This window comes from Massilia sp. LjRoot122 (assembly GCF_964252725.1).
GTDB lineage: Bacteria > Pseudomonadota > Gammaproteobacteria > Burkholderiales > Burkholderiaceae_D > Telluria.
The window spans coordinates 2,268,401-2,326,071 of record NZ_CAXUPB020000001.1 but is presented as its reverse complement, the minus strand read 5'-3'; the positions used below and the strand labels follow the sequence as shown (position 1 = coordinate 2,326,071).

43 protein-coding genes and 2 pseudogenes (2 of these 45 running past the window's edge) are annotated in these 57,671 nt (G+C 66.7%); 20 read left to right on the top strand and 25 right to left on the bottom strand.

What is annotated here, in order from left to right; all coding sequences use genetic code 11:
- From ACSQ25_RS10235 to ACSQ25_RS10220, 4 genes are all read right to left on the bottom strand, one after another.
- Window positions 1-66: the beginning of an MlaE family ABC transporter permease gene (locus ACSQ25_RS10235; protein ID WP_436105586.1), read on the bottom strand. Its footprint begins 741 nt before the window's first position; the window shows 66 of its 807 coding nt (coding positions 1-66); it begins with the start codon at window positions 64-66; its stop codon lies beyond the left edge, outside the window.
- Between the two features lie 209 nt (window positions 67-275).
- Window positions 276-2,516: a RelA/SpoT family protein gene (locus ACSQ25_RS10230; RefSeq protein ID WP_436105585.1), complete on the bottom strand. Its 2,241-nt coding sequence runs from the start codon at window positions 2,514-2,516 to the stop codon at window positions 276-278.
- 8 nt (window positions 2,517-2,524) lie between these two features.
- Window positions 2,525-2,875: a RidA family protein gene (locus ACSQ25_RS10225; protein WP_436105584.1), complete on the bottom strand. Its 351-nt coding sequence runs from the start codon at window positions 2,873-2,875 to the stop codon at window positions 2,525-2,527.
- A 32-nt stretch (window positions 2,876-2,907) separates the two neighbouring features.
- Window positions 2,908-3,789, bottom strand: a complete 882-nt coding sequence (locus tag ACSQ25_RS10220) for an alpha/beta fold hydrolase (protein ID WP_436108048.1) — start codon at window positions 3,787-3,789, stop codon at window positions 2,908-2,910.
- 128 nt (window positions 3,790-3,917) lie between these two features.
- On the opposite strand from ACSQ25_RS10220, the gene ACSQ25_RS10215 reads away from it, so the two are divergent.
- The 4 genes from ACSQ25_RS10215 to ACSQ25_RS10200 all read left to right on the top strand — a co-directional run bounded on the left by ACSQ25_RS10215 (window position 3,918) and on the right by ACSQ25_RS10200 (window position 7,836).
- The gene (locus ACSQ25_RS10215) at window positions 3,918-4,712 is read left to right on the top strand and encodes a 3-hydroxybutyrate dehydrogenase (RefSeq protein ID WP_436105583.1); all 795 of its coding nucleotides are present in this window, start codon (window positions 3,918-3,920) and stop codon (window positions 4,710-4,712) included.
- 7 nt (window positions 4,713-4,719) lie between these two features.
- Window positions 4,720-5,100 carry a hypothetical protein gene (locus tag ACSQ25_RS10210; protein WP_436105582.1) on the top strand — a complete coding sequence of 127 codons (381 nt, stop codon included), beginning with the start codon at window positions 4,720-4,722 and terminating at the stop codon, window positions 5,098-5,100.
- 31 nt (window positions 5,101-5,131) lie between these two features.
- A complete protein-coding gene (locus ACSQ25_RS10205) occupies window positions 5,132-6,412 on the top strand; it encodes an amidohydrolase family protein (RefSeq protein WP_436105581.1) in 1,281 nt (426 codons plus the stop codon).
- 122 nt (window positions 6,413-6,534) lie between these two features.
- Window positions 6,535-7,836 carry a dicarboxylate/amino acid:cation symporter gene (locus ACSQ25_RS10200; protein WP_436105580.1) on the top strand — a complete coding sequence of 434 codons (1,302 nt, stop codon included), beginning with the start codon at window positions 6,535-6,537 and terminating at the stop codon, window positions 7,834-7,836.
- Between the two features lie 56 nt (window positions 7,837-7,892).
- Here the strand turns inward: ACSQ25_RS10200 and ACSQ25_RS10195 are convergent.
- Window positions 7,893-8,006 (bottom strand): annotated as a pseudogene (locus ACSQ25_RS10195) (IS1595 family transposase); the annotation flags it as partial.
- 12 nt (window positions 8,007-8,018) lie between these two features.
- Window positions 8,019-8,099: pseudogene (locus ACSQ25_RS10190) on the bottom strand (IS1/IS1595 family N-terminal zinc-binding domain-containing protein); the annotation flags it as partial.
- A gap of 247 nt (window positions 8,100-8,346) precedes the next feature.
- Here ACSQ25_RS10190 and ACSQ25_RS10185 point away from each other — a divergent pair.
- The 4 genes from ACSQ25_RS10185 to ACSQ25_RS10170 all read left to right on the top strand — a co-directional run bounded on the left by ACSQ25_RS10185 (window position 8,347) and on the right by ACSQ25_RS10170 (window position 19,641).
- Entirely contained in the window at window positions 8,347-16,593 is an 8,247-nt protein-coding gene (locus ACSQ25_RS10185) for an Ig-like domain-containing protein (protein WP_436105579.1), read from the top strand.
- 274 nt (window positions 16,594-16,867) lie between these two features.
- Window positions 16,868-17,263 carry a BlaI/MecI/CopY family transcriptional regulator gene (locus tag ACSQ25_RS10180; protein WP_436105578.1) on the top strand — a complete coding sequence of 132 codons (396 nt, stop codon included), beginning with the start codon at window positions 16,868-16,870 and terminating at the stop codon, window positions 17,261-17,263.
- Window positions 17,260-18,522 carry a M56 family metallopeptidase gene (locus ACSQ25_RS10175; protein ID WP_436105577.1) on the top strand — a complete coding sequence of 421 codons (1,263 nt, stop codon included), beginning with the start codon at window positions 17,260-17,262 and terminating at the stop codon, window positions 18,520-18,522. Before ACSQ25_RS10180 ends, ACSQ25_RS10175 begins: the two co-directional genes overlap by 4 nt.
- Before the next feature lie 114 nt (window positions 18,523-18,636).
- Window positions 18,637-19,641: a S41 family peptidase gene (locus ACSQ25_RS10170; RefSeq protein ID WP_436105576.1), complete on the top strand. Its 1,005-nt coding sequence runs from the start codon at window positions 18,637-18,639 to the stop codon at window positions 19,639-19,641.
- A 51-nt stretch (window positions 19,642-19,692) separates the two neighbouring features.
- Here the strand turns inward: ACSQ25_RS10170 and ACSQ25_RS10165 are convergent, their stop codons facing one another.
- Together ACSQ25_RS10165 and ACSQ25_RS10160 are read right to left on the bottom strand one after the other, a co-directional pair.
- On the bottom strand, window positions 19,693-20,343 hold the full coding sequence (locus ACSQ25_RS10165; RefSeq protein ID WP_436105575.1) for a 3-oxoacid CoA-transferase subunit B: 651 nt from the start codon (window positions 20,341-20,343) through the stop codon (window positions 19,693-19,695).
- Between the two features lie 30 nt (window positions 20,344-20,373).
- Entirely contained in the window at window positions 20,374-21,072 is a 699-nt protein-coding gene (locus ACSQ25_RS10160; protein WP_436105574.1) for a CoA transferase subunit A, read from the bottom strand.
- Window positions 21,073-21,243: 171 nt separating this feature from the next.
- On the opposite strand from ACSQ25_RS10160, the gene ACSQ25_RS10155 reads away from it, so the two are divergent.
- Complete coding sequence (locus ACSQ25_RS10155; RefSeq protein ID WP_436105573.1) at window positions 21,244-21,771, top strand: LuxR C-terminal-related transcriptional regulator; 528 nt, start codon at window positions 21,244-21,246, stop codon at window positions 21,769-21,771.
- Between the two features lie 24 nt (window positions 21,772-21,795).
- Here the strand turns inward: ACSQ25_RS10155 and ACSQ25_RS10150 are convergent, their stop codons facing one another.
- Both ACSQ25_RS10150 and ACSQ25_RS10145 read right to left on the bottom strand, forming a co-directional pair.
- The gene (locus ACSQ25_RS10150; RefSeq protein ID WP_436105572.1) at window positions 21,796-22,221 is read right to left on the bottom strand and encodes an acyl-CoA thioesterase; all 426 of its coding nucleotides are present in this window, start codon (window positions 22,219-22,221) and stop codon (window positions 21,796-21,798) included.
- A gap of 23 nt (window positions 22,222-22,244) precedes the next feature.
- Entirely contained in the window at window positions 22,245-23,021 is a 777-nt protein-coding gene (locus ACSQ25_RS10145; RefSeq protein WP_436105571.1) for an SDR family oxidoreductase, read from the bottom strand.
- 158 nt (window positions 23,022-23,179) lie between these two features.
- Here ACSQ25_RS10145 and ACSQ25_RS10140 point away from each other — a divergent pair, with 158 nt between their 5' ends.
- The 5 genes from ACSQ25_RS10140 (at window position 23,180) to ACSQ25_RS10120 (ending at window position 26,942) form a co-directional block, all read left to right on the top strand.
- Window positions 23,180-24,856: a 4Fe-4S dicluster domain-containing protein gene (locus tag ACSQ25_RS10140; protein ID WP_436105570.1), complete on the top strand. Its 1,677-nt coding sequence runs from the start codon at window positions 23,180-23,182 to the stop codon at window positions 24,854-24,856.
- 8 nt (window positions 24,857-24,864) lie between these two features.
- Window positions 24,865-25,815: an alpha/beta hydrolase fold domain-containing protein gene (locus tag ACSQ25_RS10135; protein WP_436105569.1), complete on the top strand. Its 951-nt coding sequence runs from the start codon at window positions 24,865-24,867 to the stop codon at window positions 25,813-25,815.
- Window positions 25,816-25,860: 45 nt separating this feature from the next.
- Window positions 25,861-26,031 (top strand): hypothetical protein, encoded by a 171-nt coding sequence (locus tag ACSQ25_RS10130; protein ID WP_436105568.1) that lies wholly within the window; start codon window positions 25,861-25,863, stop codon window positions 26,029-26,031.
- A 123-nt stretch (window positions 26,032-26,154) separates the two neighbouring features.
- On the top strand, window positions 26,155-26,514 hold the full coding sequence (locus ACSQ25_RS10125; protein WP_436105567.1) for a hypothetical protein: 360 nt from the start codon (window positions 26,155-26,157) through the stop codon (window positions 26,512-26,514).
- A 218-nt stretch (window positions 26,515-26,732) separates the two neighbouring features.
- On the top strand, window positions 26,733-26,942 hold the full coding sequence (locus tag ACSQ25_RS10120; protein ID WP_436105566.1) for a hypothetical protein: 210 nt from the start codon (window positions 26,733-26,735) through the stop codon (window positions 26,940-26,942).
- Window positions 26,943-27,013: 71 nt separating this feature from the next.
- Here the strand turns inward: ACSQ25_RS10120 and ACSQ25_RS10115 are convergent, their stop codons facing one another.
- From ACSQ25_RS10115 to ACSQ25_RS10080, 8 genes are all read right to left on the bottom strand, one after another.
- Window positions 27,014-27,676: an amino acid ABC transporter permease gene (locus ACSQ25_RS10115; RefSeq protein WP_436105565.1), complete on the bottom strand. Its 663-nt coding sequence runs from the start codon at window positions 27,674-27,676 to the stop codon at window positions 27,014-27,016.
- A gap of 10 nt (window positions 27,677-27,686) precedes the next feature.
- The gene (locus tag ACSQ25_RS10110; RefSeq protein WP_436105564.1) at window positions 27,687-28,502 is read right to left on the bottom strand and encodes a transporter substrate-binding domain-containing protein; all 816 of its coding nucleotides are present in this window, start codon (window positions 28,500-28,502) and stop codon (window positions 27,687-27,689) included.
- A 74-nt stretch (window positions 28,503-28,576) separates the two neighbouring features.
- Window positions 28,577-28,981 (bottom strand): hypothetical protein, encoded by a 405-nt coding sequence (locus ACSQ25_RS10105; RefSeq protein ID WP_436105563.1) that lies wholly within the window; start codon window positions 28,979-28,981, stop codon window positions 28,577-28,579.
- A 32-nt stretch (window positions 28,982-29,013) separates the two neighbouring features.
- Window positions 29,014-29,706, bottom strand: coding sequence for a class I SAM-dependent methyltransferase (locus ACSQ25_RS10100; protein WP_436105562.1), 693 nt, complete (start codon window positions 29,704-29,706; stop codon window positions 29,014-29,016).
- A 33-nt stretch (window positions 29,707-29,739) separates the two neighbouring features.
- Complete coding sequence (locus tag ACSQ25_RS10095) at window positions 29,740-30,201, bottom strand: metallophosphoesterase family protein (RefSeq protein ID WP_436105561.1); 462 nt, start codon at window positions 30,199-30,201, stop codon at window positions 29,740-29,742.
- Between the two features lie 5 nt (window positions 30,202-30,206).
- Window positions 30,207-30,500 (bottom strand): DUF378 domain-containing protein, encoded by a 294-nt coding sequence (locus ACSQ25_RS10090; protein WP_436105560.1) that lies wholly within the window; start codon window positions 30,498-30,500, stop codon window positions 30,207-30,209.
- A gap of 111 nt (window positions 30,501-30,611) precedes the next feature.
- Complete coding sequence (locus tag ACSQ25_RS10085) at window positions 30,612-31,247, bottom strand: DUF882 domain-containing protein (protein ID WP_436105559.1); 636 nt, start codon at window positions 31,245-31,247, stop codon at window positions 30,612-30,614.
- Between the two features lie 93 nt (window positions 31,248-31,340).
- Window positions 31,341-31,877: a GNAT family N-acetyltransferase gene (locus ACSQ25_RS10080; RefSeq protein ID WP_436105558.1), complete on the bottom strand. Its 537-nt coding sequence runs from the start codon at window positions 31,875-31,877 to the stop codon at window positions 31,341-31,343.
- A 244-nt stretch (window positions 31,878-32,121) separates the two neighbouring features.
- Here ACSQ25_RS10080 and ACSQ25_RS10075 point away from each other — a divergent pair, with 244 nt between their 5' ends.
- From ACSQ25_RS10075 to ACSQ25_RS10065, 3 genes are all read left to right on the top strand, one after another.
- Window positions 32,122-33,144: a sulfate ABC transporter substrate-binding protein gene (locus ACSQ25_RS10075; RefSeq protein ID WP_436105557.1), complete on the top strand. Its 1,023-nt coding sequence runs from the start codon at window positions 32,122-32,124 to the stop codon at window positions 33,142-33,144.
- A 224-nt stretch (window positions 33,145-33,368) separates the two neighbouring features.
- Window positions 33,369-34,310 (top strand): serine hydrolase, encoded by a 942-nt coding sequence (locus ACSQ25_RS10070; RefSeq protein ID WP_436105556.1) that lies wholly within the window; start codon window positions 33,369-33,371, stop codon window positions 34,308-34,310.
- 140 nt (window positions 34,311-34,450) lie between these two features.
- The gene (locus ACSQ25_RS10065; protein ID WP_436105555.1) at window positions 34,451-35,653 is read left to right on the top strand and encodes an ISL3 family transposase; all 1,203 of its coding nucleotides are present in this window, start codon (window positions 34,451-34,453) and stop codon (window positions 35,651-35,653) included.
- 10 nt (window positions 35,654-35,663) lie between these two features.
- On the opposite strand, the gene ACSQ25_RS10060 is transcribed toward ACSQ25_RS10065, so the two are convergent.
- The 5 genes from ACSQ25_RS10060 to ACSQ25_RS10040 all read right to left on the bottom strand — a co-directional run bounded on the left by ACSQ25_RS10060 (window position 35,664) and on the right by ACSQ25_RS10040 (window position 49,112).
- Window positions 35,664-36,788, bottom strand: coding sequence for an RDD family protein (locus tag ACSQ25_RS10060; RefSeq protein ID WP_436105554.1), 1,125 nt, complete (start codon window positions 36,786-36,788; stop codon window positions 35,664-35,666).
- 163 nt (window positions 36,789-36,951) lie between these two features.
- A complete protein-coding gene (gene recD, locus ACSQ25_RS10055; RefSeq protein ID WP_436105553.1) occupies window positions 36,952-38,907 on the bottom strand; it encodes an exodeoxyribonuclease V subunit alpha in 1,956 nt (651 codons plus the stop codon).
- Window positions 38,904-42,572 (bottom strand): exodeoxyribonuclease V subunit beta, encoded by a 3,669-nt coding sequence (gene recB / locus ACSQ25_RS10050; RefSeq protein ID WP_436105552.1) that lies wholly within the window; start codon window positions 42,570-42,572, stop codon window positions 38,904-38,906. The genes recD and recB overlap by 4 nt, the downstream gene beginning before the upstream one ends.
- Window positions 42,569-45,979 (bottom strand): exodeoxyribonuclease V subunit gamma, encoded by a 3,411-nt coding sequence (gene recC, locus ACSQ25_RS10045; protein WP_436105551.1) that lies wholly within the window; start codon window positions 45,977-45,979, stop codon window positions 42,569-42,571. Before recC ends, recB begins: the two co-directional genes overlap by 4 nt.
- 73 nt (window positions 45,980-46,052) lie before the next feature.
- Entirely contained in the window at window positions 46,053-49,112 is a 3,060-nt protein-coding gene (locus tag ACSQ25_RS10040) for a CHASE domain-containing protein (protein ID WP_436105550.1), read from the bottom strand.
- An 84-nt stretch (window positions 49,113-49,196) separates the two neighbouring features.
- Between ACSQ25_RS10040 and ACSQ25_RS10035 the strand changes: the two genes are divergently transcribed.
- Window positions 49,197-51,236 carry a prolyl oligopeptidase family serine peptidase gene (locus ACSQ25_RS10035; RefSeq protein ID WP_436105549.1) on the top strand — a complete coding sequence of 680 codons (2,040 nt, stop codon included), beginning with the start codon at window positions 49,197-49,199 and terminating at the stop codon, window positions 51,234-51,236.
- A 20-nt stretch (window positions 51,237-51,256) separates the two neighbouring features.
- Here ACSQ25_RS10035 and ACSQ25_RS10030 read toward each other — a convergent pair whose 3' ends face one another.
- Window positions 51,257-51,850, bottom strand: a complete 594-nt coding sequence (locus ACSQ25_RS10030) for an acyl-homoserine-lactone synthase (RefSeq protein WP_436105548.1) — start codon at window positions 51,848-51,850, stop codon at window positions 51,257-51,259.
- A 158-nt stretch (window positions 51,851-52,008) separates the two neighbouring features.
- Between ACSQ25_RS10030 and ACSQ25_RS10025 the strand changes: the two genes are divergently transcribed.
- Entirely contained in the window at window positions 52,009-52,281 is a 273-nt protein-coding gene (locus tag ACSQ25_RS10025) for a helix-turn-helix domain-containing protein (protein ID WP_436105547.1), read from the top strand.
- Here the strand turns inward: ACSQ25_RS10025 and ACSQ25_RS10020 are convergent.
- Window positions 52,256-52,990 carry a helix-turn-helix transcriptional regulator gene (locus tag ACSQ25_RS10020; RefSeq protein WP_436105546.1) on the bottom strand — a complete coding sequence of 245 codons (735 nt, stop codon included), beginning with the start codon at window positions 52,988-52,990 and terminating at the stop codon, window positions 52,256-52,258. The genes ACSQ25_RS10025 and ACSQ25_RS10020 overlap by 26 nt on opposite strands.
- A 340-nt stretch (window positions 52,991-53,330) precedes the next feature.
- On the opposite strand from ACSQ25_RS10020, the gene ACSQ25_RS10015 reads away from it, so the two are divergent.
- Window positions 53,331-57,671, top strand: the 5' portion of a protein-coding gene (locus ACSQ25_RS10015; RefSeq protein ID WP_436105545.1) for a HAMP domain-containing protein. 567 nt of this gene lie beyond the right edge of the window; the window shows 4,341 of its 4,908 coding nt (coding positions 1-4,341); it begins with the start codon at window positions 53,331-53,333; its stop codon lies beyond the right edge, outside the window.

Below are 57,671 nucleotides of genomic sequence, written 5' to 3'. Positions count from 1 at the left end.
CAGGTAGCGTGCGAAGGCGAGGCCCCACAGGCTGGGTCTGGCGTAGAGGTTCAGGGTTCGGCGCATGGTGTCAATATGATACAAATTCTGATGGATGTGCTCGGTTTTTGTATCAAATTGATACTTTTCGACGACTCGTTGGAACTTGGATCCCGGCCTGCGCCGGGATGACGCGCAAAAGGAGCGGCCCAACAACCCTGTTTGTACCACTCGCCCAAAAACCGTCGCCCCGGCGAAGGCCGGGGCCCAAGTTTGCCTGAGCACCGCAACCGCGCTTATTGACGGCGCGCCTCCATCACCCCCTTCACCTCCCCGATCGCCCCCAGCGCCTTCTGCAGCTGCCCGGTCGACCCGATCTCGGCCGTGAACACCATGCGCGCCTGTCCCTTGGCGCTCTGGGTGTTCACCCCGATCACATTGATCTTTTCGCGCATGAACACGTCCGAGATGTCGCGCAGCAGCCCTTGCCGGTCCATCGCCAGGATGAACAGGTCGACCGGGTACACCGTCTCCAGCCCGGCCGAGCCCCATTCGGTCTGGATCACCCGTTCCGGCGCCTTGGCGCGCATCTCGGCGAAGTTCTTGCAGCTGAGGCGGTGGATCGAGACGCCCTTGCCGCGCGTGACGAAGCCGCAGATCGGGTCCGGCGGCGCCGGCTTGCAGCACTTGGCCAGCATCGTCATCAGGCCCTCGGTGCCGACCACCAGCACGCCCGACTTGGCACCCTGCTCCACGCTCGAGGCGCGGCTCTTGTAGACCACCGCTTCGTCGACGGGCGGCGGTGCTTCCGGCGTGTCGTGCAGGGCCGCTTCCACGTGGCGCAGGCTGAACTTCTCCTTGCCGACCTGGATGAACAGTTCCTCGACCTTGGCAAAACCCAGCTTGTGCGCCAGCGCTTCCAGGTTGACCGCGGTCTTGCCCTCGCGCTGCAGCGATTTCTCGACCAGGGTCCGGCCCTGGGCCAGGGTCTCGGCCTGCTCCATCGCGTGGAACCACGCGCGAATCTTCGACCTGGTCCGGCTGCTGACCGTATAGCCCGGGCTGAGCCAGTCGCGCGACGGCCCCTGGCTGCCGGCCGGGCCCTTGGCCGTGATGATCTCGCAGGTCTGGCCGTTCTTCAGCGGCGTGTTCAGCGGCACCATCACGCCGTCGATCTTGGCGCCGCGGCAGCGGTGCCCCACCTCGCTGTGCAGGTGGTAGGCGAAGTCGATCGGGGTTGCGCCCTGGGGCAGCTCGAGCACCCGCGCCTGCGGGGTCAGCACGAAGATGCGGTCGTCCAGCGTGGTGGCCTTGAGCTTCTCGACCCATTCCTTCTGCAGGTCTTCCTGGCCCGCGACCACGTCGGCGACGTCGCTCTTCCAGGCCAGCAGCTGGCGCAGCCAGGCGATCTTCTCGTCGTACTTCTGGCTCTTGAAGTTCGAGCCGCCCTCTTCCTTGTAGCGCCAGTGCGCGGCGATGCCGTACTCGGCGAAGTTGTGCATCTCCTGGGTGCGGATCTGCACTTCCAGCGGCCGCCCGTCCTCGGCGGTGACGACCGTGTGCAGCGACTGGTAGCCGTTCGGCTTGGGGCGCGAGATGTAGTCGTCGAATTCCTTCGGGATCGGCGTCCAGATGTTGTGGACGATGCCGAGCACCGTGTAGCAGGTCTTGACGTCCGGGACGATCACGCGGAAGGCGCGCACGTCGTACAGGGACGAGAAGTCGAGCTCCTTGCCGCGCATCTTGTTCCAGATGCTGTAGATGTGTTTCGGCCGGCCCGAGACCTCGGCCTTGATGCCGGCATCGTGCAGCTCCGTCTGCAGGCGGTTGATCGAGGCCTCGACGAAGCCTTCGCGCTGCATGCGCTTCTCTTCGAGCATCTTGGCGATGCGCTTGTAGGTGTCCGGCTCGATGAAGCGGAAAGACAGGTCCTCGAGCTCCCACTTCAGCTGCCAGATGCCGAGTCGGTTGGCCAGCGGCGCATAGAAGTCGAGCACCTCGCGGCCGTAGGCGCGGGTGACCTCGTCGAAGCGCTTCTGCTCCGCGAACCAGCGCAGGCTGGCGGCGCAGGAGGCCAGGCGCATCAGCACCACGCGCATGTCGGAAGCCATCGCCAGCAGCATCTTGCGCAGGGTTTCCACCTGGGCGGCGGCCTGCTGGGCGGCGTTTTTTCCACTACCGACCTGCTCCTTGCCGGCCGTGAGGTCGCGCAGCTTGACCAGCTGGTAGACGCCCTGCACCAGGTCCGACACTTCCTTGCCGAAGCGCTCCTCGAGCGAGCCGGCGACCGCCGGGTCCATCATCGCCAGCTCGAACAGCAGGCCGGCGATGCGGGTCTCGGCGTCGGTGCGCAGGTAGGAGAGCGTGCCGGCCACGCCGAGCGAGAACTCGAAGGCGTTCTGGCCGGTGGCGGCGCAGCGCTCGCCGTACATGCCGGCGGCGTAGTCGAGCGCGGCCTGGACCCGCGCGCAATCCTCCACGCTGAGTCCCTGGACCAGCTGGGTGGTGGCGTCACCCAGTAAAGCGGTTGATACCATCTAGGTGCTTAGCGCAGTGCGGCGGTGATGCAGACCTCGACCAGGCATGCAGGGTTGGCCAGCTTGGCTTCCACGGTGGCGCGGGGCGGCGTATGGCCCTGGGGCACCCACTCGTCCCAGACCGTATTCATGCCGGCGAACAGGCCCATGTCGGCGATGAAGATCTGGCACATCAGGACGCAGGACTTGTCGCTGCCGGCTTCGCCCAGCAGGCGGTCGACGTGGCCCAGCACCTCGCGCATCTGGCCCTCGATCCCCTGGGTGGTGTCTTCGGCGATCTGGCCGGCCAGGTAGATGGTGCCGTTGTGGATGGCGATTTCGGAGAGGCGCTTGCCCACGTGGAGTCGTTTGATTTCCATGACTGCTTTCTCAAGTAAAGTGGCGGGAACCTTCATTCCGCGCCGATTAAAAATTCTCGTGCGATTGCGATCTGCTCAGGCTGCACGAAGGTGGGCGCATGGCCGACGCCCGGGATCTCGACCAGCCGCGGCTTCGGCCCACGCGTGCACATCTCCCGGGCCGTCTCGCGCGACAGCAGGTCGGACTGCTCGCCGCGCACCAGCAGGGTCGGACAACGGATCGCGTCCCAGGCCGACCACAGCGCCGCCTGGTCGCCGGCCGCGCGCTCCGGCGTGATGGCGCGGAAGGGCTGGGCCAGGCCGAGGTCGTAGTGGCGCACCCACTGGCCGTCCGGGTCCTGGCGCAGCACGTCGTTCGCCAGCTTGAACCATTCTTCCTCGGTGTGCGGGCCGAAGGAGGTCGACACCGCGCGCACATAGGCCGCGCCGGTGTCGAAGTCGGGGAAGCGGATGTCCTGGCCGATGTACTCGCCGATGCGGGCGATCGCGCCCTGGTCGAGCACCGGGCCGATATCGTTGAGCACCAGCTTGCGCACCGGGCTGTCCTCGAGCGAGGCCAGCATCATGCCGATGAGGCCGCCCATCGAGGTGCCGAACCAGTGCACGCCCAGTGCGTCGTCCGGGGTAACGCGGGCGATCAGGGTGACCATGTCGGCCACGTACTGCGGCACCGTGTAGTACTCGGGATCGCGCAGGCGGCCCGAGCGGCCGCGGCCGACCACGTCCGGGCAGACCACGCGGTATTCGTCGCATAGGGCGCGCGCCAGCCCGTCGAAGTCGTCCGCCACGCGGGTGACGCCGTGCACGCAGACCAGCACCTTCGGGTTGAGCGGGTCGCCCCACTCCTTGTAGGCCATCCGGTGCAAGCCGGCGGGCGAGCTGCACTGCACGCTTTTTAATCTGGCTTCGCTCATCCCCGGCTCCGTCATGGCAATATTGTCCGTTCTACTATCCCAACGCGCCATTTTACCGGGCGTTGCGATTAGAATTCTACCAATTCTGCGAAAGCAAGCCTCACCCCCCCTTAAATTTAGAGGACCCAATGAAATCCAGTATGCTCAGCGGTAAAACAGCACTCGTCACCGGATCGACCTCTGGCATCGGCCTCGGCATCGCCCGTTCGCTGGCGGAACAGGGCGCCAACATCGTGTTCAACGGCTTCGGCGACGCCCAGCAGATCGAGAAGCTCTACACGGACGTCGGCAGCGAGTTCGGCGTGCAGACCGCCTACCACAACGCCGACATGAGCAAGCCGGGCGAGATCGAGGCGATGATGCGTTTTGCTGCCGACAAGTTCGGCGGCGTCGACATCCTGGTCAACAACGCAGGCATCCAGCACGTGGCGACCGTGGACGAATTCCCGCCCGAGAAATGGGACGCGATCATCGCGATCAACCTGACCTCGGCCTTCCACACCACCCGCCTGGCACTGCCAGGCATGAAGCAAAAGAACTGGGGTCGCATCATCAACCTGGCCTCGGTGCACGGCCTGGTGGGCTCGGCGGGCAAGTCGGCCTATGTCGCGGCCAAGCACGGCCTGGTGGGCTTCACCAAGGTCACCGCGCTGGAAAACGCCACCACCGGCGTGACCTGCAATGCGATCTGCCCGGGCTGGGTCTTGACCCCGTTGGTGCAGAAGCAGGTGGACGACCGCGCCGCGCGCGACGGCCTGAGCAACGATGCGGCGCGCAAGGCCCTGCTGGCCGAGAAGCAGCCTTCGGGCGAGTTCGTGACCCCGGCGGAACTGGGCGCGCTGGCCGTGTTCTTCTGCAGCCCGGCCGGCGACCAGGTGCGCGGCGTGGCCTGGAACATGGACGGCGGCTGGGCCGCGCAATAAGGCCACGATGACACTGCGCCTCGACGAAGCTGCCTTGCAGGACGCCTGCCTCGACCTGGCCCGGGTGGTGCTCGCGGCCGGCCAGCCCCAGGTCTCGAACGACATCCTCGAGACCCTGGCCGACCGCTTCCACCGGGAAGTCGTCGATTTCGCACCCGGCATCGCCCGCGCCGGGCGCGACCCGAACCTGTTGACGCGCGCGGTGCACTACCTGATCGACGCGCACGCCCTGCCCCTCATGGGCACCGACATGGCCTGGTTCCGCCAGACCCTGGTCTGCCTGGTCGAACTGGCGGTGCCGGGAATTGCGCTGTCCGACCAGGGCGGGGCCTTCCTGCGCGACGTGCAGCTGGGGATCGAGCAGTCGCTGGGGGATCTGGAAGCATAGCGTTCACACACCTACAACAACGAGACACTGCATGCAACGCACCACCAGGGCACTCGCCCTTGCCATCCTCACCTTGCTCGCCAGCGGCGCCCATGCTGCCAACCAGCGCCCTGTCCTCCTCACCGCCGACCGCGTCTGGACCGGCGAGGGATCGTCGAAGAACGGTTGGGCGGTGCTGGTCTCGCAAGGCCGCATCGAGGCCGTCGGCCCGGCCGACAAGCTTGCGGTGCCGCCTGATGCCGAACGCATCGACCTGCCCGGCAAGACCCTCACCCCCGGCATGATCGACCTGCACTCCCACGTCCTCCTGCATCCCTACAACGAAACCACCTGGGACGACCAGGTGATCAAGGAGCCGGTCGCCTACCGCATCATGCTGGCCGGCCGCCATGCGGCCGCGACCCTGCAGGCCGGCTTCACGACCCTGCGCGACCTCGGCACCGAAGGCGCCGACTATGCCGACGCCGGCATCAAGCGCGCCATCGACGAGGGCGTCGCACCCGGTCCGCGCCTGCTGATTGCCACGAAAGCGATCGTGGCCAGCTACAGCTACGGCCCGGCCGAGAAGAGCTACCGGCCCGACATGGAAATCCCCTATGGCGCCCAGCCGGCCACCGGCATCGACGAAGTCACCAAGGCGGTGCGCGAGCAGTCGGCGCGCGGCGCGGACTGGATCAAGATCTACGGCGACTACCGCACCGGCATCGACGGCACGGCGCGCCCGACCTTCACGATGGAAGAAATGAAGGCGATGGTCGCCGCCACCCACGTCACGGGACGCAAGGTGGCGGTGCACGCGAGCAGCGACGACGCCATCCGCATGGCCGTGCTGGCGGGTGCAGACACCATCGAGCACGGCTACGGCGCATCGGAAGCCACCTTCCGTTTGATGAAGGAGCGCGGCACCGCCTACATCCCGACCCTGACGGCGCCGGAAGCGACCGGCGAATACTTCCAGAAGCATGTGCGCGGCGGGACGCCGACGCCCGCCATGCAGCAGGCGCACCGGGCCTTCGCGCTGGCGCGCAAGGTCGGGGTCAGGATCGGCAACGGCAGCGACGTCGGCGTGTTCGCGCACGGGACCAATGCGCGCGAACTGGCATGGATGGTGAAGCTCGGAATGACACCGCTGGAGGCGATGCGGGCGGCGACCGTGGTGGCGGCGGAGATCCTGGGAAAGAAGGACATCGGCCAGCTGAAGACGGGGATGCTGGCGGATGTGGTGGCGGTCGAAGGGGACCCGACCGAGGACATCGGGGCAGCGGCCAAGGTGGGCTTCGTGATGAAGGGCGGCCAGGTGTTCCGGAAATAGCACGCTATACAGAATTGGCATAAGGCATAACAAGATATAAGGCCTGCGGATATCCACAATAGATAAGGCGGTCCGCTTCCGACAAGATGGCAACACCACAAACTTCTCTTAGAAGAGTTGCCATGAAAAAGCCTTTTTACAAAATTCTGTATGTCCAGGTGCTGATCGCCATCGTGCTCGGCGTGTTGCTCGGGGTGTTCTACCCTGAACTGGGCGCGAAGATGAAGCCATTGGGAGACGGCTTCATCAAACTGATCAAGATGATCATCGCCCCCGTGATCTTCTGTACTGTCGTCGCCGGTATCGCCGGCATGCAGGACATGAAGAAGATCGGCCGCGTCGGCGGCAAGGCCCTGCTCTACTTCGAGGTCGTATCGACCTTCGCGCTGGCCATCGGCCTGGTGGTCGCCAACGTCCTCAAGCCGGGCGCCGGCTTCAACGTCGACGTCGCCCACCTGGACGCCTCCTCGATCGCCAAGTACACCGAGAAGGCGCAAAGCCAGACCACGACCGACTTCATCATGAACATCATCCCGAACACCTTCGTGGATGCCTTCGCCAAGGGCGACATCCTGCAGGTGCTGTTGATCGCCCTGCTGTTCGGTTTCTCGCTGTCGATGATGGGCGAGCGCGGCCGCCCGGTGACCAAGATGATCGAGGACTTCTCGCACGCCATCTTCGGCGTCGTGAACATCGTCATGAAGGCCGCCCCGATCGGCGCCTTCGGTGCGATGGCCTTCACCATCGGCAAGTACGGCCTCGATTCGCTGCTGCCGCTGGCCAAGCTGATGGGTTCCTTCTACCTGACCTGCTTCCTGTTCGTGGCCGTGGTGCTGGGCGCGATCGCGAAATACACCGGCTTCTCGATCTTCCGCTTCATCAAGTACATCAAGGAAGAACTGCTGATCGTGCTCGGCACCAGCTCGTCGGAAAGCGCCCTGCCGGCCCTGATGCGCAAGCTTGAACGCCTCGGCTGCTCCAAGCCGGTGGTCGGCCTGGTGGTCCCGACCGGCTACTCGTTCAACCTGGACGGCACCAACATCTACATGACGATGGCGGCCCTGTTCGTGGCCCAGGCCACCAACACCGAGCTGACCCTGATGCAGGAACTGACCATCCTGGCGGTGGCGATGCTGACCTCGAAGGGCGCATCGGGCATCACCGGCGCCGGCTTCATCACCCTGGCGGCGACGCTGGCGGTGGTCCCGACCATCCCGGTGGCCGGCATGGCCCTGATCCTCGGCATCGACCGCTTCATGAGCGAAGCCCGCGCCCTGACCAACTTCATCGGCAACGGCGTGGCGACGGTGGTGGTGTCGAAGTGGGAAAAGGAACTCGACACCGAGCGCATGGACGCCGTCCTGAGCGGCCGCGTGCCGGTCGATGGCGAGAAGGACCTGGAGCCGGTGCGCGCAGCCGCATAAGCCTGTCTTTACGCTCCGCGAGAACGCGCCTTCGGGCGCGTTTTTTTATGGCGCTGTCACCCTTGTCTATGGATGACTCCGAATGCGATGCGCAGCAATTGTTCAGCAGAATTAATCCGTCCGCCATCGAGTGCCCAGCGCCAGCCCAGGTAATTCGGTAAATAGCGCGAAGTGTCGCGCAGCCGCAGCCGTGCCAGCGGGGTGCCGCTCAGGTCCTTGAAGGTGCGCCCGCATTCGCGGCAACGGTAGCGCTGATGGCCGCTTCCTGTCCATGCGGACAGGACTTGGACCATGGGTGAGCTCAGCAGTTCAACCCTCATCCATCGCTAGCGGTGACAGCGCGTTTATGGCTTGGTCATAGCTCCTTACCCGAAATGCATGCAAATCCCTCTATCTGTCGCCGAAAAGCCTTGATCGTTCAGCAACTTGACTTTTCCTGTTCGCAATCTCCCGATAAGATAATGCCGTAGAGAAATTAAATTCCCCTCCAGCAAACTTTAGGACCCTCCCATGTCTGACATCACCATCGCGCCTCGCCAGGAAATCGCCTTCATCAACGGTAACCTGGCGGATCTTGCCACGCTGGTTGCAGGCATGCGCCCCGGCATCGAGATTGTCATCCTCGACCCGGCCGGCTCCGGCGTCGAACAGATCGCCCAGGTCCTCGCCGGCCGCAGCGGACTCGGCGCCATCCACCTGGTTGGCCACGGCGCCTCCGGCCTGCTCCAGCTCGGCGACGTCAGTATCGACGCCGCTTACCTGAAGGACAACGCCGCTGCGCTGGCAGAGATCGGCGCCGCGCTCGTGGAAGACGGCGACATCCTCGTTTACGGTTGCGAGACCGGCGCCGGCACCGCGGGCGCCGGCTTCCTGCGGACGCTGGGCGAAGCCACCGGTGCCGACGTCGCCGCTTCCACCGATGCGAGCGGCGGCCTGCAGGCCGGCGGCGACTGGCAGCTGGAAGCCAGTGTAGGCCAGGTCGACACGGCATCGGCCATGGGCGACGCGGCGGATGGCTATCTGGCCACGCTGGCGCTGAGCACCGGAGGCGTTCATACCTACGGCCAGAACACATGGTCGTACAGCACCATTGCGCAGGACGCCAGTGGGAACGTCTACATGGCGCACAAGCTCGACGGCTCCGCCATCTCGATCAAGAAGTGGACCGGCGCCGGCTGGACCGAGATCACCAAGCTGACCACCAGCATGACCGGTGACACCTATTTCTCCGACTACCTGAGCCTGCAAGTCGACGCCCACGGCAACCTCGACCTGATGTTCCAGCATTCCGTGGTCACCAACGGCGACAACCTCGGATCGACGCGCGGCATCAAGTTCGGCGAATACAATGTGCTGGGCAATAGCTGGACAACGGCTGTGGTCGAGCAGGCCTCGCACCCTAGCGGGGCGCGCAATTTCAGCGAGCCCTCGCTGACGCTGACCGCCGACGGCACCCTGCATGCCGTCTACAAGTACAACTATGGCACGAGCTCCTCGACGGAATACAAGATCCAGTACGCGTCGAGCAGCGACAGCGGCGCGACCTGGACGACTTCGACCGTCCTGACCACCACCATCGCCGGCATCGACGAACTGCAGGACCCGAACATCGTCACGGACAACAACGGGACCGTCCACCTTTTCTACGTGCGCGAGGACAACCAGAACGACACCTACGGCAACCTGTACCACACCAGCAAGGCTCCCGGCAGCACTACCTGGTCGGTGGCGGAGAAAATCGCCAGCGACCTCGAGACCATGTACACGCTGGCCACCGACGGCGCGGGCACGTTCTATATCGGACACAACACGACAGCATACGACAGCAACTGGAATGTCACCGGCTCTACGCTCAAGGTTCTGTCGAACGAAACCGGCAGCTGGGCGACCGACGCCAGCCTCAGCTATCCCGACGCACGCGCCATCTACAAGATGGAATTTGGCGCCGGCAAGTTGCACATGCTGGTGTCGCAGTCGCCGGCCGACTACTCGGAATCGAACTTCACGATCCTGCGCAAGGACGGGTCTACCTGGACCCAGGGCTATGTCGGGGAAGCGCAACTGCCCTCGATGAGCCTGCAAGGCGAAGTCTTCGACGAGGGCACCTTCACCATCACTCCCGGCGGCGATATCCTGGTCGTGACCGAATCGGGTAACCTCAGGAACGTGCAGTTCACCGCCGGCACCGCGGTCGACTACGGCCTGATCTCGAACGCCGCCCCGGTGGTGAGCGAGCTGCACGGCGACTCCACCCCGTTCACGCCGGGCGCGACCGACCTGGTCCTCGACAGCGCCTACGTCGACTACTACGACTTCGTCAGCACCCAGCCGGCCGGCGTCACCGACGCCGACGGCGGCGACTTCAACGGCGGCTTGCTCAGGATCACCCAGCAGTCCGGCAATGGCGACGGCCGCTTCGTGCTCGACTTCGCCAACGGCATCCTGGCCGCCGGCCCGGATGCCAATACCCTCGGCGGCGAACTGATCGGGGGCGAAAAGATCTTCATGCCCGTGAACGGCGTCTGGACCGCAGTCGGCCAGGTTCGCCCGGGCTTCGACGGCCACTCCGGCCACGACTTGATGATCGACTTCACCAGTGCCTATGCCGACGCCGGCACGGCCGACGCCTTCATCAAGTACCTGATGTACACCGCCCCCAGCGCGGGCGCCCGCAACTTCTCCCTGACCGTCGAGGACGGCGACGGCGGCGTATCGACCCCGGCGGTTTTCACCATGACCGGCCTCGACGTGGTGGCGCCGCAGGTCCTGGAAGTCAGCGCCCTTAACACCGACGGCACCTTCAAGGCTGGCGACACCGTGGTGATCCAGGTCAAGTTCAGCGAAGCCGTCACCGTCACCGGTTCGCCCACCCTGCTGCTAGAAACCGGCACGCTAGACCGCAGCGCCCTCCTCACCGGCAGCAACGGCGGCGACACCCTGTTCTTCAGCTACACGGTGCAGGCCGGCGATCTCACCGGCGACCTCGATGTCCTCGGGGCCGGCGCGCTCCAGCTGAACGGCGGCAGCATCCGCGACGCGGCCGGCAACGATGCGGTGCTGGCCCTGGCCCCCCCCGGCGCCGCCGGCTCGCTCGGCGCCGCCAGGAACATCGTCGTCGACGGCGCAGCACCGACCGACATCGCCCTCAGCAACGCCGCCATCACCACCCTGGACGGCGCCCACGCCGTGGTCGGCACCCTGAGCAGCGTCGATGCCAATACCCAGGACAGCTTCAGCTACAGCCTGGTGAACGGCGCCGGCTCGGCCGACAACGCCGCCTTCGAGATCGTCGGCGGCGCACTGCGCGCCATCGACGCCGCCGCCCTCACCGAGGGTGCGAAGTCGGTGCGCGTGCGCACCACTGACGCCGCCGGCAACAGCTACGAAGAAGCCCTGTCGATCGCCGTCAGCTCGCCACCGACAGTGGCGATCAGCGCCGCCCAGGGTTCGCTCGGCGTGAACGGCAGCACGCTGATCACCTTCACCTTCAACAAAACCCCGGTCGGCTTCGTCGCCGGCGACATCACGGTCAGCGGCGGCAGCCTGGGCGCCCTCACGGTCGACCCGCAGAACGACAAGGTGTATACCGCCACTTTCACTCCGACGCCGGATCAGCAGAACCTGGCGGCCGCGATCTCGGTCGGCGCCGGCAAGTTCGTCGACGCCGGCGGCCTGGCCAATGTGGCCAGCACGGTCAACGCCGCCATCGGCGGCGACACCCTGGCCGCGGCGGTCAGCGCCGTCGGCGCAAGCGGTGCCGACGGCAGCTACAAGCTGGGCGACACGATAACGATCCAGCTGAACTTCCTGGAAGCCGTGACCGTCGTCGGCCAGCCGACCCTGCAACTGGAAACCGGCGCCACCGACCGCGTCGCCACCTACAGCGGCGGCAGCGGCAGCAACACCATCGCGTTCAGCTACACGGTGCAGGCGGGCGATCTCACCAGCGACCTCGACGTCGTCGGCACCGGCGCGCTCCAGCTGAACGGCGGCAGCATCCGCGACGCGGCCGGCAACGACGCCGTGCTGGCCCTGGCCGCCCCCGGCGCCGCCGGCTCGCTCGGCGCCGCCAGGAGCATCGTCGTCGACGGCGCCGCGCCGACCGACATCGCCCTCAGCAACGCCGCCATCACCACTCTGGACGGCGCCCATGCCGTGGTCGGCACGCTGAGCAGCGTCGACGCCAACGCGCAGGACAGCTTCGGCTACACCCTGGTGGCGGGCGCCGGCGACGCCGACAACACGGCCTTCGAGATCGTCGGCGGCGTTCTGCGCGCGCTCGACGCCGGCGCCCTCGGCGACGGCATGAAGTCGGTGCGGGTGCGCGGCCTCGATGCGGCCGGCAACAGCTATGAAGAAGCGCTGGCGATCAGCGTCAGCTCTGCGCCGACGGTGGCGATCAGCGCCAGCCAGGCCACGCTGAACGCGGGCGGCACTGCCTTGGTCACCTTCACTTTCAGCGCCACCCCGGTCGGCTTCGAGGCCTCCGACATCACGGTCAGCGGCGGCAGCCTGGGCGCCCTCACGGTCGACCCGCAGAACGACAAGGTCTATACCGCGACCTTCACCCCGGCGCCGGGCCAGCAGAACCTGGCGGCCGCGATCTCGGTCGGCGCCGGCAAGTTCACCGATGCCGGCGGCTTGGCCAACGTGGCCAGCACGGTCAACGCCGCCATCGGCGGCGACACCCTGGCCCCGAGCCTGGTCATCACGGGTGACCGCACGGCCTTCAAGGCCGGCCAGGCTGCTACCATCACCTTTACTTTCAGCGAAACCCCCGCCGGCTTCGACGCCGGCGACATCGTCTCCAGCGGCGGCACGCTCACCGGCCTGGCCGTGACGGCCGACAGCAAGGTGTACACGGCGAGCTTCACGCCGAGTGCCGACCTCGAGAACCTGTCCGGCGCCATCGCCGTGGCCGGCGCCGGCTACGCCGACGCGCGCGGCAATGCCGGCGGCGCCGCGGACCTGGCGATCGGCGGCGACACCCGCGCCCCGGTCGTCAGCGACGCCCACATCGCCATCTCCGGCGCCAGCGGCGCCAATGGCACTTTCCTTGCCGGCGATACCATCACCGTCACCTGGAACGATGGCGCCTCGGGCGACAACAACCCGGACAGCGCCAGCGCCACCGTCGACTTCAGCCAGTTCGGCGGCCCGGCGGCGGTCATCGCCACCCACGCGGGCGGCGTGTGGACGGCCGGCTGGCAGCTCCCGGCCGGCACGCTCGATGCCACCGGCCTGAACGTCTCGGTCACCGCGCTCGACGACGCCGGCAACGCCGGCACCCGCGCCGACGGCAGCAATGCCGCGGCCGACAGCCAGGCGCCGCTGGTCAGCGCCGGCGCGATCGCCGTGGCCGGCGCCACCGGCATTGGTGGCGCCTACCGCGTCGGCGATGTGCTCACCGCAATCTGGGACAATGGCCTGGAGGGCAACCTCGACGTGGCCGCCGTGGCCTTCGATTTCAGCCAGTTCGGCGGCGGCACGGTGGCCGCCAGCGCCATCGGCAATGTCTGGAGCGCCAGCTACACCATCGTGGCCGGAAACATCGATGCGACCAATCGCAATGCCAGCGTGACGGTCACCGACGACGCCGGCAACATCACGCTGCGCTCCGGCGCGGACCAGCTGCAGGTCGACGCGCGCCTGCCGCAGGCGACCGCCATCGGCGTCGCCAACAACGCGCCCGCGAATGCCACCAGCGTCGATTACACGGTGGTCTTCGACGAAGCCGTGACCGGGGTCGACCTGGCCGACTTCAGCCTGTCCGCCACCGGCAGCGCCACCGGCACCCTGGCCGCCGTCAGCGGCGCGGGCAACACCTGGACCGTGAGCGTCGGCGGCATCAGCGGCAACGGCAGCCTGAAGCTGACGCTGAACGCCGGCGGCACCGGCATCGCCGACGATGCCGGCAACCCGGTCCTGGCCGGGTACAGCGCGGGCAGCGCCCACACCGTGGCGTTCAACGCGGCGCCCGTCATCACCAGCAACGGCGGCGGCCATGAGGCGATCTTCAGTATCGCCGAGAAGCAGCGCGCCGTGACCACGGTCGCGGCCCTGGATGCCGACGGGCATGCGCTCAGCTACAGCATCGGCGGCGGCGACGCGGCCCTGTTCGAGATCGACCCGGTCAGCGGCGTGCTCCGCTTCATCGCCACCCCGCTGCGCGCGAACCCGCTGGACAGCAACCACGACAACATCTATGACCTGACCGTGACGGTTGATGACGGTCACGGCGCCCGGGACAGCCAGAACCTGTGGGTCACGGTGCTGGGCGACCTGGACGGCGACGGCGCGCCGGACGCGAGCGACAGCGACATCGACAACGACGGCCGCCTGAACAGCGTCGAAGACCCGGTGCCGGGCGCACGTGGCGTGACCGGCGACGGCAACGGCGACGGCGTGGCCGACAGCGCCCAGCTGAACGTGGCCTCGCTGCCGACCATCGTGCAAGGCGCGCCCTACGCGACACTCGAAGTGGCCGCGGGCCTGAGCCTGACGTCGGTGAGCAGCATCGCGGCGGCCACGGGCCTGCCGCGCAACGTCAAGATGCCGGTCGGCCAGTTCGACTTCACGATCGGCGGCGTTACCCCGGGCGGCAGCGCCCAGGTCAGCATCTACGTCGACAGCAGCTACAAGGTCAACGGCTACTACAAGCTCGACGCCGGCAACAACTGGGTCAACCTGGCCACCTCGGTCGTCCCGGTGGGCAGCAAGACCAAGCTCACGTTCTCGCTGACCGACGGCGGCATCTTCGACAGCGACGGCGTGGTCAACGGCAGCATCAGCGACCCGGGCGGCCCGGTCACGATCGCCCCGGCCATCAGCAGCAACGGCGGCGCCACTACGGCGGCCCTCGACGTCCAGGAAGGCGCTGTCGCCGTCACCACTGTGCAGGCCGGCCAGGGCGCGGCCTACGCGATCAGCGGCGGCCTCGATGCCGCGCTGTTCCAGGTCGATGCCGCCACCGGCGTGCTGCGCTTCGTCTCCGGCCCGTCCTACGGCGCGCCGCGGGATGCGGGCGCGGACAACGTCTACGACGTGCAGGTCACGGCGAGCGACGCATTCGGCAGCGATACCCAGGCGCTCGCGGTGCACGTCACCGCGGCCCCGCCGGTAGCGCCGCCGACGACCGTCGTCGACGGCGTCAGCGTCGGTACCGGCACCCGAGACAACGGCGACGGCAGCACCAGCCAGGTGATCACCATCCCCGTGGTGGAACAGGCCCGCAACGAAACCGTCGGCAACAACGCGGTCGCCGACATCCCGCTGGTGAGCAGCAATGGCGGCACGGTCCTCAGCGCGCAGGTGCCGACCGGCGTCGGCGTGCAGGTCAGCGGCTCGGCGGCGCCGGCCGGCGTGGCCGATGCGATCACCAACCTGATCCGCGAGATCAAGGGCGTGACCGCCGCCGGTTCGCATGACCAGACCCAGATGACGGGCGGCGGTTCCGGCTTCCTGTCCAGCCTGCCCCAGGATGCCAACCTGCTGGTGCAGACCGTGGTGCCGACGGTGGCGCCCGGAACCGCGCCCGCCGGCCCGCTGGTGATCCAGGGCGCGGCCCCGGGCGCCGGCGGTCCCCTGTCGGCCCTGGTGATCGATGCGAAGGGACTGCCGGCCGGATCGACCATCCAGCTGCAGAACGTGGACTTTGCCGCGATCGTCGGCAACGTGCGGGTGACCGGCGGTGCCGGTTCGCAGAACGTGTGGGGCGACGGCGCCAGCCAGACCATCATGCTGGGCGCGGACGACGACGTCCTGCACGGCGGCGCCGGCAACGACAGCGTCGGCAGCGCCGGCGGCAACGACAAGGTCTATGGCGACGAGGGCGACGACATCGTGTTCGGCGGCCTGGGCGACGACCTGGTCGACGGCGGCAGCGGCACCGACACCGTGCAGCTGGTGGGCAGCGGCCGTGCCGACTACACGGCGCGCTTCGCCGATGGCCACCTGGTGCTGGCCCACCGCAACGGCGGCGCCGACGGCAGCGATACCGTCGCCAATGTCGAAATCCTGCGCTTCGCGAACGGGACCGCCGACACCAGCGTACGCGGCAGCATCGAGCGCCTGTACGAAGCGCTCCTGGGCCGCGAGGCCGATGGCGCGGGCGTGGACGCCTGGCTGGCCGCGGTTGGCAAGGGCGCCACGCTGACGGAGGTGGCGCAGCAGATGCTGGCAAGCGCTGAAGCGCAGCTGCAGGCCGCCAGCGATGCCGGCTTCGTGACGGCGCTGTACAGCCGCAGCCTGGAGCGCAGCGTCGACGCCGGCGGCCTGCAGTACTGGACCGACGCGCTGGCTGCCGGCACGGTGAGCCGCGCCGGCCTGGCGCTCGCCGTCACCGACTCGGCGGAGAAGCTGGCCAGGCCGGCGAGCGTCGACCTCGGCGTCGGCGATACCGACATCGGTACCCTGGTGCGCCTGTACGCCACGCTGTTCGACCGCGCGCCGGACAACGCCGGCATCAACCACTGGCTGTCGCTGTCGGAAGCCGGCGTCTCGCTGGAACGCATCGCCGACCACTTCCTGGCCTCCAGCGAAGCCTTGACGGCGTATGGCGCGCTGGACAACCGGGCCTTCACGATGGCCCTGTACCAGCAGGCCATGCACCGCAACGGCAGCGATGTGGAAGTGTCGTACTGGACCGGCCTGCTCGACAGCGGCAGGCTCGATCGCGGCGACGTGCTGCTGCAGTTCGCCGAGTCGAACGAGAAGGCGACGCTGGTGGGTGTGATCGACACCAGCCTGGATGTCTGAACTGCGAAGCGTCCCTACTGAATAGCCGGGCCTCGCGCCCGGTTATTTTTTGGCAGCGCTATGCGTATCGCATTGCAAATCGCGCAATTATCTTGCTAAGCTCTAGCAATACTATTACCCTTAGATGGCATGTGAATTGTCGCGCGATTAGCATTTACAGCCAGAGCCGAGCGTCTCAGCCGTGGCAAATATCGTGCGTTCACGTGGTAGAAAACTGTAGACACCAGTGTCTAGACAGACTATTCTAGAACTGCCAACACTGATGAGGACGCTCATGCCACGCAAACCCGATACTCCCAAGCCGACCCCGGCCGAACTCGAATTGCTGCAGGTGCTGTGGCCGATGGCTTCCGGCACCGCCAAGCAGGTGCACCAGGAAATGCAGAAGACCAAGCCCGAGGTCACCTATGCCACCGTGTTGCGCCTCATGCAGATCATGCATGGCAAGGGCCTGCTGGTGCGCGACGAGAGCGAACGTTCGCACGTCTACACCCCCGCGCACGCCCAGGATTCGGTCGAGACCAATCTGCTGAAAGACCTGATGCAGCGTGCCTTCGCCGGTTCTGCCAAGGCGCTGGTGCTGGCCGCGCTCAAGAGCGGCATCTCGAAGAAGGAACGCGACGAGATCGAGCAGTTGCTCCGTGAAGACAAGTCGGAGGACAAGCAATGAGCGCCGCCGACCTCGTCGCCAGCATCGGCTGGACCCTGGTCCACTTCCTGTGGCAGGGCGCGCTGATCGGCTGCGCCACCGCCGTGCTGCTGACCGTACTGCGCAACGCGCGGCCGGAGTCGCGCTACCTGGTCGCCTGCAGCGGCCTGCTCCTCTGCCTGGCCTGGCCCGCCACCGAACTCGCGCTGCGCCTGCTCGGCGGCAGCGGGACCGGCGGCGATGCGCTGGTGCTGTTCGCCGCCGGGCTGGTGGCCGCTTCCCCGGTCGACCAGGGCTGGGCCGCCCTGCTCGCCGACCAGCTGAGCTGGATCGTCGGCACCTGGGCCGTATGCGCCCTCGCGATGAGCCTGCGGATGGTGGCCGGCCTGGTCTGGATCGGCCGCGCCGCGGCGCAGGAAGGTATCGACCCGGCCTGGCAGGCGCGTGTCGAGCGCATGGCGGCGCAGTTCGGCATCGACCGCGCCGTGCGCCTGCGCATCGTGGAAAGCCTCGGCAGTCCGGTCACGGCCGGCTGGTGGCGCCCCGTCGTGCTGGTGCCGGCCGCGCTGGTGTCGGGCATGCCGGCGCACCTGCTGGAAGCGCTGCTGGCCCACGAACTGGCCCACATCAAGCGCCACGACTACCTGGTCAACCTCGGCCAGAACCTGGTCGAGACCCTGTTCTTCTACCACCCGGCGGTCTGGTGGATCTCGGGACGCATCCGCGTCGAACGGGAACAGATCGCCGACGATTTCGCGGCAAGGCAACTGGGCGAACCGCGGCGCCTGGCCCTGGCCCTTTCAGAGCTGGAGAAACTCCAGTTTTCCACCCACCACCTGGCCCAGGCGGCCAACGGAGGAGATCTTATGTCACGCATCAAACGATTGGTTCGTCCCGATACGCAAGCGTTGAACTGGAAGGCAGCCATTCCCGTACTGGGACTGGCGGCAATGAGCGCTGCGGTGTTCGCTCATGCGGCGCCCGCCGCAAAGTCGGCAGAGCCGGACCGGGCTGCCGTCGCGAACTTCAACAGCTGCGAGCGCCCCCACTACCCGGCCGAATCCCTCGCGCAGAAGCATACCGGGACCGTCACCCTCGGCTTCCTGGTGGCGACGGATGGCAGCGTGAAGGACACGAAGATCACGAAATCGTCAGGCCACCGTCCGCTCGACGAATCGGCCCGCACGGCGCTGGCCAAGTGCACGTTCAAGCCGGCCACCACCAAGGGCCAACCGGTCGAGGCCTGGACCGCCGTCCAGTACGTCTGGACGCTCGAGTAAGCGCCGGCATCCGATCACCGGCGGACGGGGACGCCCGTCCGCTGCTCTCCAACGATGTACCTCTCTCGACACGACCACATGAATACGATTCGCACGATATTGTTTGTACCTGTGATGCTCGCTGCCCTCGCATGCGATGCCAAGGCGGAGGTCGACGACGCCACCCGCAAGGCGGTCATCGCCGAACTCGGCGCCAAAGTCAAGGACATTTACGTGTTCCCGGACAAGGCAAAGCTGGTCGTCGAACGGCTGAACGCACGCGAGCAAAGCGGTGCCTACCGCGGCGCCAAGGATCTCGATGCCTTCGCGGCCATGCTGACCGAGGACCTGCGCCAGCCGACCGGGGACAAGCACCTGGGCGTGCGCTACCACGCCAAGCCCCTCCCTGCCGATCTCGGCGGTCGCGGACCGACGCCCGAGCAGGAACGCATGTTCGCCAACTTCCTGAAGTCGCGCAACTACGACATCCGCAAGGTGGAAACCCTGCCCGGCAATATCGGCTACATCGACCTGCGCAGCTTTCCGCCGGCCCAGATCGCCAAGCCCGTTCTCGGTGCGCTGATGAACCTGGTCGCGGACACCGACGCGCTCATCGTCGACCTGCGCCACAACGGCGGTGGCGATCCCCATACCGTCGCCTTCTTGTCCAGCTACCTGTTCGACAAGCGCACGCACCTGAACAACATGTATTGGCGCGATGGTGGCCGCACGGACGCGTTCTGGACCGAAGAAGATGTGCCGGGCAAGAAGTTTGGAGGCAGCAAGAAAGTCTACGTCCTGACCAGCAAGGATACCTTCTCCGGCGCCGAGGAATTCAGCTACAACCTGCAACAGCTGCGCCGCGGCCTCATCGTGGGCGAGACTACCGGCGGCGGCGCCCATCCGGGCGGCGTGCACCGCATTCACCCGCATCTGGGGGTATTCATCCCTGGGGGTCGCGCAATCAATCCGATCAGCAAGACCAACTGGGAGGGCACCGGCGTGGTGCCGGACGTGAAGGTCAAGGCGGAGGATGCGCTGCGCACGGCCGAACGCCTGGCCCTGACGGAGCTGCTGAAGTCTCCTTCGGACGAGGGACATGCGCAGCACTTGCGCAAGCGCCTCGCCGCCCTGGAATGAACAAAGCCCGCAGGGATCCTGCGGGCCTCGATGTAGCCACCGCGGTGTTTTTTACACCGCCGAAACGTCCAGCTCGCAGCCGGTCGCGCTCAGCACCTCATCCTTGCTGACGCCCGGCGCCAGCTCCACCAGCTTGAGGCCGGTGTCGGTAACATCCAGGACACCCAGGTCGGTGATGATGCGATCCACCACGCCCACGCCGGTCAGCGGCAGGTCGCATTTCTTGAGGATCTTGTGCGAGGTCGAGCCGTCCTTGGCGGTGGCGACGTGTTCCATCACGACGACCACGCGCTTGACGCCGGCCACCAGGTCCATCGCGCCGCCCATGCCCTTGACCATCTTGCCCGGGATCATCCAGTTGGCCAGGTCGCCGCGCTCGGACACCTGCATCGCGCCCAGGATCGCCAGGTTGATCTTGCCGCCGCGGATCATGCCGAAGGAATCGGCCGAGCTGAAGTAGGCAGCGCCCGGCAGTGCCGTCACGGTCTGCTTGCCGGCGTTGATCAGGTCGGCGTCGACTTGCGCTTCCGTCGGGAAGGGGCCGATGCCCAGCAGGCCGTTTTCCGACTGCAGGAAGACCTCGATATCCTGCGGGACGTAGTTCGCCACCAGGGTCGGCAGGCCGATGCCCAGGTTCACATAGAAACCGTCCTGCAGTTCCTTCGCCGCGCGCGCGGCCATTTCATCACGAGTCCAAGCCATGTTCTGTCTCCAGTGTTCGCAAAAAGCGCGTTAGTTCGCGCGCACGGTGCGCTGTTCGATGCGCTTTTCCGGCGTCGGGTTGTGGACGATGCGGTGCACGAAGATGCTCGGGGTGTGCACCTGGTCCGGATCGATTTCGCCGATCTCGACCAGCTCTTCGACTTCCACGATGCAGATCTTGCCGGCGGTGGCGACGTTCGGGTTGAAGTTGCGCGCGGTCTTGCGGTACAGGAGGTTGCCGGCCTTGTCGGCCTTCCATGCCTTGACCAGGGAGACGTCCGGCAGCAGCGCACGTTCCATCACGTAGTGCTCGCCGTCGAATTCGCGGGTTTCCTTGCCGTCGGCAACGATGGTGCCGTAGCCGGTCTTGGTGTAGAAGGCCGGGATGCCGGCGCCGCCGGCGCGCAGCTTCTCGGCCAGCGTGCCCTGCGGGGTGAATTCGAGTTCGAGTTCGCCGGCCAGGAACTGGCGTGCGAATTCCTTGTTTTCGCCGACGTAGGACGAGATCATCTTCTTGATCTGGCGGGTTTCCAGCAGCTGGCCCAGGCCGAAGCCGTCCACGCCCGCATTGTTCGAAATGGCGGTCAGGTTCTTGACGCCGGAATCGCGCAGCGCCGCGATCAGCGCCTCCGGAATGCCGCACAGGCCGAAGCCGCCCACGGCAATGGTCTGGCCGTCTGCAACGATGCCGGCTAGCGCCGACTTCGCATCAGGATACACTTTGTTCATACCCGTCCCTTTTATAGGTTAAGCGATAAGCTCTTCTGTACTACAGAGTAGAGTCTCAGCATAAAATACGCTGTACCGAATAACAATACCGTAGAACTACGGCCCGCCCCGTCCATGAACCGAGCAGTCGATCCAAGTCAAGTGAATCCCCCCTGCGCCATCGATTACGAGATGATATTCCAGCATGCGCCGGTGGGAATGTGCGTGTCGATGAACCGCGTCATCCAGTCCTGCAACCACGCACTCGCGACGATGTTCCGCTATGACGGGGGCAAGCTTCACGGACAGTCCTTCAGCGTACTCTACCCGACCATGGACGAGTTCCTGCGCACCGGCGACCGCATCGTGCCGATCATGAACGCCAAGGGACGCTACTCGGACGAGCGCATCATGCGCCGCGCCGACGGTGAACTGTTCTGGTGCCACGTGACCGGGCGCGCGCTGGATCCGGCCGAGCCGCTCGGCGCGGGGGTATGGACCTTCGAGGACGTCAGCGAGAAGCGGCCGGTGTCGGCCGAGCTGACCCCGCGCGAACGCGAGATCGCCGCCCTGCTGGTCGAGGGCAAGACCAGCAAGATGATCGCGCGCGATACCGACCTCAGTCCGCGCACGGTGGAGATGCACCGGGCCAGCCTGATGCGCAAGTTCGCGGCATCGACTTCATCGGAGCTGGTGCACAAGCTGGTCGGAGCGCGCTGAAGCTCAGGCGCTCAGGCGCCGCGCTCATTCGGCCGGCAGCAAGGCCCGCAGGCGCTCCGGCAACGGCCGGGATTTCTCGGCCCTGAAATCGATCCATACCACCTTGGCGCCGCCTTCGGCGTGCAGCGCGCCGGCCTGCCCGTCCGCGCCGACCAGGCGGATCTCGTGGGTGACTTCGATGCTCGAGCGCCCCGGCGGGCTGACAAAGGTCATGACTTCGATCTCGCCCGGATAGGTCAGCTGCTTGAGGAAGCTGCAATAGGCATTGACGACGACCGGGCCCTCACCTGGCAAGGCCGGGTCGGCCAGTGCGCCGGCCTGCTCGAGCCAGGCGATACGGGCCGATTCGATGTAGCGGAAATAGACGGTGTTGTTGACGTGGCCCATCGCATCCATGTCGCCCCAACGGATGGGCATGCGCATGGTGTGTACAAACTGCTTGCTGCTCATTGCTTCCTGACTCAGTAAAACGATTACTGCGCCGTCATGCCGTCGTCGGCCGTGATGATGGCGCCATTGATGAAATGGGCTTCATCCGCTGCCAGCAGCAGCAGGAGCCCGTCGAGGTCTTCCGGTTTGCCGGCACGCTTGCGCGGCAGCATGTCGATCAGCTTGCGCCCCTGCTCGGTGTCGAAATAGTCCTCGTTCATTTCGGTGCTGATGTAGCCGGGGCAGATGGCATTCACGTTGATGCCATACCTGCCCCACTCCACCGCCATGGCCTTGGTCATCTGCACCACGCCGGCCTTGCTCATGCAGTACACGCCGATCTGCGGCAGCACGCGCAGGCCGGCCACCGAGGCGATGTTGACGATGCGGTGCTGCTTGCGCGGGTCGCCCTTGGCGCGCTGGATCATGCGCTTGGCGGTCTGCTGGGCCACGAAGAAGGCGCCGCGCAGGTTGGTGTCCATGATGTAGTTGTAGTCGTCTTCGGTCACGTCCAGCAGGCGCTGGGTGCTCGACACGCCCGAGTTGTTCACCAGGATGTCGATCGGCCCGGCCTCGGTCTCGGCGTGGGCGATGGCCGACTTGATGCTGCCCAGGTCGGTCACGTCCAGGCGCACCACGTGGGCGGCGCCGCCGTCGGCCTCGATCTCGGCGCGCAGCTCCTTGAGCCGCTCGACCCGGCGCGAGGCCAGTACCACCTGCGCCCCGGCCCCGGCCAGCGCCTTCGCGAACCGTGCACCGAGGCCGCTCGAGGCGCCGGTGACCATGGCGATTTTTCCTTCGTAATTGACTTCGATGCCCACGTTGGCTCCCCCGTTAGCGAAGCCACCATATTACACAAATCATCAGTATTAGATTGCCGCATCTAATAATCTCCGTAAAATGGCGGCCAACGTTGCAAACGGCAGCAAAAAAGCGCACACTCGTGCTTAAATTTTCCATCTCCTATTAAAATAATCATATGACTGAGCCAACCAACATCCTCGAACAATACGGCCCGCGTGAAGCCATGGAGTACGACGTGGTCATCGTCGGCGGCGGCCCTGCCGGCCTGTCGGCCGCGATCCGCCTGAAGCAGCTGGCGGCCGAGCAGGGTCGGGAGGTGTCGGTCTGCGTGCTCGAAAAAGGCGGCGAGCTGGGCGCCCACATCCTGTCCGGCGCGGTCATGGACCCGATCGCCTTGAACGAGCTGATCCCTGACTGGAAGGAAAAAGGCGCGCCGCTGAATACCGCGGTCACCGAAGACCAGGTGCTGTTCCTCACCGAGACGAAGGCGATCCGCACGCCGAACTTCATGGTCCCGAAGATGCTGACCAACCACGGCAACTACGTGATCTCGCTGGCCAACGTCACGCGCTGGCTGGGCCAGCAGGCCGAAGCGCTGGGCGTCGAGATCTTCCCGGGCTTCCCGGCGGCCGAAGTGCTGTACAACGAGGACGGCTCGGTCAAGGGTGTCGCCACCGGCAACATGGGCGTCAAGCGCGACGGCGAGCCGGGTTCGGACTTCCAGCTCGGCATGGAGCTGCACGCCAAGTACACGCTGTTCGCGGAAGGCTCGCGCGGCCACCTCGGCAAGCAGCTGATGGCCAAGTACGACCTGAACAAGGGCAAGGACCCGCAGACCTACGGCATCGGCATCAAGGAACTGTGGGAAATCGATCCAGCCAAGCACAAGCCCGGCCTGGTGATCCACACCGCCGGCTGGCCGCTGGATAACAGCACCTACGGCGGCTCCTTCCTGTACCACCTGGAGAACAACCAGGTGGCGGTCGGCTTCGTGGTGGGCCTGGCCTACCAGAACCCCTACCTGTCGCCCTACGAGGAATTCCAGCGCTACAAGACGCACCCGGCGATCCGCCACTTCTTCGAAGGCGGCAAGCGCATCTCCTACGGCGCGCGCGCCATCACCGCAGGGGGTCTGCAATCCCTGCCGAAGACCGTGTTCCCGGGCGGCGCCCTGATCGGCTGCGATGCCGGCTTCCTGAACACCAGCCGCATCAAGGGCAGCCATGCCGCGATCAAGACCGGCATGCTGGCCGCGGAGAGCGCCTTCGCGGCGCTGGGCGAAGGCCGCCAGCACGACGAACTGGCGTCCTACCCGGCCGCTTTCGAGAAGTCCTGGCTGCACGAGGAACTGCACGTCGCGCGCAACTTCAAGCCCTGGATGTCGAAGGGCCTGTACCTCGGCACCATCATGACCGGCATCGACCAGATGGTCTTCCGCGGCAAGGCGCCGTGGACCCTGCGCCACAAGCACGCCGACCACGAGTGCCTCAAACCCGCCTCGCAGTTCCAGCCGATCGCCTATCCGAAGCCGGACGGCAAGCTGACCTTCGACCGCCTGTCCTCGGTGTTCATCTCGAACACCAACCACAGCGAAGACCAGCCGGTGCACCTGACCCTCAAGAACCCGGGCATCCCGGTGGACGTCAACCTGGCCAAGTACGCGGGTCCGGAACAGCGCTACTGCCCGGCCGGCGTCTACGAGTTCGTGAAGACCGACGAAGGCAAGGACCGCCTGCAGATCAACGCGCAGAACTGCGTGCACTGCAAGACCTGCGACATCAAGGATCCGACCCAGAACATCGTGTGGGTGACGCCCGAAGGCGGCGGCGGCCCGAACTACCCGAACATGTAAGGGCAGCCATGCGAACGCACTTCGCGCGGCTGGGCGCCGCGATCTTCGCCTGCGCGCTCGCCATCCCGGCGGCGCAGGCCGCCGACGGCGGCGTGCGCAGCGCCGCCCTGCTCGACCACGGCTGGTGGATCGACCCGAACGTAACGTACCTGACGGCCAGCGGCCAGGAGCTCAAGCTCGACGTCTACCTGCCGACGAAGAAGAGCGACCAGCCGCTGCCCGTGGTGATGTACTTCCACGGCGGCGGCTGGGTCGCGGGCCGGCGCGAGGGTGCGGCGCTGTCCGCCATGCCCTTCATGGAAATGGGCTTCGCCTTTGTGAACGTCAGCTACCGGCTGGCCAAGGTGGCGCCTGCGCCGGCGGCGGTCGAGGACACGCTGTGCGCGCTGCAGTGGATCGGCCGGAATGCAAAGAAATACAACTTCGACCTGTCGAAAGTCGTCACCACCGGCGATTCGGCCGGCGGCCACCTGGCGCTGGCGACCGCGATGATCCCGTCGGATTCACCGCTCACCCACCAGTGCGCAGCCAACGAGCCCAGCTGGAGCGGGCCGTACCAGAACGTGGCGCCGAAGGTGGCCGCGGTGATCAACTGGTATGGCATCACCGACGTGGCCGACATGCTGCAGGGCCCGAACGTGCGCTCGTATGCGGTGGCCTGGTTCGGCAGCATGCGCGACCCGGACCGGCTGGCGCTCGCCCGTACGGTCTCGCCGCTGAGCCACGTGCGCGCCGGCGGTCCGGCCGTGTTCACGATCCACGGAGACGCCGATCCGCTGGTGCCCTACGCGCACGGCCTGCGGCTCAAGGCGGCGCTCGACAAGGCCGGCGTGAAGAACGTGCTGCATACCATCAAGGGCGGCGGCCACGGCGGATTCACGGCCGAGCAGCACGTCGGCGCCTACGAGGCGGCCCACGCCTTCCTGCGCGGCCTGGGCGTGGCGCCGGCACAGCCCTGAAAAGCCTATGATATCTCCTCCGCCCTACGGCACGAGGAGACCATCATGGCTGAGAGTAAAAATCCCCCGGGCAATCCCCCCGGCGAAAGCCTGAGCGAGCAGCAACTGGAGGACCTGGACGTCAACCGGCAGCGCGAGCGGCTGGAGCACAGCCGGGAACAGCCCGGCAACAAGCAGACCGGCGAACAGGAAAATCAGCAGAAGGAGCGGCGCTAGCGCCCCTCACTTTTACTGCTGACTTTGTACGGCCCGTCCTACGGCGCCGCCTCCCCAATTCCGATTGTCCCTCCTGCTCAGAAGACTATGATGGACTTCTACACACTCACATAGGAGACTGGCATGGGTGAAAACAAAGGACATGGTGTCAAAGGTCCGCGTCACGACAACGACATGGATGATCTGAACGTGAGTTCGGGCAACCTGCAATCGGGACGCCAGGGTGGCCAGCAGTCAGGCCAGCAGCAAGGCAGCCAACAGTCCGGCCAGCAACAAGGCAGCCAACAGTCGGGTCAACGCCAGCAAGGCAGTCAGCAATCCGGCCAGCAACAGCAAGGCAGCCAGCAGTCCGGCGGCCAGCACGCATCCGGCGGCACGCCTGCGCTGGATGACCTGGGCAGCCGCCAGGGCGAATCGGCCAAGGACGCATCGCAGGCATGGAGCCAGGACAACAGCAGCGACAAGCAAGGCGGTAAGCGCTGAAGTCCTGTCGGATCATTCTTCCTGAAGCACTGCCGCACCGTGACGGGCCCCTTGCCTGTCACGGTGCTTTCACATGGGCAGGCCCCGATGTTCTTGCCGGCTGCCTGCGTCAAGTCCTACGCAGAGACTGCACCGATTCCGATTGTTCCCTCTCCGTGCAGGACTATGATGGAGACATCAGAGATTGGAGCAAGGAGCTGACTATGGCAGGAAACGACATGAAGGGTACACGCCCCGACCCCAAGGCCGCCGACCCAAACAAGGATGTTGTCAGCACGCTGGGACAGGAGGACCAGGGAGCAGGCAAGCAGCAATCCGGCAACCAGGGAACGGGCTCGCAGCAAACGCAGCAACAGGGTAATCAGCAATCGGGACAGCAGGACCAGCGCCAGGGCGGCAACGCCGACACCCAGCGCGCGAACCGCTGAAGCATCCGGTTCGACATCGACGCGCACCGCACGGGCTCATCGCCTGTGCGGTGCGCGTTGCCATTGATGGATCAGCGGTTGGCGTGGGCCCGGTTCAGGCGCCGCTCGGCGCGGCGCTGGAGCGCTTCGAAGAACAGGCTCAGGCACCAGTAGATGGCGGCCGCCGCGATGTACAGCGGCAAGGGCTGGAAGCTCACCGCGATCACTTCCTTGGTCGCGAGCATCAGCTCGGTCACGGTGATCACTGATACCAGCGAGGTGTCCTTGATCAGGCTGATGAGCGTATTGCTCATCGAAGGCACCGCGATGCGCAGCGCCTGCGGCATGATGATGTGGTGCAAGGTCTGCCAATAGCCGAGGCCGAGGCTGAAACTGGCGCGCCACTGCCCTTCGCTGACGGCGCGGATTGCGCCGCGCAGGCTTTCGGACAGGTAAGCGCCGGCATTCAGCGACAGCGCCAGTATGCCCGCCGTCACCGGCGCGAATTCGATTCCGACACTGGGCAGGCCGTAGTAGATGACGAAGATCTGCACCAGCAGCGGCGTGCCGCGCATCAGGCTGACGTACAGGCTGGCCGGCAGGCGCACCACGGCCCAGGGCGAAATGCGCATCAGGGCCACCGGCACGCCGATCGCCAGCCCGCCGATCATCGAGGCAAGCGCGAACAGGATGGTGTAGCCGGCCCCGGTCAGGAGGGTCGGCGCCGCTTCGCGCAGCAGCGCGATCAACTCCACGCGGCCGCCCTTACTGCGCCGGACGGCTGGCGTCGGTGCCGAACCACTTGAGCGACATCGCCTTCAGCGTGCCGTCGGCCGTGGCATCCGCGAGGATCTTGTCGACCGCGGCCTTGAACTGCGGATTGCCCTTGCGGAAAGGGATGCCGGTGCGCTCGATCGCGCCGACGCGCGCGCCGGCCTTGATCGGCAGCTGCGAATGTTTCAGCAGGTAGGACACCATCAGGCTGTCGTTGAGGGCCGCGTCGATGCGGCCGAAGGCCAGGTCCTGCAGGTTCTCGGGCGCCGCCGGGTAGCTCTTGACCTCGATGCCCGGCACCGCCTTGACCTGTTGCTCGAACACGCTGCCCTGCCCCACGCCGACCTTCCGGCCCTTCAGGTCGGCCAGGCTGGTGTAGTTCGCGCGGTCGTTCTTGCGCACGATGAGCTGCGGGCTCGAATAGGTATAGGGGCGCGAGAAATCGAAGGCCTGCTCGCGCCGGGCCGTGATGCCGACCTGGCTGACGATCACGTCGTACTTGCCGGCGGCCAGGCCGGCGAGGATCGCGGCCCATTCGGTGGTGACGAATTCGGGCTTCACGCCCAGCTTGCCCGCGACCAGGCGCGCAACCTCGACGTCGTAGCCGGACAGCTGCCCGGTCTTCGGGTCCTTGAAGTTGAAGGGTGGGTAGGTGCCTTCCATCGCGACGCGCAGGGTGCCGCGCGCCTTCGCTTCGATGAGCAGGTCGGCGGCCTGGGCCGGGGAAAACACTGCCAGCGATGCGGCGACTGCCAAGCTCAGGCCAAGAATGCTGCGGCGTGCCGCGGTGTTCGACTGCTTGCCCATCAATTCGTCTCCCAGGTAGAGCTGACGTTATAACCGAAAGCGGCAGCGGCGGGAAGGCCGGGGGCCGCGCAAGCTCAATAACGGCGCGCGCGCGATCCGAACGGATGGCCGGTGACCAGGGTCGTGCTCAGGACCAGGGTCGACAGGCCGAGGATCAGCTGCACCAGGCGGTCGTCGGGCAGCACCCAGACCTGGCCGCGCGGCGGCTCGGCGCCGGTGGCGGCAATGATCAGCGGCGCGATCCAGTCGGCTTCGGGCTCGACGTCGAGGATCACGGCATCGCCGGTGGTCTGCATGTAGACATTGCCGCCCTCGGCCAGCGTGAAGCAGATGCCGACGCCGGTCTCGGTCGGCTTGACCAGTTCCTGCAGCGCGCGGTTATGCTCGTCGATCCAGAGTTCGACGTCCTGCGGGGTTTCCAGCACGGTCCAGGGACGGGGACGGAAGCGTGGCGGTGGCGATTCGGGTGGGAGATTCATGTGGTGCGGTGATTACGGAACAAGCCCGCATCTTACGGGAATGACGAGGTGTTGCGTAAGGCAACTTGTCCGGCCAGGATCAGGGAGACCGGCTTGCCCGTGCGCGGGTGCAGCGGTTCGCGCATCTCCAGCACGCGCAGGCCGTGCTCCTCGAACAGGGCCAGCCAGCTCGACATCGTGCGGAAGTACCAAGGCGCAGGATCGGAAAACGCGCTGCTGAAGCCGGCCCAGCTGCCGTCGCGCCAGCCGTCGACGTAGGGTGCGTCGCCGCAAGCCATGAGGGGATGGACGGTCTGCACGATCAACTGCCCACCCGGGCGCAGGTAGCCCGGCGCGGCGCGGAACAGGCCGCGTACCGCTTCGTCGCCGATCAGCGAAAAATTGCAGACGGCGACGTCGACCGCCAGTTGCAGCCGCCCGGCCGCGATCTCTTCGTAACTCAGCTGGCGGAACTCGCCGCCGCCGGCCGCCTTCGCCTGCTCCACCAGGCCGGCACTCGCATCGACGCCCAGCATCCTCACCTCCGGCAGGGCCCGCACCAGCCAGCCTTCGCCGCAGCCGAGATCGACGCCGGAACGCGGCTTGCGCGCCCGCACCGCCTCCACGATGGCGGCGTTGGTGACCAGCGTGCGCGACTCGATCTCCCCTCCCCGCACGGCGGCGGTCCAGGGATCGGTATTGCGCGACCATGAATCGATGATGGATGCGTCGGTATGGGTAGACATGCTGGCTCCTCGGTTTGCGGCATTATCGCCCATTCACTGCACATCGAGCGTCACCAGGCGTACCTGCACCTGCCCGCCGTCCACCAGCAGCTCGCCTACCGAGATCGGCAGGCTGAAGCGCCGCCGTCCGGCACTGCCGGGGTTCACGTAGAACACGCCATCGCGTTCCTGGCATGCGGGCTTGTGCGAATGCCCGGCCACCACCACGCGCATGCCTTCGCGCGCCGGATCGATCGGCAGTTCCTTCAGGTCGTGGATGACGTAGATGGCGACGGGCCCGACCCGCAGGATAGCGGTCTCGGGAATGGCGCTGGCCCATTCGCCGCGATCATTGTTCCCACGCACGACAGTCAGCGGTGCAATCGCCGCAAGCGGCGGCAGGATCTCGGGACCGGTGATGTCGCCGGCGTGGATGATGTGGTCGCTGCCCCGCAGGAAGTCCAAGGCCTGCGGGCGCAGCAACCCGTGCGTGTCGGAGATCAGCCCGACCCGCATTGCGCTCAGGCCGAGCGCTTGCTGCCGGCCATCTTGGCCGTGGTGTAGATCGAGTACAGCGCCGCCAGGCCCACCACCACGTACACGATGCGGGTTGCCGGGCTGCCCGGACCAAAGATGGTGGCGACCATGTCGACGTCGAACAGGCCGACCATCGCCCAGTTCAGGCCGCCAATGATCAAGAGGGCCATCGCCAGGTAGTCGAGCGCCGACATGGCGGAACGTTGATGGGCGTGGGCGGAGGTGCGCCGTTCGCCCATCGTCCTGCGGTCCATCGTGGGAGTGTTCATCGTTGCCATCACTGCCTCCTTTTCAAAAAGCATGGGATCGGCCAGAGCGGCCCGCCCTGACCTTGACAACTCATATTAGCGGAAGTTTGACGGCCTGCACGCACGCGTACCGGTGCAGGATCAGCCCTTCCAGGTACGGTTCAGTCCCGTGTCCGCATGGATCCAGCCGCCTTTCGGGCCGGAGCGGTAGTAATAGCCGACGCCGCCCTGGCGGAAGCTGCGGATCAGTCCGCCGAGCACTTCCTCGCTCAGGCTGGCGATGCGGATGTCCGCCGCCTTGCCGACCATGTGCAGCGACTTGCGCGCGGCCGGCACGCCCTCTTCGACCAGGCGCTTGTTCGAGGCTTCGGTGCGGTAGCCGGACAGGATCTCGAGCGGCTGGGTCATGCCGTAGCGGGCAATGAAGGCCTGGGTGCCCCACAGCACTTCGAACAGCTTGGGGTCGATCGGCGCCGACGCGCGGCCGTTGACGTCGCGCAGGATGTGGCACAGCTCCTGGTAGGCGGAATCGATGACCTCGCCATCCTTCCAGTACAAGACCTTGGCGCGTTCGCCGCTCTGCGGACGCACCAGAGACAGCGTGCGCGGCTTGACCCAGAAGTCGAGGTCGAGCAACTGGGCGTCGAACAGGTCGGGCGGGGGTTCCAGGTCGGTGCTCTGGGGCGCCGCGTGCGCCGGGGCGATCAGGGGAAGGCCGGCGACGCCCAGGGCGCACAGCCGGGTACTTTGTTGCAGGAAATCTCTACGTGAAACCATAACAAGCGAACTCAGCCAATCGGGGCGCTTACTATAGCGCAAGCCTCTCCCGGACAAAAGAAGAGTTCGTCAAGACTGTTGCTTGAGAGGCGCTCAGCCGCTGCAGTTGCAGAAACGCTTGCGGGCAGCTGCGCCCGGGCCGGTGTCGCCGGCGGCGTCGAGCGGCTTCCACAGCAGGTCGCACTCGAGGCCCCAGCAGGACTTGTCCTTGCCGGCATTGACATAGCCCTGGCGCTCGAAGAAGGCGCTTGCGCTTGGCGGACTGTGCAAGTGCAGCTTGGTGATGCTCCAGGCGCGCGCCTGCGCTTCGGCTGCCGCGATCAGGGCGCGGCCGACGCCGCTGCCCAGGGCTTCCGGCGCCACATAGCACAACGCGAGCTTGCCGGCCTGGGTCAGCAGGCACAATCCCAGCAGCTCGCCGCCGCACTCGGCGACCAGCGCATGGTTGCTGGGCGAAGAAAACCAGGTGGCGACATTGGCGGTGGTTTTGTTGCCGAGCCAGGCGTCCAGCACGGCGGGCCGGTCCTGGTGGTCGGCCTTGCAGCCGATTTCGATCGAGCGGCGCAGCAGCGCGCAGGCGGCGGAAGCATCACCGGATACCGCCTTGCGAATGTCAAAACGCGTGGACATCAAACATCACTCAAACATCACTATGCAAAAAAGAAACGGTCAGGCCGCGCCGGGTGGCGCAATGGCTGGGCACGACTATACACCGAAAGCCCCCGACCTTGCTGCCGGCATCGGACTCGTGCGACGCCGCGCAAGGCCTCTGCTCTGCAGTACTAAGCATATGACAAAACTATTGTTCCGTATTTCGGTCAACTTGGGGATGATGCACCCTGTCACCACAAGATTCCGAAAAGAGAGCCCGCATATGAGCCTGACCTTGAGCCTGACCTCCCCGCTGCGCCGCCTGATCCTGGCCCTGTCGCTGGGCGCCGCCCTGCCGCTGTCGGCCGGCGCCGCCACCAGCGAACTGCTGAACGTTTCCTACGACGTCGCACGCGAGCTGTACAAGGACATCAACCCGGCCTTCATCGCCGCCTACAAACAACAGACCGGCCAGACCGTCAGCATCAAGCAGTCGCACGGCGGTTCGAGCAAGCAGGCGCGCGCCGTCGCCGACGGCCTGGAAGCCTCGGTCGTGACCATGAACCAGGCCAACGACATCGACATGCTGGCCGACCGTGGCTTGGTGGCAAAGGACTGGGCAAAGAAATTCCCGAACAATGCCGCCCCCTACTACTCGACCATGGTCTACCTGGTGCGCAAAGGTAACCCGAAGAAGATCCGCGACTGGGACGACCTGGCGCGTCCGGGCGTGCAGGTGATCATCCCGAACCCGAAGACCGCCGGCAACGGCCGCTATACCTACCTGGCGGCCTGGGGCGCGGCGCTGAAGAAGAAAGGCGGCAATGAAGCGCAGGCGCGCGACCTGGTCGGCCGCATCTTCAAGAACGTCCCGATCCTGGACGCCGGCGGCCGCGCCGCCACCACCACCTTCACCCAGCGCCAGATCGGCGACGTGCTGGTGACCTTCGAAAACGAAGTCAGCATGGTGCGCGCCGAGTTCGGCGACAACTTCGAAGTGGTCTATCCGAGCGTGTCGATCCTGGCCGAGTCGCCGGTGGCCGTGGTCGACAAGGTGGTCGACAAGCGCAATCAGCGCAAGGAAGCCACCGCCTACCTGAACTTCCTGTACTCGCCTGCGGGCCAGGAAATCGGCGCCAAGCACTATCTGCGCGTGCGCTCGGATGCGGTGATGAAGAAGTATGCGGCCAACTACAAGCCGATCCAGCTGTTCACCGTGGATGAGCTGTTCGGCGGCTGGCGCAAAGCCCAGCAGGTCCACTTCAACGATGGCGGCGAATTCGACAAGATTTACCAGTCAAAATAAGCGTCCCCAACAAGCCCTGCCTCGCGCAGGGCTTGTTCGTTCTAGCAAGAGAGTCGTTATTCTGCACAAAAATTCCGGTTCACAAGCCTGTTTTTGCCTGTGCGCCATAGACATGCATCAGGCTTGATGCTATCTTCCACCCCATGTAGTTGCCCTACAGCTAGATCGTTGACTGCGCGCTCCGCGCTTTCCGCTCAACGCCACACTTGATCCTGAACCCGACAATGCTAAAAAAATTGTTCGCTGCCGCATTGATGTCGTTTTCGGTTGCCGCATTCGCGGTGCCCTTCGGCTCGCAATCGGTGCTCGTGGTAGAAGATGACACCGGCAAGATTTTGCTGGAAAAGAATGCCGACCGTGTCGCGCCGATCGCATCGCTCACCAAGCTGATGACCGCGATGGTCGTGCTCGACGCCAGGCTGGACCTGGACGAGTTGATCGAGATCGACCGCAGTGACGTCGATACCTTCAAGCACAGCAGCTCGCGGGTGCCGGTCGGCGCCCTGATCTCGCGCCGCGACGTGCTGCAACTGGCCCTGATGTCCTCGGACAACCGCGCCGCCCATGCGCTGGCGCGCACCTACCCAGGCGGCACTGCAGCTTTCAAGGCCGCGGTGCGCCAGAAGATCGCAGCACTCGGCATGACCCAGACCGTGATCGAGGAACCGACCGGCCTGTCGCCGCGCAATCGTTCGACCGCGGGCGACCTGGTCAAGATGGCGACGGCCTCGAGCAAGTATCCCGAGATCACGCGCATGACGACGGAATCGAAGGACCTGATCAACATCAACGGCCGCGAAGTCGAATACCGCAATACCAACCGCCTGGTGGGCGCCAAGGGCTGGGACATCGGCCTGTCGAAGACCGGCTATATCCAGGAAGCGGGCCGCTGCCTGATCATGAACATCAAGGCCGGCGGCAAGAACGCGACCATGATCCTGCTGAATGCGAATGCCTCGTCGGCGCGCATCCTGGACGCCCTGAACATCCGCCGCTTCATCAGCGGCGACGAACCGGTCAGCCTGGCGAAGGCATCGAAGCGCGTCCCGCGCTACAAGGCTTCTTCCAGCCGCGTCCGTATCAAGGCGAGCGCCGGCAAGGGCAAGCTCAAGGTGGTCAAGAAGCGCACCAAGGTGAAAGTGGTGCCGAAGCGCCGCAAGAAGTAACATTGACAAGGGGCTGCGAGGCCCCTTTTTTTGGTTCATCGCGGATTTCCGGGATGAACCTGTTGTAAACGCAAGAGAGCAGTAAAGAAGAGTTATTGTGTTTGTGCGACCAAACTCAACCAACTCAACTTACCGCTCTCATGCCGGATCATAATCTTAGCCTTCCGTTCTGGGAAGGCTTTACCGCCACCAAATTGGATGTTCAGGAAGATGCTGTCTGGATCACGCTGTGTCGTGATCCTGCTGCGGCGATGGTCTGTAGCCGGTGCGGGATGCATTGCTACCAAGTCCATGATGTCGCTACGCGCATCATTCGAGAGTTGCCGATGCAAGGAAGGCCGGTGCGGCTGCGGGTGCCATTGCGCCGTCTGAAGTGCAGCATGTGCGGCACCAGAACCGAACGCGTGACCTGGCTTGACCGCCATGCGCGGGTGACGCGTGCGTTGGCCGATTTTGTCGGGGCGTGGTGTGAGAAGCTTCCGGTGGCCCATGTGTGCAAGCTCGCTAGCCTGCATTGGGGGACGGTGCGGCAGATCGAGCGCGCGCGCCTGGAGCGGCAACTTGCTTACTTGCCCCCGGCGCAGCCGGTCCGCCTCGTGATGGACGAATTTGCGCTGTTCAAAGGCCACCGCTATGCCACAGTTGTGCTTGATGCCGACACCCGACGTGTGTTGTGGGTCGGCGAAGGCCGCAGCCGCGAGGCCATCCGTCCGTTCTTTGAATGGCTAGGCCCTGAACGCTGCGCCAACATCGAAGCTGTCGCGATGGATATGAATACCGCGTTTGATTTGGAAGTGCAGCAGCAATGTCCGAAGGCACGCGTGGTCTACGACCTGTTTCACGTCATCGCCAAGTACGGCCGTGAGGTGATCGACCGGGTGCGAGTCGACGAAGCCAATCGCCTGCGAGACGACCGACCCCAGCGCAAAGTCGTGAAGCGCTCGCGCTGGCTTCTGCTGCGTAATCGGGAAAACGTCCCGCCGAGCCAGCAGGCGAATCTGGACGAACTGCTGGCCGCCAACCAAGCCTTGATGACGGTGTATGTGATGAAAACGGCACTCAAGGAACTCTGGCAGACATCCGGCGGATGGCAGTGGCTTCTCGCCTGGCGCAACTGGCTGAAGATGGCACGCGACAGCGGGATCGAGCCGCTAAGGAAGTTTGCCGCCAAGCTCAAACCTTACTGGCGAGGCATCGCAGCACGGTTGCGCTGGCCGATGCACACCGGACAGCTCGAAGGCATCAACAACCGTATCAAGGTGATGAAGCGAATGGCCTACGGATACCGGGATAGCGAATTCTTCTTCCTGAAGATCAAAGCCGCGTTTCCCGGAAATCCGTGAAGAACCCTTTTTATTGCCCGTGCCGGGCCAGCGCTGGAGCCGGCACGGGCGCCGGCGTGACCGTGTCCCACAGCGCGCCGCTCAACTCCCCTACCAGGTCGTCGGTATAGGCCGCGGGTGGGGATTGCATGGCCAACACCCGCCAGGCCTTGCCGTCCACCTCGACGATGCGCAGCTGTACCCGCGCCAAACCCTTCTTGTCCAGGCCCCTGCCGACCCAGGAACGCCGCCCGCGGAACTCCGCGAAGTAGCTGTCGGCCAGTTCGAAACGGTCGGACAACCGGTCCGCCAGCACCTGCGCATCCTGGCGCAGGGCCCGCCCGCCCGTCTGTTCATGCGCGAACAGCACCGCCGCATGGCCGCTGTGCTGGGTGAACAGGTGCTGCGGCGCGCCGTCCGGCCCGGTCCTTGCCTCGACCCGCCATTGCGGCGCGACCCGCACCGTGCGGCCGGTCGCCGGATTGGTCCAGGCATAAGGCGGGGCCTCCAGCATGGCGCTGGCCTCCCGGCTGTCTTGCCGGTCGACCGCATCGAGGGCCAGGATCGCGGCGAACAGGCCGGCGAAGGCGATGCCGAACAGGCCCCGGGCCAGGCGGCTGCTGCCGCCGGCGCACACCAGGAAATCGTTCGCATCGTAGCTGGCCTGCAGCCCCTTGCGCAGGCGCAGGCCCTGGCGCGCCATGGTCACCAGGCTGACCAGGGGCAGGCCGCAGGCCAGGCCGGATCGCCACAACGCCATGTTGCGCCCGAGCAGCTCGCTGAAGCGGGGCGCGCGCCCATCCGCCATGAGGACGCGCAGGCCCAGCAGCGCCTTGCCCGGCGTGTTGCCGGCCAGCGCCTGCAGCGCCGCGTCCAGCAGCAGGCCGCCGGGCATGCAGGCCAGGCCGAACAGTTTCCAGCCGAACGGGGTCTCGAGCCAGCGCAGGAACAAGGGCGAGACAAGACAGAGCAGCTGGCCGAGCACGAAGGCCACGAGGGCGGTCTGCCACCAGAGGTCGAAGCTGCGGGCGAACCAGCGCGGCCAGATGCCGGCCGGCGGGAAAGCCGGCAGGACATCGGATGCGGCCGGCGCGCGCGCCACCACCCTGCCCATGGTGGGACCGAACAAGTCCGTTTGCTGGTCGATTGGCTGCATGCTCGCGCCAGGCGTGGTACGCCGGGATGTCAGGAATAGTGATTACACAGGAATAAGACCCGGCACGTATGGCCGAGTTCGAACACAGTGGCGGGACTCGGCGCCATCCTTGGCCTCGATCAAGGCCGGGCGTCGCAGCGGCGCGACAGGAAGGACGGCCAGCTCAGCGCGAGGTCGGCGCGATCATGCCGCGCAGGCCGCTGGTGCGGTGGGTGCGCTGGGCGATGGCTTCGGCCAGCACGGCGCCGGGCGGCGATACCAGGGTGAACAGTTCGCTGGCGCGGGTGATGCCTGTGTAGACCAGCTCGCGGGTGAGGACGGCATTGCGCTCGCGCGGCAGCGCCAGCACGGTGTGGCGGAACTCCGAGCCCTGCGATTTGTGGACCGTCATCGCGAATGCCGTCTCGACGTTGCGCAGGCGGGTCGCCAGCACGCTGCGCACGGTGTCGCCTTCCAGGAAATAAACACGCAAGGCGCCCGGCCGCGCCGGATCCGGCAGGGTGACGCCGATGTCGCCGTTGTAGACGCCGGTGCCGTAATCGTTGCGGGTGACCATCACCGGGCGTCCCACGTACCACTCGCCGTTCGGATGCAGCAGCCCGGCCTGGGCCAGGCGCGCGGCCACCGCATCGTTCAGGCCGGCTACGCCCCACTCGCCGTCGCGCACCGCGCACAGGATGCGGAAGGACTCGAAGCGCTGCAATACCTGGCGCACCCATTCTTCATGGTTCGTGTTCAATGAGGCCTTCAGGCCGGTATTCAACACGTCCAGGTAAGAACCGTAGCCGGACTGCGCCAGCTGCAGCACCTGCTGCTGCTGGGCGTTCTCGATCCAGCGCACACTCGCCTCTCCGGCGCGCAGCACGGCTTCCGCGCGCAGTGCATCGCCGGCGTTCACCGCCAGCGCCAGCTGGCCGATCGGGCCGCCGAAGCGCCGGCTGTGGCGCAGCATCACGGTTTGCTGGGCCAGTGCGCCGGCGTCGCCCAGGAATTCGTCCGGCAGCAGCTCGCCGCTGGCCGCGAGCACGTAGTCGCAGGTGGCGTCGGTGTAGCCGCCGGCCCCGGCGTTGTGGCACAGGTCGCCCAGCACGGCGCCGGCCTCCACCGAGGCCAGCTGGTCCTTGTCGCCCAGCAGGATCAGGGTCGCACCGGGCGGCAGCGCGTCCAGCAGCGAGGCCATCATCTCCAGGTGCACCATCGAGGCTTCGTCGACGATCAGCACGTCGACGTCGAGCGGATTGCCGCGGTGGTGGGCGAAGGCGCGGGTATCGGGGCGGGCGCCGAGCAGGCTGTGCAGGGTGCGCGCGGGGCCCATGCGCAGGTTGAGTTCGCGCAAGGGGAGCGTGGCGCCGACCTTGTCGGCCAGTTCGGTCAGGGCCTTGTCGATCGACTGCTTGAGGCGCGCCGCCGCCTTGCCGGTCGGCGCGGCCAGGGCGATGCGCTGGCTTCCCGCTTCCGGGGCGGTGGCGAACAGCAGCGCCAGCAGGCGCGCCACGGTATAGGTCTTGCCGGTGCCGGGACCGCCGGTGATGATCGCCACCGCGCCGCGCACGGCGATGGCACAGGCCAGCTTCTGCCAGTCCGGCCCCGCGAGCGTGCGCTCCGAGGCGAACAGGACGTCGAGCCAGCCGCGCACGTCCTCCTGGTCGACCTCGCGCCGCCTGGTGGCCCGTTCGCGCACGGCCTGGGCCACCAGCATCTCGTCGCGCCAGTAACGGCGCAGGTAGAGCCGGTCGCCGTCCAGCACCAGCGGCTGGTCGTAGTCGAAGGCGCTGACGTCCCACACCTGCTGGCAGCCGGCCAGCTGCTGGGCCCAGCCTTGCGCGGTCTTCGGCAGCGGTCCGGCGGCGCGCGCCAGCAGCTTCCACTGCTCGTCCTCCCAGCCGAGCAGCGCGGCCGGGCCGGCGGCCAGGTCGGACAGCAGCAGGCAGCTGTGGCCCTTCCCTTCCAGTTCGGACAGCACGCCCGAGGCCAGCACCAGGGCGGGCGGGGCCGCCCCGAGCGAGGCGATGAAGCGCGCGAAGGCGCAGGACAGGCGGCGCAATTCGCCGGCTTCGCCCAGGCGCGCCAGCTCGCTCCACAGCAAGGCGATATTCGGCTCGTGCTTGGCCACGCTCATTCCTCCCCGTCCTTGTCCAGCAGCGCTTCCAGCCCGCCCAGCAGTTCCAGGTCCGGCCCCAGCACGCAGCAGCCGCGCGTGTCGGTATTCGCGATCCCGCGCAGGAACAGGAACACGGCACCGCCCAGCTGGCGCCGCGGTTCATAGCGATCGCCCAGGCGGCTGCGCAGCAGGCGGTGCAGCGCCAGCATGTAGATCGTGGCCTGGATGTCGTAGCGGTGGCCGACCATGCCCAGCTCCATCGCGGCCTGGGTATAGGCGGCGTCGCCCGGCCCCAGCGCATTGCTCTTGTAGTCGAGCACCCAGTAGCGGCCCCCATGTTCGAACACCAGGTCGGCGAAGCCCTTGAGCATGCCGTGCAGGGTCCGTTCCGGCAGGGTCGGACGCTCGAGGCCCTTCATGACGTGGGCGCGGCACAGGCGGTCGAGCTTCACCACGTCGAGGCGCTCGCTGGGGAACCAGAATTCCAGTTCCGGTACCGGGTCGCGTATATCGGCGAGGGCGGCGCCGAGCGGCGGCAAGGGCGTGGTGACCACCGCGTGCAGCCAGGCCAGTGCATCGTCCTGGCGGTGGCCCCAGCCGGCGCGCTCGATGCGCTGGCTGAGGCGCAGCAGGAAGTCCGGATCGGCGGCGCGCTCGAAACCTTCCCCCGCCATCCATTCGAGCTGCTCGTGCATGAAGTTGCCGGGCACCGAACCGCGCGGGAAGCGGTGCCAGGGCGCGTCCTCGATGCGCGGCGGCGTGAGCACCTGCGGTTCTTCCTCGAGCAGGGTCTCTTCCTGCGCCCGCATCGGCGCCGGCGGCGGCGCGGGTTGTGCCGCCACCGCATGGCGCACCAGCGAGGTGAAGGAGCCGATCGACCAGTCGCGCTCGAAGCGCGCTTCGTAGCGCGGGGCGGCCAACAGGTCCGGGCGGATGTCTTCGCGCGCCAGCAGGGTGCGTTCCCGCGCTTCGGTCAGGTCGTGCAGCACGATGCCCTCGGCGCCGCCGCGCAGGCGCTCGAGCCGCTCGCGCAGCAGTTCCGCCTCGATTTTCTCGCCGCCGCCCAGCAGGTAGCCCAACGCCGACTCGTGCAGCCGGTTCTCATTCTTGCTGCGACCGCTGATCGGCGCCGCGCCCAGCCACAGGAAGTGGCGTGCACGGGTCAGCGCCACGTAGAGCAGGCGCAGGTCCTCCTCGAGGCGTGCGCGGTCGACCGCTTCCAGCGCTTCGTCGCCCATCGCCAGGTCGAGACGGCGCGCACCATCGAGGCCGACGAATTCGAAGAAGGCACGATTGCGCCGGTCGGTGCGGCGCGCGGTGACCGCGAACGGCAGGTAGACCAGCGGGTATTCGAGGCCCTTGGACTTGTGGACCGTGACCACCTTCACCAGTTCGGCATCGCTCTCGAGGCGCAGCACACGTTCCTCGCCGCCTTCGCCGACACCCTCGAGCTGCTCGGCCAGCCAGCGGATCAGGGCCTGCTCGCCTTCCAGCTGGCCGCTGGCCTCCTGCAGCAGCTCGGCCAGGTGCAGCAGGTTGGTCAGGCGCCGTTCGCCGCCCGGCTGGCGCAGCAGGCGCGCCGGCAAGCCGAGTTCGTGGACGAAGCGGCGCAGCATGGCCAGCACGCCCTGGCGCTGCCAGGCACCGTGCAAGGCCTTCAGTTGTTCCACGCGCCCTTCCCAGGCCACCTCGTCGGACGACAGCCTGGCCAGTTCGCCCAGCGGCAGGCCGGCGGTGCGGGTAGCGAAGGCGGCCCGCGCCAGGGTGCCGTCGAGCGGGTTGGCGACCGCGTACAGCCAGCGCAGCACGTCGGCGGCTTCCTCGCTTTCCACCACTGAATCCTTGTCGGACAGGTAGACACTGGCCACCTTGCGTTCGACCAGCGCGCGGCGCACGGCCGCGGCCTCGCGGCGGTCGCGCACCAGGATCGCGATATCGGCCGGCATCAGGCGTCGGAAACGCTCACCGTCCGAGAAGCCGACCCGCTCGTCGCCCAGCAGGCCGACGATGTGTTCCGCGCAGTGATGGGCAAAGTACTCGCGGTAGGCTTCCTGGTTCATCGGGCCGGCGCAGCACACCGACATCGCGTGCTTGGGGCCATCGGCGCCGACCAGGCGCTCGCGGTGGTCCTTGGCCCGCACCGCTTCGAAGGGAAGCGGATTGTCCTCGCCGCGGCGGAAGCGGAAGGCGCCAGCCGGGTAGCCGGCGCGCTCGCCATCGCCTTCGGCGTGGCGGAACATCTGGTTCACCGCCTCCACCAGCTGGGCGGTGGAACGGTAGTTGACGCCGAGCTGGTAATGCCGCCCCGCGGTGGCGCGCCGCGCCGCCAGGTAGCTGTGGATGTCGGCGCCGCGGAAGCCGTAGATCGACTGCTTGGGGTCGCCGATCAGGAACAGGCCCTGGTCCGGATCGTTGTCCGCCACCCGGTACAGCAGGTCGAAAATGCGGTACTGGTCGGGCGAGGTATCCTGGAACTCGTCGACCATCGCCACAGGGAACTGCAGCACGATGCGGCGGCGCAGGGCCTCGCCGTTCGGCCCCTCGAGGGCGTCCTTCAGGCGTTCCAGCATGTCGGCGAAGCCGAACTGGCGGTTGCGCGCCTTCAGCTCGCGCATGCGGGCGGCGATGTGGCTGGCGGCATGGCGCAACAGGGAGTGCGACAGCGGCTCCAGCGCCTCCAGGGCGTCCTGCAGCGGCGCGGTGAATCCGAAACAGGCCGGCACCTCGGCCACGAAGTCCTTGCTGAAGGCGTCGACGATGCCGTCCGGGCACAGGCGCTTCCATGCCGTCCCGTTCAGCTCCGGCAGGACCCGGGCCGGATCATTGGCCCAGGCGCGCAGCGCCTCGAACCACTTGACCAGCGAATCGGCGCGCATCTTGTTCCCGTTGAAGCATTTCGGGTTGCGCTCTCGCTGAGCTGCGATCCAGCTTTCCATCTCGTCGGCGCGCGCGGCCCAGCCTTCCTTCAGGCCGGCAAGCTCGGCACGCAGGCTGCGCTCGATGCGCGCCACCAGCACCCCAAGCGGCTCGGGCGCGCATTCGCCCAGCAGATGGGTGCGTGTCACCAGCTCGCGCACGCCTGCCTTCAGGGCCTCGACGTCCTTCCAGCATTCGCGCACCGAGGCCAGGGCGTTCACGCCCAAGGGATAAATATGCTGGCGCCAGTAGTCATGGGCCGCGTCCTCGAACAGCGCGCGTTCGTCGCTGACCAGCTCCTCGTCGAACAGGCTGCCGGAGTCGAAGGCATGTTCCCGCAGCATGCGCTGGCACCAGGCATCGATGGTGAAGATCGCCGCCTCGTCCATGGTTTCCGCCGCCAGGACCAGGCGATGCGCGGCAACGCCGCGTTCGGCCTCGCCTGGATAGGCATCGGCCAGTTCGCGCAGATACGGGTCGCCCAGTGCGGGATGACCGTCGTCCAGCTGGTCGCGGAAATAGGCCGCCGCCTCGACCAGGCGCTCGCGCACGCGGTTGGCCAGCTCGCGCGTGGCGGCGCGGGTGAAGGTCATCACCAGGATCTCGCTCGGCAGCAGCGGCCGTGCGAACGCCGCCTCGCCACCATGGCCGAGCACCAGGCGCAGGTAGAGCGCGGCGATGGTCCAGGTCTTGCCGGTACCGGCCGAGGCCTCGATCAGGCGCGTGCCATGCAGCGGGAAGACCAGCGGTTCGAGGTGCTGGCTCATGCCGCCTCCCCTGCCGCATCCGGGTTCAGCGGCGCCACCTGCACGCCGGCCTCGATCCACTCGGCCAGTGGGCCGTACAGGTCGCGCGCCAGGTGCGGCCAGTCGCCGGCCGCCACCAGGCTCGCGAAGTCGGGCCACAGGCGCGCCAGGCACAATTCCTCGACTTCGCCCGAGAGTTCATAGCTGCCCTCGTAGACCAGGCGGGCATCGCTTTCATGCGCGCCTTCCTGCAGCAGCGCCAGCGCGGTCTTGCAGGCCACGGCCAGCGGCCGGTCGAGGTTGGTGCGCCACAGCGCGACCAGGTCGTGCAGGGTGGCCGCTGCCTCGGTCGGGTTGAGGGCATGCATGGTCAGGATGGCGTCGCGCGCCACCAGGTGGCCGGCCACCGGGGCGCCTGCCGCGGCGGCGGCCAGCTGGCGCAGCCAGGGGCCGATCAGTTTGTCGCCGCGCGGACGCCCTTCCCGGTCAAGCACCTTCGAGGACACCTGCATGAGCCATGCGGTTTCGTTGCCGTCGGTGCGCAGGCGGTCGATCCAGTCGTCCAGCACGATGGCGTCGCCCAGCCCGAGGCTGACGGCGCGCTTCGGCGCGGCATGCGGGAAACGCGCGCCCAGTGCCAGCCAGGCGCTGCGCACCGGCACCAGGCCGTCGACCAGCTCGCGCTGCCACTGCCGGCCCATCAGCCCGATCGGCAGCACGCCTTCGCGCACCAGGCGTTCCGCGCGCGCTTCGAGCGTAGCGCGCACCTCGTGCGGCGCCTCGAGCGGCCCGCTGTCGTCGAGCAGGTGGTCTTCGATGAAATAGCGTTCGAGCGCGTCGAGGGCGAAGGGTTCCTCGTCCTCGCCGACCACGGCGGCATCGGCGAACACCACACCCAGGCGGCGCCGGAAGAAATAGCGCGCAGGCTGGCGGAGAAAAGCCGCCAGCTCGCCCAGCTTGAGAACGAAACCCGGTTCCATTTCGTAGGGCGGCAAACTGTCGACGGCAGCCTCGCCGTCCTCCATGCCGTGGGCCGAACGCCATTCGCCTGCATAGGTGAGCAGCCCCCCGCGTTCGAAGTAGCGGCGGCTGAAGGGTTGCAGCGCGTGTTCGGTGGTGCGTTCGTCCAGCTTGAGATTCCAGCCGTTCTGCAGGTAGTCGCGCAGCTGGGCGACCAGCACCGAGGCGGGCTGCTCGCTGTTGTCGCGCACGTTGCGTCCGACCCAGCTCAGGTACAGCTTGTCGCGCGCCGACAGCAGCGCTTCCAGCATCAGGTAGCGGTCGTCGTCGCGGCGCGAGCGGTCGCCCGGACGCGCCATGCCGGGCAGCGCCAGCAGGTCGAAGTCGGCCTGTTGGGTGCGGCGCGGAAAGTCGCCGTCGTTCATGCCGAGCAGGCAGACCACGCGGAAGGGAACGGCGCGCATCGGCATCAGGGTGCAGAAGGTCACGCCGCCCGATACGAACTGGTGGTTCAGGGTCGGCTGGTCGAGCTGGCCGAGCCAGGATTCGCGCATCACCGCCAGCGGCACCGGCTCGCTGAACTCCGCACTGTCGCAGGTCTCGAGCCAGCACTGCAGCGCTTCATTGAGCTGCGCCAGGGTCAGGCGGTCTTTCTCGTCGCCCGGGTGGAAGAAGGCGGCGAGCAGTGCGCGCGCCGCCTCGCCCCATTCGGCCGGGGTGCGCGACTGCGCCAGCGCGGCGCGGTAGTGCAGCAGGCAGTCGATGAACTCGGCCAGCGAGCCGGCCAGCGCGGCGTCCAGGCCGCCGACTTCGGCATACGGCTCGATGTCGCCGAAGCTGGCGCCGGCGCCGCTGGCGTAGCCGAGCAGCATGCGCCGCACGCCGAAGATCCAGGCGTTCTGCTCGCCCACCGAGGCCAGTCCCAGGCCGGCGCGGTGCTCGCGGTCCAGGCCCCAGCGCACGCCCGAGCCTTCGATCCAGCGGCCCAGGATCGGCAGGTCCTCGGCATCCAGGCCGAAGCGTCCGGCCACGGCCGGGACGTCGAGCAGGTCGCGCACCTCGCTCTGGCGGCAGCGCTGCTGCGGCAGGCGCAGCAGCCATTCGAGCGCCACCAGCAGCGGGTTCACGCTGCGGTCGCGCACGTCGCCGATCTCGAAGGGAATGTGGCGCGGGTCGCTGCGGCGGTGCTGCTCGAATACCGCGTGGATGGCGGCCGAGAACACGTCGATGTCCGGCACCATCACGACCACGTCGCGCGGGCGCAGGCTCGGGTCCTGGGCGAACCAGGACAGCAGCTGGTCGTGCAGCACCTCGACCTCGCGCTGGACGCTGTGGGTGATATGGAATTCGATCGAGCGGTCGTCGCGCGCCGGCGATACATGCGGGTGCTCGCCGGGCGGCAGCAGGTCGCGCACCGCGGCCTGCACCTGCTGCAGCAGCGTCCCGCCTTCGGCTTCGTCGAACAGGTCCACGCGCAGGTTCTCGAAACGTGCGCCTTCGCCCTGGTCGAATTCGTCCAGCATGCGCACGAAGTCGCGCCCCTGCCGGCCCCAGCTCGCCAGCAGCGGGTGGCTGTGCATGTGCAGTTCCTCGACCGGCACGCTGGCCAGTTCGCGGCCGTCGCGCGGCTGCTGGCGGCGGCGCGCGGCCTTGAGCAGCTCGCGGCCCTCGATGATGTCGCCCCAGTAGAAGCGGCAGGGATTGGGCACCGCGAACAGCACCTGGGTGTGGCGCGACAGCGCGGCGATGGCCTGCAGGGTCTGGTAAGGCAGGGTCGACATGCCGAACAGGATCACGCGGCGCGGCAAGCGCGATACCGGTTCGCGGCCCGATTCCACCGCGGCCAGGAACTGGGCGTGGATGCTGGCGCGTCCGGTCACGCGCTGTTCCGGCGGCAGGCTGGCGTGGATTTCACGCCACAGGCAGGCCTGCCATTTCAGGTCCGCGCCGAGCGGCACCGGGTCGCCGACCGCGCGCCGCAGCTGGTCGCGCCCGGCTTCCCAGTCGGCCAGCCAGTCGGCGCGGTAGACCTGGTACTGGTCGTACAGATCGGCCAGGCGCTCGGCCAGCTGCAGGCGGCGCTCGGGGCAGCCGTCGCCCAGGAACTGCCTGAGCGGGGCATAGCTGGCGTCCTCGAGCAGTGCCGGCAGCAGGCGCATCAGGCGCCAGGTCAGCGGATCCTTGTCGAAGGGTGCACGGGTCGGCACGCGTTCGCGTCCCAGCATGCCGCGGTAGGCTTCCCACAGGAAGCGCGCCGGCAGCGCCACGCGGGTGGCGGCGCACACGCCCATTTCCTCGGCCAGCGCGATCTTCAGCCACTCGGCGACCCCGTTCGACTGCACCAGGATGGTCTCCTGCTCGAGCGGACCCAGCGGGTGCATGCGCAGCCAGTCGAACATGGCGCTGCGCAGCAATTCCATCTGGTTGCCGTGCAAAATTAACAAGCCTGGGGTGATCGGGGAAGACATCGGAACAGTCGGGTTGCTCAAGGGGCAAAGGATACCCGGTTTGGCCCCCGGGCGGAAGGCTTGGCGCCGCGCATTAGCTCATCGACAAGCGGTCGTCGCTACGCACGCCGAGCCGTGCGACGAGCTCGCGTTCGACCCGCGCCAGCTGGGCGCGCAGGCGTGCCGCCAGCGCCCGCGCCTGGGCCGGGCGCCCGTCCTGCCCCTCGAGCTCCTCGCACAGGGCCGCGAAGCCGGCGGCGCCGACCATGCGCGCCGAGGACTTGACGCGGTGCGCCAGCGCCGCCACCGCCGCCAGGTCGCCGGCGCCGAGCGCGGCGTCGATCCCGGCCAGCGCGTCGCGCGCCGTGGACACGAACAGGAAGGCGTATTTACGCATCCGCTCGCGGTCGCCGCCGACGCTGGACTCCAGCTGCGCCAGGTCGACCAGGCCGCCGGCCGGGCTGGCGCCGGGACCGGGCGCCGCGACCGGCACCACGTCGGGCGCCGCGGCCGCGCTGCGCCCCAGGCAGCGCGCGATGGTTGCCGCCAGCAGTTCGGGCACCACCGGCTTGCTCAGGAATTCGTCCATGCCGGCCTGCAGGCAGCGTGCGCGGTCTTCCACCCCGGCATTGGCCGTCATCGCGATCACCAGGGTGTCGGCCAGCCGCGGGTCCTGGCGGATCCGGCGGGTTGCTTCCAGGCCGTCCATGACCGGCATCTGCACGTCCATCAACACGCAGTCGAAGCGCTGCCGCGCCATCGCCTCCAGCGCTTCGGCGCCGTTGCCGGCGACGCTCACTTCGGCGCCGGCCTGGAGCAGCAGCTCGCGTGCGACCTGCTGGTTGAACGGGTTGTCCTCGACCAGCAGCACGGCGCAGCCGTCCAGGCGCGTGCCCTGCCCCGCCTCCACCTGCGCCGGCGGAGGCGGCGCCGCACCAAGGCCGGGACTGCCGGCGCCATCCTCCAGCCCGAGGCGTGCCGTGAACCAGAAGGTGCTGCCGCGGCCCGGCGTGCTGTCGACCCCGACCTCGCCGTGCATCAGTTCCGCCAGCTGCTTGCTGATCACCAAGCCCAGGCCGGTGCCCCCATGGCGCCGCGTGGCCGAGGGGTCGGCCTGGTGGAAGGGAGTGAACAGGCCGGCCAGCTGGTCGGGCGCGATGCCGATGCCGCTGTCCCGCACCTCGAAGCGCACCAGCAGTTCGGGGCCGAAGGCGTGTTCGAGCCGGGCCCGCAGCAGGATGCGGCCGTGTTCGGAGAACTTGACGGCGTTGCCGGCGAAGTTCAGCAGCACCTGCTCGAGGCGCAGCGGGTCGCCGCGCAGGGGCCGCATCAGCTCGGGGGCGATCTCGAGGTCGAAGCCGAGCCCCTTGGCGGCGGCCGCCTGGCCCAGCTGCTGCTCGACGTTGCGCATCACCGCCTCCAGCATGAAGCCGACCGTATCGAGTTCCAGCTTGCCGGCCTCGATCTTGGAAAAATCCAGGATGTCGTTGATGATGCCCAGCAGGTGCTGTCCCGAGTGGTAGATCTTGTCCAGGTAAGCGCGCAGCTGGGGAGCGGGATGGGAGTGCAGTGCCAGGTGGGTCATCCCGATGATGCTGTTCATCGGCGTGCGGATCTCATGGCTCATGTTCGACAGGAAGTCGCTCTTGGCCCGGTTGGCGGCGTCGGCGCGCGCCTTGAGCTCGTGCAGCGTGGTGACGTCGGTCGAGATGCACAACACCGCCGGCATCTCGCCCTCCGGGTGCAGGGGCATGCGCACGCTCCACATCTGGTGCACGCTGCCGTCGGCAAGCGGCAGTTCGGCCTGGCAGGCGTGCCGCTCGCCGCTCTCCAGCGCCATGCGGTCGCGCTCCCAGCTGGCCTCGGCGATGGCTGCCGGCAGCACTTCGAGGTCGCGCCGGCCGACGATCTGCGCCGCCGGCAGGCCGATCAGGGCGGCACTCTTCGCATTCACGTAACGGAAGCGCCGGCCGCTGTCCTTCAGGTAGACGTAGGCATCGAGGTTGTCGAGCACCGAATCGAGCAGCAGGCGCTGGTCGAGCGCGGCCCGGCGCGAACGCACCAGGTTGAAGAACAGGGCGAAGCCCAGCAGGCTGACCCCGAAGCCGGAACCGAAGGCCAGCAGCGGCAGGTAGCGGTCGGCCCCCACCGCCATGGCGGCGCGCTCGGCCGAGAAGTGCGCCTTCCAGCGCGTACCGGCATAGTCGACCGGCAGCAGGATGGTGAAGCGTCCGTCCTGGGCCGGCGCCTCACGGCCCTCCTTGCGCACTTCCGGTCCGACCAGCAGGCGGTCGCGCGGGTCGAGCGCCAGCCGCGCCGCAGCGTTCCGGGCCGGCGGCGTTTCGCTGTACAGGCTGAGCGCCATCGGCTGACGCCCCTCGGGCCCGAGCGCGCGCTGCACCAGTGCGTCGACCGAGAACGCGATGCCGATGCTGCCGAGGTAGCGCGCGCGGCGTTCTTCCAGGCTGGCCGGCACCGCGCCGCCCAGGTAGAGCGGTTCGCGCATGCCGAGCGCGGTGTGCGGGGTCGGCCGCGCGACCCGGATCGGCGTGCCGGAGGCCGAGAGGGTCCCGTGGTCGCGCGCCCGGGCCATCGCGGCCGCCGCGAACGGCTGGACAGCGAGGTCGAAGCCGAGCCGGTCCTCCGGCAGGCCGGTCGGCGCGACCCAGGTGATCACCTCGTAGTACGGGCGGCGTCCTGCGGGAATGATATCGAAGCGCGGATAGCCGGCCGGGTTGACGCTGCGGTCCTGGCGCACGCCGGCGATGAAGGCCTCGCGCGCGGCGTCCGGCACATGGGCGACGAAGGACACCGCCTCGATCGCCGGGAACTGCGCCGGCAGGTCGAGCGCTTCCACGTAACGGTGGAAGCGCAGCCGGTCCAGCGGCTCGGTGCCGGCTGCGTGCAGCGCGACCAGGCCGCGCACCACCCGCGAGTACGAGACCACGGCGTTCGCCACCCGCTCCTGCGCCAGCCTGGCCATCGTCTCGAAGCGGCGCCGCGCATCGTCCTCGACCGCGCCGGCGGCGACCCGGTAGCAGAGCGCGCCGACCGCCAGCGACAGCGCGAGCCCGGCGACCCAGGGGGCGGCGCTCGCGCCCTGCTGGGCCGCATTGACTGCGCTGTTGGCTGCGGTGTTCGCTGTCGAATCCATGAGGCTCCAGGTGTGCGGTTCTGCTTGCTCGATGTTGCTAGTATAGGCAATCAGACGGCCGACTTACTCAACTATATTCACGCCATGACCACCTCCCCATCCACCGACGATCCCTACCTCTGGCTCGAGGATGTCGAAGGCGCGCGCGCCCTCGACTGGGTCGCAGGGCGCAACCGGGCCGCCGAACAGGAGCTCGAGGCGCAAGCCGGCCACGCCGACTTGCGCGGGCGCCTGCGCGCCATCCTCGACTCGACCGGCAAGATCCCCTATGCCGGCTGCCACGCCGGCCTGCTGTACAACTTCTGGCGCGACGCCGGCCATGCACGCGGCATCTGGCGCCGCACCACGCTGGACGAATACCGCAAGGACTCGCCCAGCTGGGAAACCCTGATCGATCTGGACCAGCTGGCGCGCGAAGAAGGCGAGAACTGGGTCTGGGGCGGCGTGACCTGGCTCGAGCCGGAGGGCGACCGCTGCCTGGTCTCGCTGTCGCGCGGCGGCGGCGACGCCCACGTGGTGCGCGAGTTCGACGCCGCACGGCGCTGCTTCGTGGCCGACGGCTTCACCCTGCCGGAAGCCAAGAGCGATTGTGCCTGGATCGACCGCGACACCCTGTTCGTCGGCACCGACTTCGGCCCCGGCTCGCTGACCGAATCGGGCTATCCGCGCATCGTCAAGCAGTGGCGGCGCGGCACGCCGCTCGCCGCCACCACCACCGTCTACGAGGCCAGGCTCGAGGACCTGTCGGCCTCGGCCTGGCGCGACGCGACACCCGGCTTCGAGCGCGAGTTCGTGCAGCGCCAGATCGGTTTCTACAGCAGCGAACTGTTCGTGCGCCGCGGCGGCAGCCTGGTCAAGCTGCCCAAACCAGAGGACGCGAATGCCTTTGCGGTGCGCGACCAGGTCGTGATCGAGCTGCGTTCCAGCTGGGAGCATCGCGGCCGAACTTACCCGCAAGGCGCGCTGCTGGCCGCGGACTTCGACGCCTTCCTCGACGGCAGCGCCGTGTTCGAGACGCTGTTCCTGCCTTCGCCTACTACCTCGCTCGACGGCCTGACGGTGACCCGCGACGCCCTCCTGCTCACGGTGCTCGACATGGTGACGAACCGCATCGTCGAGCTGCGCCGCCAGGGCGCCGGCTGGCAGTCGCGCGACGTCGACCTCCCGGCCATGGGGGCGCTGGACACCTGGGCTTTCGATGCCGTGGCCTCGCACCGCTACTTCCTCACCGTGACCGGCTTCACCGAGCCCACCGCCCTGTACCTGATGGAAGCGGGCCGGGACGAGCGCGAACAGCTCAAGGCGATGCCCGCCTTCTTCGACGCGCAGGGCCTTCAGGTTCACCAGTTCGAGGCCCTCTCCAGGGACGGCACCCGCGTGCCCTATTTCACCGTGATGCAGCGCGACACCCGGCTCGACGGCGACAACCCGGCGGTCCTGTACGGCTACGGCGGCTTCGAGGTCTCGCTCAAGCCCAACTACGGCGCGATCAGCGGCGCCGCCTGGCTGGAAAGCGGCGGCGTGTACGTGGTCGCCAACATCCGCGGCGGCGGCGAGTTCGGGCCGCGCTGGCACCAGGCGGCGCTCAAGGAACATCGCCAGCGCGCCTTCGACGACTTCATCGCCGTGGCCGAGGACCTGATCGCCCGCAAGATCAGCAGCCCGCGCCGGCTCGGCATCATGGGCGGCAGCAACGGCGGCCTGCTGGTCGGCGCCGTGCTCACCCAGCGCCCCGAGCTGTTCAATGCCGTGGTCTGCCAGGTGCCGCTGCTGGACATGCGGCGCTACCACCTGCTGCTGGCCGGCGCCTCCTGGATGGGCGAATACGGCGACCCGGACGATTCCGCCGAGTGGGCTTGGATCGGCCGCTACTCGCCCTACCACCAGCTGCGGCCGGACAGACGCTATCCGCGCGTGCTGTTCACCACCTCGACCCGCGACGACCGGGTCCACCCGGGCCATGCGCGCAAGATGGCTGCGCGCATGCTCGAACAGGGCCACGACCTGCTGTACTGGGAAAATACCGAAGGCGGCCATGCCGGCGCGGCCGACAATGCGCAGACCGCACGCATGTGGGCGCTGACCTGGACCTTCCTGCGGCGCCAGCTGCGCGGCGACCTGTAAGCGGACGGGGTACAGCCGAATCAAGCCGCCTCGGAAGCCATGCGGCGGGCGTACAGCGCCTCCCAGGTGGCGCGCACGTCGACATAGAAGGCCACCGCGTTCTCGATGCCGATGCGCTGCGGCTCCCCGAGGCGGTTGGTGACCACGCCGGCCCGCCGGGTCAGGCGCTCCATCGCGGTCGTCGTCACCGTCACGAAATGGGTCAGGCCATTCTCGATACCGTAGCGGACCACGGCCTCGAAGCACTGCATCGTCATGTCCGAGAAGCCGTAGCGGTTCTCCTTGTCGGTCTCGAGAGCGAAGCGCGACAGTTCCCAGATGCGGGCGTCGCTCGGCGCTTCGCGGCCTTCCAGCAGCTGCGGAAAGGAATCCTTCAGCATGTAGGGGCCCTCGGTCGGCAACAGGCGCCAGCAGCCGAGCAGCGGGCCGCCCGCTGCGCGCATCACCATGTAGGCCGGGTCGAGGGCGTCGTAGCCGTCGATCTCCATACCGGACATCACCGGCACCTCCCAGCCCAGCCGCCCGCTGAACACCTTGGCGCGCAGGGTATGCATTTCCCACAGGTCTTTCGATTTGAACTCACGGCGTGCTGCGATTTTGATCTGCATCGTCATTTTTAGGCCCCTGGTTGTGGTGGTTCAAAGCTATGCACTTCGCATACAAGATTCATGCAAAGCGGGCAAACCTGGAACTATCAGCTCTGCTAGGTGGCTATGCGACCGGCTGATGGAATACTTGCAGTTTGCATAGCCAACGACGGGAAGGAGCAAAAATGGGAAACGAGATGATGTGCGATGCACTGGCGGCGGAACTGGAAGCCCAACACGCGGCGCAGGCCGGGAGTGCGCTGCGCTCCACGCCGCACGAACTGCGGCGCCTGCGCATCGCCAAGCGCGAAAGCCAGGAAAAATTCTGGAGCCGTTTCGGGGTGACCCAGTCGAGCGGGAGCCGCTTCGAGACCGGCCTCGCGGTCCCTGCCCCGGTCGCCATCCTGTTGCGCCTCTACGTCAACGGGCGGGTCAGCGATGGTGATCTTCAGGCGTGATCAGGCCAAGGGAGATTGCCTTGACCACCGCCTGCTGGCGCGTGTTGACGCCGAATTTCTGACGCACATTGGCCAGGTGGAAGTTGATGGTTGCCTCAGAGCAGTTGGTGATCCGGGCGATCTCCCATGAGGACTTGCCGACCATGACCCATTGCAGCACCTCGAGCTCGCGCCGGGTCAGGCGCGGCAGCTCCGGTTCCGTCTTGGCCTGGCGAAAGCGCGCCGAGGAGGCAAAGGCGTAGTCGCGCACCAGCGACAGCGCCGGCAGTGCCTGGAACAAGGAGCGCTCGAAAGGGACATCGGGACGCAGGTCGGAAGCGAAACTGATCATGCCCAGCTCGCCCTGGGGTCCGTGAATCGGCAGCGTGACGCCACTGCGCAGGCCGTGGGCGCTGGCTTCTTCATAGATAGCGCCGGGCACCCCGCTACCGAACGTGGAAGGCGCCCAGATCAGCGGCAGCGTATTCGAGACACAATGGACGACGGTGGGATCGAGATAGGCGAAGCCATTGGCGTCGTAGCGGTCACGCCATTCCGGAGAATAATTACTCCGCGTGAATGCATTTTCAAAGCGCACATGGCGCGACGGCACGATGCCGTAGAGCATCTGGTCGAAACCCAGGCTGCGCGCCAGCGCGCACAGGCGCTCGGTCCAAATGCGATCGTCTCCGGCTTCCAGCAGTGCGAGCAGTGATGCGGTATCAATCATAGACAGTGCGGGTCAATGACTGTTCATCGTAAATGAGTTTCCTAAAGGAATACTCACCAAAAGCCACACCTTTACTGAATTTCGAGTCAATACTTCGAATGGTTGTCGTGTTTCCGCAACACCGTCGCCCAATCGTGCGCTGAGTAAATTCTCCTTACGTTACCCTCCGCCGGATGCCCTTCTAAAATTTTCTAAATTGCAATATTTCTTGTAGTAAGCACGACTTGGCCAATCCATGCTTGACTTGATTTCACACAAGAGTATCTTCTCTGCATTTTACAGTTCACAGTCGCAGGCTCTGCCTCCGGCGCACCACTCTCACCGAACAAGGATTTAGTCGATGAACAACATGACCGACATGGGCGAACAGTTGGACGTCAAGCTATTGCTGACTACACTGATGGCGCTGAAGAAAGGCGACTTCTCGGTCCGCATGCCCTCGGACTGGACCGGCGTGTCCGGCAAGATTGCCGACACCCTGAACGACATCATCGAAACCAAGCAGAAAATGGTGGAGACGGTCACCGACGTGTCGCGCGTCGTCGGCCGCGAAGGCCACCTGACCCAGCGCGCGGACTTGCCGGGCGTGGTGGGCGGCTGGGCGACGATCATCAGCTCGGTCAACACCCTGATCGACGACCTGGTGCGTCCGACCACCGAGATGGCGCGCGTCATCGGCGCGGTGGCGAAGGGCGACCTGTCGCAGACCATGGCGCTGGAAGTGGACGGCCACCCGCTGAAGGGCCAGTACCTGCGCGCGGCGATGACCGCGAACACCATGGTGGAACAGCTCTCTTCCTTCTCTTCCGAAGTGACGCGCGTGGCGCGAGAAGTCGGTACCGAGGGCAAGCTGGGCGGCCAGGCGCAGGTGAAGGGCGTGGCGGGTACCTGGAAGGACTTGACCGACTCGGTGAACTCGATGGCGGGTAACCTGACCTCGCAGGTGCGTAACATCGCGGAGGTGACCACCGCGGTGGCGAACGGCGACTTGTCGAAAAAAATTACCGTGGACGTGCGCGGCGAGATCCTGCAGCTGAAGGACACCATCAACGTCATGGTGGACCAGCTGCGCTCCTTCGCATCGGAAGTGACCCGTGTGGCGCGTGAGGTGGGTACCGAAGGCAAGCTGGGCGGCCAGGCCTATGTGCCGGGCGTCGGCGGCACCTGGAAGGACTTGACCGACAACGTGAACTTCATGGCCTCGAACCTGACGGGCCAGGTGCGTAACATCGCGGCGGTGACGACCGCGGTGGCGAACGGCGACTTGTCGAAGAAGATTACCGTGGACGTGAAGGGCGAGATTCTCGAACTGAAGAACACGATTAACGTCATGGTGGACCAGCTGTCCTCGTTCGCATCCGAGGTGACCCGCGTCGCCCGTGAAGTGGGTACCGAGGGCAAGCTGGGCGGCCAGGCGCAGGTGAAGGGCGTCGGCGGTACCTGGAAGGACTTGACCGACTCGGTGAACTCGATGGCGGGTAACCTGACCGGCCAGGTGCGTAACATCGCGGACGTGACCACCGCGGTGGCGAACGGCGACTTGTCCAAGAAAATTACCGTGGACGTGAAGGGCGAGATCCTCGAGCTGAAGAACACCATCAACGTGATGGTCGACCAGCTGAACTCCTTCGCATCCGAGGTGACCCGCGTGGCGCGTGAAGTGGGTACCGAGGGCCGCCTGGGCGGCCAGGCGAACGTGCCGGGTGTTGCGGGTACCTGGAAGGACTTGACCGACAACGTGAACTTCATGGCGGGTAACCTGACCGGCCAGGTGCGTAACATCGCGGAGGTGACTACCGCGGTGGCGAACGGCGACCTGTCCAAGAAGATTACCGTGGACGTGAAGGGCGAGATTCTCGAACTGAAGAACACCATTAACGTCATGGTGGACCAGTTGTCTTCGTTCGCATCCGAGGTGACCCGCGTCGCCCGTGAAGTGGGTACCGAGGGTAAGCTGGGCGGCCAGGCCTACGTGCCGGGCGTCGGCGGCACCTGGAAGGACTTGACCGACAACGTGAACTTCATGGCCTCGAACCTGACGGGCCAGGTGCGTAACATCGCGGCGGTGACGACCGCGGTGGCGCGTGGTGACTTGTCCAAGAAGATTACCGTGGACGTGAAGGGTGAGATTCTCGAACTGAAAGACACCATCAACGTCATGGTGGACCAATTGTCCTCGTTCGCATCCGAGGTGACGCGAGTCGCCCGTGAGGTGGGTACCGAAGGTAAGCTGGGCGGACAGGCGAACGTGTCCGGCGTGGCGGGTACCTGGAAGGACTTGACCGAGAACGTCAACCAGCTGGCGGCGAACCTGACCAACCAGATGCGCGCGATCGGTGAAGTGGCGACCGCGGTGACCCGTGGTGACCTTTCGCGTAGCATCCAGGTGGAAGCGCGCGGCGAGGTGTCCTACCTGAAGGACAACATCAACGAGATGATCCGTAACCTGAAGGAAACCACGCAGAAGAACGCGCAGCAGGACTGGCTGAAGACCAACCTGGCGCGCTTCACCCGACTGCTGCAGGGCCAGCGCGACCTGCAGGCCGTGACCAAGCTGATTCTGTCGGAACTGGCCCCGCTGGTCTCGGCCCACCACGGCGTGTTCTACATGATGGATTCGCAGGAGACCGACGCGCGCCTGCGCATGATCGCCTCCTACGGCTACCGTTCCAGCCGCAAGCTGCCGACTTCCTTCCTGCCGGGCGAAGGCCTGGTGGGCCAGTGCGCGCTGGAGAAGACCCGCATCTGGCTGACCGACGTGCCGCGCGACTACATCGTGGTCTCGTCCGGCCTGGGTTCGGCGCCGCCGAACAACATCGTGGTGCTGCCGATCCTGTTCGAACAGCAGGTCAAGGCAGTCATCGAGATCGCCTCGCTCGACCGCTTCACCGAGACCCACCTGTCCTTCCTCGACCAGCTGATGGAATCGATCGGCGTGGTCCTGAACACCATCGAGGCGAACAGCCGTACCGAGTCGCTGCTGACCCAGTCGCAGTCGCTGGCGCAGGAACTGCAGCAGACCAACCAGGAACTGGCGGAAAAGGCGCGCCTGCTGTCCGAGCAGAACATCGAGGTGGAACGCAAGAACCGCGAGGTGGAACAGGCGAAACTGGCGCTGGAAGAAAAGGCGACCCAACTGGCCCTGTCCTCGAAGTACAAGTCCGAGTTCCTGGCGAATATGTCGCACGAACTGCGTACACCTTTGAACTCGCTCCTGATCCTGGCGCAGCAGCTCTCGGATAACCCCGAGGGCAACCTGTCGGGCAAGCAGGTGGAATTCGCGAAGACCATCCACGGCTCCGGCTCCGACCTGCTGACCCTGATTAACGACATTCTCGACCTGTCGAAGATCGAATCCGGTACCGTCACGCTGGACGTGTCGGAGTACCGCTTCTCGAACCTGCGCAACTACGTGGACCGCACCTTCCGCCACATGGCCGAGGCCAAGCATCTCGGCTTCGACGTGGCGCTGGCGGACAACCTGCCGACCGCGGTGATGACCGACACCACGCGCCTGCAGCAGGTCCTGAAGAACCTGCTGTCGAACGCGTTCAAGTTCACCAGCCACGGCCAGGTCGAACTGACCATCAGCCTGGTCAACAGCGGCTGGACCCACGACCACCCGAACCTGGTGCACGCCGACGCGGTGCTGGCCTTCTCGGTGCGCGACACCGGCGTCGGCATCCCGTCCGACAAGCTGCAGCTGATCTTCGAGGCATTCCAGCAGGCCGACGGCTCGACCGCCCGTAAATATGGCGGCACCGGCCTGGGCCTGTCGATCTCGCGCGAACTGGCGCGCCTGCTGGGCGGCGAGATCCGCGTCGAATCGACCGTCAACGTCGGCTCGACCTTCACGCTCTACCTGCCGTACAACCGCGCCGGCTTCATCAACTACGAACAGACGCGCCAGCCCCAGCCGGCCCGCCTGGCCCCGCCGCCGTCGGCCGCGACCACCGTGTCCTACCAGCCGGTGACGCAGGCCGCCGCCGAAGTGGCGACCGTCGACACGGCGACCGACACCGGCACGCTGGTCGAGTACTCGTCGGTGCTGGACGACCGCGGCCTGGTGACCCCGGGCGACCCGTCGGTACTGATCGTGGAAGACGACGAGCGCTTCGCCAAGGTGCTGCTCGACTTCGCCCGTGAGAAGAACTTCAAGGGCATCGTCACCCAGCGCGGCGATTCGGCGCTGTCGCTGGCGCGCGACTACCTGCCGTCGGCGATCCTGCTCGACATCGACCTGCCGGACATCGACGGCTTCACGGTGCTCGACCGTCTCAAGCGCGACCCGAGCACCCGCCACATCCCGGTGCACGTGATGTCCTCGCTGCGCGAGCGCGAGCGCGCGCTGCGCCAGGGCGCCATCTCGTACATCAACAAGCCGGTGAGCCGCGAGGCGCTGCAGGAAGAATTCAAGCGTATCCAGAAGTTCCTGTTGGGCGGCAAGCGTTCGCTGCTGGTGGTGGAAGACGACATGGCCCAGCGCGAATCGATCGTGGGCCTGATCGGCAACACCGACATCCACATGGTGACGGTGGACACCGGCGCCGCGGCGATGGAGGCGCTGGAGAGCTCGCGCTTCGACTGCATGGTGCTGGACCTGACCCTGCCGGACATCTCGGGCTTCGACCTGCTGGACCGCATCGGCGCCAATGAACGCCTGCGTGACCTGCCGGTCGTG

Excerpts from the sequence above, each read along its gene's own strand:
- ACSQ25_RS10085 (WP_436105559.1), bottom strand. The coding sequence starts at position 31,247 with ATGGTTTCACGTAGAGATTTCCTGCAACAAAGTACCCGGCTGTGCGCC.
- ACSQ25_RS10225 (WP_436105584.1), bottom strand. The coding sequence starts at position 2,875 with ATGGAAATCAAACGACTCCACGTGGGCAAGCGCCTCTCCGAAATCGCC.
- ACSQ25_RS10205 (WP_436105581.1), top strand. The coding sequence starts at position 5,132 with ATGCAACGCACCACCAGGGCACTCGCCCTTGCCATCCTCACCTTGCTC.
- ACSQ25_RS10075 (WP_436105557.1), top strand. The coding sequence starts at position 32,122 with ATGAGCCTGACCTTGAGCCTGACCTCCCCGCTGCGCCGCCTGATCCTG.
- ACSQ25_RS10185 (WP_436105579.1), top strand. The coding sequence starts at position 8,347 with ATGTCTGACATCACCATCGCGCCTCGCCAGGAAATCGCCTTCATCAAC.
- ACSQ25_RS10200 (WP_436105580.1), top strand. The coding sequence starts at position 6,535 with ATGAAAAAGCCTTTTTACAAAATTCTGTATGTCCAGGTGCTGATCGCC.
- ACSQ25_RS10140 (WP_436105570.1), top strand. The coding sequence starts at position 23,180 with ATGACTGAGCCAACCAACATCCTCGAACAATACGGCCCGCGTGAAGCC.
- ACSQ25_RS10175 (WP_436105577.1), top strand. The coding sequence starts at position 17,260 with ATGAGCGCCGCCGACCTCGTCGCCAGCATCGGCTGGACCCTGGTCCAC.
- ACSQ25_RS10090 (WP_436105560.1), bottom strand. The coding sequence starts at position 30,500 with ATGGCAACGATGAACACTCCCACGATGGACCGCAGGACGATGGGCGAA.
- ACSQ25_RS10070 (WP_436105556.1), top strand. The coding sequence starts at position 33,369 with ATGCTAAAAAAATTGTTCGCTGCCGCATTGATGTCGTTTTCGGTTGCC.
- ACSQ25_RS10220 (WP_436108048.1), bottom strand. The coding sequence starts at position 3,789 with ATGAGCGAAGCCAGATTAAAAAGCGTGCAGTGCAGCTCGCCCGCCGGC.
- ACSQ25_RS10230 (WP_436105585.1), bottom strand. The coding sequence starts at position 2,516 with ATGGTATCAACCGCTTTACTGGGTGACGCCACCACCCAGCTGGTCCAG.
- ACSQ25_RS10125 (WP_436105567.1), top strand. The coding sequence starts at position 26,155 with ATGGGTGAAAACAAAGGACATGGTGTCAAAGGTCCGCGTCACGACAAC.
- recB (WP_436105552.1), bottom strand. The coding sequence starts at position 42,572 with ATGAGCCAGCACCTCGAACCGCTGGTCTTCCCGCTGCATGGCACGCGC.
- ACSQ25_RS10025 (WP_436105547.1), top strand. The coding sequence starts at position 52,009 with ATGGGAAACGAGATGATGTGCGATGCACTGGCGGCGGAACTGGAAGCC.
- ACSQ25_RS10155 (WP_436105573.1), top strand. The coding sequence starts at position 21,244 with ATGATATTCCAGCATGCGCCGGTGGGAATGTGCGTGTCGATGAACCGC.
- ACSQ25_RS10020 (WP_436105546.1), bottom strand. The coding sequence starts at position 52,990 with ATGATTGATACCGCATCACTGCTCGCACTGCTGGAAGCCGGAGACGAT.
- ACSQ25_RS10065 (WP_436105555.1), top strand. The coding sequence starts at position 34,451 with ATGCCGGATCATAATCTTAGCCTTCCGTTCTGGGAAGGCTTTACCGCC.
- recD (WP_436105553.1), bottom strand. The coding sequence starts at position 38,907 with ATGAGCGTGGCCAAGCACGAGCCGAATATCGCCTTGCTGTGGAGCGAG.
- ACSQ25_RS10030 (WP_436105548.1), bottom strand. The coding sequence starts at position 51,850 with ATGACGATGCAGATCAAAATCGCAGCACGCCGTGAGTTCAAATCGAAA.
- ACSQ25_RS10035 (WP_436105549.1), top strand. The coding sequence starts at position 49,197 with ATGACCACCTCCCCATCCACCGACGATCCCTACCTCTGGCTCGAGGAT.
- ACSQ25_RS10170 (WP_436105576.1), top strand. The coding sequence starts at position 18,637 with ATGCTCGCTGCCCTCGCATGCGATGCCAAGGCGGAGGTCGACGACGCC.
- ACSQ25_RS10120 (WP_436105566.1), top strand. The coding sequence starts at position 26,733 with ATGAAGGGTACACGCCCCGACCCCAAGGCCGCCGACCCAAACAAGGAT.
- ACSQ25_RS10100 (WP_436105562.1), bottom strand. The coding sequence starts at position 29,706 with ATGTCTACCCATACCGACGCATCCATCATCGATTCATGGTCGCGCAAT.
- ACSQ25_RS10180 (WP_436105578.1), top strand. The coding sequence starts at position 16,868 with ATGCCACGCAAACCCGATACTCCCAAGCCGACCCCGGCCGAACTCGAA.
- recC (WP_436105551.1), bottom strand. The coding sequence starts at position 45,979 with ATGTCTTCCCCGATCACCCCAGGCTTGTTAATTTTGCACGGCAACCAG.
- ACSQ25_RS10215 (WP_436105583.1), top strand. The coding sequence starts at position 3,918 with ATGAAATCCAGTATGCTCAGCGGTAAAACAGCACTCGTCACCGGATCG.
- ACSQ25_RS10095 (WP_436105561.1), bottom strand. The coding sequence starts at position 30,201 with ATGCGGGTCGGGCTGATCTCCGACACGCACGGGTTGCTGCGCCCGCAG.
- ACSQ25_RS10040 (WP_436105550.1), bottom strand. The coding sequence starts at position 49,112 with ATGGATTCGACAGCGAACACCGCAGCCAACAGCGCAGTCAATGCGGCC.
- ACSQ25_RS10150 (WP_436105572.1), bottom strand. The coding sequence starts at position 22,221 with ATGAGCAGCAAGCAGTTTGTACACACCATGCGCATGCCCATCCGTTGG.
- ACSQ25_RS10105 (WP_436105563.1), bottom strand. The coding sequence starts at position 28,981 with ATGAATCTCCCACCCGAATCGCCACCGCCACGCTTCCGTCCCCGTCCC.
- ACSQ25_RS10080 (WP_436105558.1), bottom strand. The coding sequence starts at position 31,877 with ATGTCCACGCGTTTTGACATTCGCAAGGCGGTATCCGGTGATGCTTCC.
- ACSQ25_RS10160 (WP_436105574.1), bottom strand. The coding sequence starts at position 21,072 with ATGAACAAAGTGTATCCTGATGCGAAGTCGGCGCTAGCCGGCATCGTT.
- ACSQ25_RS10130 (WP_436105568.1), top strand. The coding sequence starts at position 25,861 with ATGGCTGAGAGTAAAAATCCCCCGGGCAATCCCCCCGGCGAAAGCCTG.
- ACSQ25_RS10210 (WP_436105582.1), top strand. The coding sequence starts at position 4,720 with ATGACACTGCGCCTCGACGAAGCTGCCTTGCAGGACGCCTGCCTCGAC.
- ACSQ25_RS10165 (WP_436105575.1), bottom strand. The coding sequence starts at position 20,343 with ATGGCTTGGACTCGTGATGAAATGGCCGCGCGCGCGGCGAAGGAACTG.
- ACSQ25_RS10060 (WP_436105554.1), bottom strand. The coding sequence starts at position 36,788 with ATGCAGCCAATCGACCAGCAAACGGACTTGTTCGGTCCCACCATGGGC.
- ACSQ25_RS10135 (WP_436105569.1), top strand. The coding sequence starts at position 24,865 with ATGCGAACGCACTTCGCGCGGCTGGGCGCCGCGATCTTCGCCTGCGCG.
- ACSQ25_RS10110 (WP_436105564.1), bottom strand. The coding sequence starts at position 28,502 with ATGGGCAAGCAGTCGAACACCGCGGCACGCCGCAGCATTCTTGGCCTG.